This is a genomic window from Pararhizobium sp. DWP3-4, from assembly GCF_049898205.1.
GTDB lineage: Bacteria > Pseudomonadota > Alphaproteobacteria > Rhizobiales > Rhizobiaceae > Pararhizobium.
Map to the genome: position 1 here is coordinate 1 of NZ_JAFCXF010000019.1, position 46035 is coordinate 46035.

The 46035-nt window shown below is 56.6% G+C and carries 41 protein-coding genes and 6 pseudogenes; 20 read left to right on the forward strand and 27 right to left on the reverse strand.

Going from position 1 to position 46035, the window contains the following annotated elements; all coding sequences use genetic code 11:
- The 5 genes and pseudogenes from ACP7E6_RS27150 to ACP7E6_RS27170 form a co-directional block, all read left to right on the forward strand.
- Nucleotides 1-103: pseudogene (locus ACP7E6_RS27150) on the forward strand (IS5/IS1182 family transposase); the annotation flags it as partial.
- Between the two features lie 471 nt (nucleotides 104-574).
- Entirely contained in the window at nucleotides 575-1213 is a 639-nt protein-coding gene (locus tag ACP7E6_RS27155; protein WP_426232959.1) for a BA14K family protein, read from the forward strand.
- A gap of 263 nt (nucleotides 1214-1476) precedes the next feature.
- Nucleotides 1477-3001 (forward strand): annotated as a pseudogene (istA, locus tag ACP7E6_RS27160) (IS21 family transposase).
- Nucleotides 2991-3803 (forward strand): IS21-like element helper ATPase IstB, encoded by an 813-nt coding sequence (gene istB, locus ACP7E6_RS27165; protein ID WP_426232960.1) that lies wholly within the window; start codon nucleotides 2991-2993, stop codon nucleotides 3801-3803. The pseudogene istA and the gene istB overlap by 11 nt, the downstream one beginning before the upstream one ends.
- Before the next feature lie 301 nt (nucleotides 3804-4104).
- Entirely contained in the window at nucleotides 4105-5313 is a 1209-nt protein-coding gene (locus ACP7E6_RS27170; protein ID WP_426233029.1) for a GGDEF domain-containing protein, read from the forward strand.
- 94 nt (nucleotides 5314-5407) lie between these two features.
- On the opposite strand, the pseudogene ACP7E6_RS27175 reads toward ACP7E6_RS27170, so the two are convergent.
- A pseudogene (locus ACP7E6_RS27175) lies at nucleotides 5408-5667 on the reverse strand (SDR family NAD(P)-dependent oxidoreductase); the annotation flags it as partial.
- A gap of 85 nt (nucleotides 5668-5752) precedes the next feature.
- Between ACP7E6_RS27175 and ACP7E6_RS27180 the strand changes: the two are divergent.
- From ACP7E6_RS27180 to ACP7E6_RS27200, 5 genes and pseudogenes are all read left to right on the forward strand, one after another.
- Nucleotides 5753-5952: pseudogene (locus tag ACP7E6_RS27180) on the forward strand (Hsp20 family protein); the annotation flags it as partial.
- A 386-nt stretch (nucleotides 5953-6338) separates the two neighbouring features.
- Nucleotides 6339-6452: pseudogene (locus tag ACP7E6_RS27185) on the forward strand (SMP-30/gluconolactonase/LRE family protein); the annotation flags it as partial.
- 122 nt (nucleotides 6453-6574) lie between these two features.
- Nucleotides 6575-7288, forward strand: a complete 714-nt coding sequence (locus ACP7E6_RS27190; RefSeq protein WP_426232962.1) for a FadR/GntR family transcriptional regulator — start codon at nucleotides 6575-6577, stop codon at nucleotides 7286-7288.
- Between the two features lie 19 nt (nucleotides 7289-7307).
- Nucleotides 7308-8510 carry a mandelate racemase/muconate lactonizing enzyme family protein gene (locus tag ACP7E6_RS27195; RefSeq protein ID WP_426232964.1) on the forward strand — a complete coding sequence of 401 codons (1203 nt, stop codon included), beginning with the start codon at nucleotides 7308-7310 and terminating at the stop codon, nucleotides 8508-8510.
- 66 nt (nucleotides 8511-8576) lie between these two features.
- On the forward strand, nucleotides 8577-9467 hold the full coding sequence (locus ACP7E6_RS27200; RefSeq protein WP_426233030.1) for a DMT family transporter: 891 nt from the start codon (nucleotides 8577-8579) through the stop codon (nucleotides 9465-9467).
- 92 nt (nucleotides 9468-9559) lie between these two features.
- Here the strand turns inward: ACP7E6_RS27200 and ACP7E6_RS27205 are convergent, their stop codons facing one another.
- The 6 genes from ACP7E6_RS27205 to ACP7E6_RS27230 form a co-directional block, all read right to left on the reverse strand.
- Nucleotides 9560-10564, reverse strand: coding sequence for a TRAP transporter substrate-binding protein (locus tag ACP7E6_RS27205; RefSeq protein ID WP_426232966.1), 1005 nt, complete (start codon nucleotides 10562-10564; stop codon nucleotides 9560-9562).
- A 45-nt stretch (nucleotides 10565-10609) separates the two neighbouring features.
- A complete protein-coding gene (locus tag ACP7E6_RS27210) occupies nucleotides 10610-11887 on the reverse strand; it encodes a TRAP transporter large permease (RefSeq protein WP_426232968.1) in 1278 nt (425 codons plus the stop codon).
- Nucleotides 11887-12420, reverse strand: coding sequence for a TRAP transporter small permease (locus tag ACP7E6_RS27215; protein ID WP_426232970.1), 534 nt, complete (start codon nucleotides 12418-12420; stop codon nucleotides 11887-11889). The genes ACP7E6_RS27210 and ACP7E6_RS27215 overlap by 1 nt, the downstream gene beginning before the upstream one ends.
- 3 nt (nucleotides 12421-12423) lie before the next feature.
- Entirely contained in the window at nucleotides 12424-13593 is a 1170-nt protein-coding gene (locus ACP7E6_RS27220) for a fumarylacetoacetate hydrolase family protein (protein WP_426232972.1), read from the reverse strand.
- A 175-nt stretch (nucleotides 13594-13768) separates the two neighbouring features.
- Nucleotides 13769-14485, reverse strand: coding sequence for a FadR/GntR family transcriptional regulator (locus tag ACP7E6_RS27225; RefSeq protein ID WP_426232974.1), 717 nt, complete (start codon nucleotides 14483-14485; stop codon nucleotides 13769-13771).
- A 34-nt stretch (nucleotides 14486-14519) separates the two neighbouring features.
- Entirely contained in the window at nucleotides 14520-15896 is a 1377-nt protein-coding gene (locus ACP7E6_RS27230; protein WP_426233032.1) for an FAD-binding oxidoreductase, read from the reverse strand.
- 271 nt (nucleotides 15897-16167) lie between these two features.
- Here ACP7E6_RS27230 and denD point away from each other — a divergent pair, with 271 nt between their 5' ends.
- The 3 genes from denD to ACP7E6_RS27245 are packed head-to-tail and all read left to right on the forward strand — an operon-like array spanning nucleotide 16168 to nucleotide 19849.
- Nucleotides 16168-17151, forward strand: coding sequence for a D-erythronate dehydrogenase (denD, locus tag ACP7E6_RS27235; RefSeq protein ID WP_426232976.1), 984 nt, complete (start codon nucleotides 16168-16170; stop codon nucleotides 17149-17151).
- Nucleotides 17148-18065: an NAD(P)-dependent oxidoreductase gene (locus ACP7E6_RS27240; RefSeq protein WP_426232978.1), complete on the forward strand. Its 918-nt coding sequence runs from the start codon at nucleotides 17148-17150 to the stop codon at nucleotides 18063-18065. Before denD ends, ACP7E6_RS27240 begins: the two co-directional genes overlap by 4 nt.
- Nucleotides 18065-19849: an IlvD/Edd family dehydratase gene (locus tag ACP7E6_RS27245; protein WP_426232980.1), complete on the forward strand. Its 1785-nt coding sequence runs from the start codon at nucleotides 18065-18067 to the stop codon at nucleotides 19847-19849. The genes ACP7E6_RS27240 and ACP7E6_RS27245 overlap by 1 nt, the downstream gene beginning before the upstream one ends.
- A gap of 91 nt (nucleotides 19850-19940) precedes the next feature.
- Here the strand turns inward: ACP7E6_RS27245 and ACP7E6_RS27250 are convergent, their stop codons facing one another.
- The 5 genes from ACP7E6_RS27250 to ACP7E6_RS27270 all read right to left on the reverse strand — a co-directional run bounded on the left by ACP7E6_RS27250 (nucleotide 19941) and on the right by ACP7E6_RS27270 (nucleotide 24902).
- Complete coding sequence (locus ACP7E6_RS27250) at nucleotides 19941-20555, reverse strand: DJ-1/PfpI family protein (protein ID WP_426232982.1); 615 nt, start codon at nucleotides 20553-20555, stop codon at nucleotides 19941-19943.
- Between the two features lie 61 nt (nucleotides 20556-20616).
- Nucleotides 20617-21567, reverse strand: a complete 951-nt coding sequence (locus tag ACP7E6_RS27255) for a substrate-binding domain-containing protein (RefSeq protein ID WP_426232984.1) — start codon at nucleotides 21565-21567, stop codon at nucleotides 20617-20619.
- 56 nt (nucleotides 21568-21623) lie between these two features.
- The gene (locus ACP7E6_RS27260) at nucleotides 21624-22616 is read right to left on the reverse strand and encodes an ABC transporter permease (protein ID WP_426232986.1); all 993 of its coding nucleotides are present in this window, start codon (nucleotides 22614-22616) and stop codon (nucleotides 21624-21626) included.
- Nucleotides 22613-24100, reverse strand: a complete 1488-nt coding sequence (locus tag ACP7E6_RS27265; protein ID WP_426232987.1) for a sugar ABC transporter ATP-binding protein — start codon at nucleotides 24098-24100, stop codon at nucleotides 22613-22615. Before ACP7E6_RS27265 ends, ACP7E6_RS27260 begins: the two co-directional genes overlap by 4 nt.
- A 100-nt stretch (nucleotides 24101-24200) precedes the next feature.
- Nucleotides 24201-24902 carry a GntR family transcriptional regulator gene (locus ACP7E6_RS27270; protein ID WP_426232989.1) on the reverse strand — a complete coding sequence of 234 codons (702 nt, stop codon included), beginning with the start codon at nucleotides 24900-24902 and terminating at the stop codon, nucleotides 24201-24203.
- Between the two features lie 87 nt (nucleotides 24903-24989).
- Here ACP7E6_RS27270 and ACP7E6_RS27275 point away from each other — a divergent pair, with 87 nt between their 5' ends.
- The 4 genes from ACP7E6_RS27275 to ACP7E6_RS27290 are packed head-to-tail and all read left to right on the forward strand — an operon-like array spanning nucleotide 24990 to nucleotide 29591.
- Nucleotides 24990-26024: an Ldh family oxidoreductase gene (locus tag ACP7E6_RS27275; RefSeq protein ID WP_426232991.1), complete on the forward strand. Its 1035-nt coding sequence runs from the start codon at nucleotides 24990-24992 to the stop codon at nucleotides 26022-26024.
- Complete coding sequence (locus ACP7E6_RS27280; RefSeq protein ID WP_426232993.1) at nucleotides 26021-27247, forward strand: iron-containing alcohol dehydrogenase; 1227 nt, start codon at nucleotides 26021-26023, stop codon at nucleotides 27245-27247. Before ACP7E6_RS27275 ends, ACP7E6_RS27280 begins: the two co-directional genes overlap by 4 nt.
- 14 nt (nucleotides 27248-27261) lie before the next feature.
- Nucleotides 27262-28749 (forward strand): NAD-dependent succinate-semialdehyde dehydrogenase, encoded by a 1488-nt coding sequence (locus ACP7E6_RS27285; protein WP_426232995.1) that lies wholly within the window; start codon nucleotides 27262-27264, stop codon nucleotides 28747-28749.
- Between the two features lie 20 nt (nucleotides 28750-28769).
- The gene (locus ACP7E6_RS27290) at nucleotides 28770-29591 is read left to right on the forward strand and encodes an alpha/beta hydrolase (protein ID WP_426232997.1); all 822 of its coding nucleotides are present in this window, start codon (nucleotides 28770-28772) and stop codon (nucleotides 29589-29591) included.
- Between the two features lie 142 nt (nucleotides 29592-29733).
- Here the strand turns inward: ACP7E6_RS27290 and ACP7E6_RS27295 are convergent, their stop codons facing one another.
- The 4 genes from ACP7E6_RS27295 to ACP7E6_RS27310 form a co-directional block, all read right to left on the reverse strand.
- Complete coding sequence (locus ACP7E6_RS27295) at nucleotides 29734-30048, reverse strand: hypothetical protein (RefSeq protein ID WP_426232999.1); 315 nt, start codon at nucleotides 30046-30048, stop codon at nucleotides 29734-29736.
- Between the two features lie 106 nt (nucleotides 30049-30154).
- The gene (locus ACP7E6_RS27300; RefSeq protein WP_426233000.1) at nucleotides 30155-31312 is read right to left on the reverse strand and encodes an AraC family transcriptional regulator; all 1158 of its coding nucleotides are present in this window, start codon (nucleotides 31310-31312) and stop codon (nucleotides 30155-30157) included.
- Nucleotides 31313-31699: 387 nt separating this feature from the next.
- Nucleotides 31700-31978: an HU family DNA-binding protein gene (locus ACP7E6_RS27305; RefSeq protein WP_426233002.1), complete on the reverse strand. Its 279-nt coding sequence runs from the start codon at nucleotides 31976-31978 to the stop codon at nucleotides 31700-31702.
- Nucleotides 31979-32227: 249 nt separating this feature from the next.
- Nucleotides 32228-32548, reverse strand: a complete 321-nt coding sequence (locus ACP7E6_RS27310) for a hypothetical protein (RefSeq protein WP_426233004.1) — start codon at nucleotides 32546-32548, stop codon at nucleotides 32228-32230.
- A gap of 1049 nt (nucleotides 32549-33597) precedes the next feature.
- On the opposite strand from ACP7E6_RS27310, the pseudogene ACP7E6_RS27315 reads away from it, so the two are divergent.
- Nucleotides 33598-33794: pseudogene (locus ACP7E6_RS27315) on the forward strand (ATP-dependent Clp protease proteolytic subunit); the annotation flags it as partial.
- 126 nt (nucleotides 33795-33920) lie between these two features.
- On the opposite strand, the gene ACP7E6_RS27320 reads toward ACP7E6_RS27315, so the two are convergent.
- The 11 genes from ACP7E6_RS27320 to ACP7E6_RS27370 all read right to left on the reverse strand — a co-directional run bounded on the left by ACP7E6_RS27320 (nucleotide 33921) and on the right by ACP7E6_RS27370 (nucleotide 44056).
- A complete protein-coding gene (locus ACP7E6_RS27320; RefSeq protein ID WP_426233006.1) occupies nucleotides 33921-34316 on the reverse strand; it encodes a helix-turn-helix domain-containing protein in 396 nt (131 codons plus the stop codon).
- Nucleotides 34317-34409: 93 nt separating this feature from the next.
- The gene (locus tag ACP7E6_RS27325) at nucleotides 34410-35984 is read right to left on the reverse strand and encodes a putative bifunctional diguanylate cyclase/phosphodiesterase (RefSeq protein ID WP_426233008.1); all 1575 of its coding nucleotides are present in this window, start codon (nucleotides 35982-35984) and stop codon (nucleotides 34410-34412) included.
- Nucleotides 35985-36007: 23 nt separating this feature from the next.
- On the reverse strand, nucleotides 36008-36202 hold the full coding sequence (locus tag ACP7E6_RS27330) for a hypothetical protein (RefSeq protein WP_426233010.1): 195 nt from the start codon (nucleotides 36200-36202) through the stop codon (nucleotides 36008-36010).
- 147 nt (nucleotides 36203-36349) lie between these two features.
- Nucleotides 36350-36685: a hypothetical protein gene (locus ACP7E6_RS27335; protein ID WP_426233011.1), complete on the reverse strand. Its 336-nt coding sequence runs from the start codon at nucleotides 36683-36685 to the stop codon at nucleotides 36350-36352.
- A gap of 177 nt (nucleotides 36686-36862) precedes the next feature.
- The gene (locus tag ACP7E6_RS27340; RefSeq protein ID WP_426233013.1) at nucleotides 36863-37198 is read right to left on the reverse strand and encodes a slr1659 superfamily regulator; all 336 of its coding nucleotides are present in this window, start codon (nucleotides 37196-37198) and stop codon (nucleotides 36863-36865) included.
- Entirely contained in the window at nucleotides 37188-37766 is a 579-nt protein-coding gene (locus tag ACP7E6_RS27345; RefSeq protein WP_426233015.1) for a slr1658 superfamily regulator, read from the reverse strand. The genes ACP7E6_RS27340 and ACP7E6_RS27345 overlap by 11 nt, the downstream gene beginning before the upstream one ends.
- 3 nt (nucleotides 37767-37769) lie before the next feature.
- Nucleotides 37770-40127, reverse strand: coding sequence for a SpoIIE family protein phosphatase (locus ACP7E6_RS27350; RefSeq protein ID WP_426233034.1), 2358 nt, complete (start codon nucleotides 40125-40127; stop codon nucleotides 37770-37772).
- Nucleotides 40124-41296 carry a methyltransferase domain-containing protein gene (locus tag ACP7E6_RS27355; protein ID WP_426233017.1) on the reverse strand — a complete coding sequence of 391 codons (1173 nt, stop codon included), beginning with the start codon at nucleotides 41294-41296 and terminating at the stop codon, nucleotides 40124-40126. The genes ACP7E6_RS27350 and ACP7E6_RS27355 overlap by 4 nt, the downstream gene beginning before the upstream one ends.
- The gene (locus tag ACP7E6_RS27360) at nucleotides 41293-41811 is read right to left on the reverse strand and encodes a ubiquinone biosynthesis methyltransferase UbiE (RefSeq protein WP_426233019.1); all 519 of its coding nucleotides are present in this window, start codon (nucleotides 41809-41811) and stop codon (nucleotides 41293-41295) included. Before ACP7E6_RS27360 ends, ACP7E6_RS27355 begins: the two co-directional genes overlap by 4 nt.
- Entirely contained in the window at nucleotides 41801-43483 is a 1683-nt protein-coding gene (locus ACP7E6_RS27365) for a putative bifunctional diguanylate cyclase/phosphodiesterase (RefSeq protein ID WP_426233021.1), read from the reverse strand. Before ACP7E6_RS27365 ends, ACP7E6_RS27360 begins: the two co-directional genes overlap by 11 nt.
- Nucleotides 43484-43687: 204 nt before the next feature.
- Nucleotides 43688-44056 carry a hypothetical protein gene (locus ACP7E6_RS27370; RefSeq protein WP_426233023.1) on the reverse strand — a complete coding sequence of 123 codons (369 nt, stop codon included), beginning with the start codon at nucleotides 44054-44056 and terminating at the stop codon, nucleotides 43688-43690.
- A gap of 546 nt (nucleotides 44057-44602) precedes the next feature.
- Between ACP7E6_RS27370 and ACP7E6_RS27375 the strand changes: the two genes are divergently transcribed.
- Together ACP7E6_RS27375 and ACP7E6_RS27380 are read left to right on the forward strand one after the other, a co-directional pair.
- Nucleotides 44603-44764 (forward strand): hypothetical protein, encoded by a 162-nt coding sequence (locus ACP7E6_RS27375; RefSeq protein WP_426233025.1) that lies wholly within the window; start codon nucleotides 44603-44605, stop codon nucleotides 44762-44764.
- 463 nt (nucleotides 44765-45227) lie between these two features.
- A complete protein-coding gene (locus ACP7E6_RS27380) occupies nucleotides 45228-45482 on the forward strand; it encodes a hypothetical protein (RefSeq protein ID WP_426233027.1) in 255 nt (84 codons plus the stop codon).
- Nucleotides 45483-46035 lie beyond the last annotated feature (553 nt).

Genomic DNA, 46035 nt, shown 5'->3' on the forward strand with positions numbered 1-46035 from the left:
CCTCAAGGATTGGAGGCGCGTCGCAACTCGATATGACAAGCTTGCAACCAACTTCACAGCAACATGCTACATCGCCGCCATCTTCATATGGTGGGCCGATTGAGTCTCGACCCTAAGGCGCACATTACCGACGCCGGTTCACTACGGCCGGCATTGCAGCGGCTCGTAGAAACGCTTTCCTACTCGGAATGAGAGCCGCAGTTGAATGGCAGCCGCACCCACCCAATGGCGTCAGATGGTCACGCATTCGCCTCCGGGGCTATGCGCATAGTCATCCTGACGGCGGGGGCGGAGCGGCTGAGCAACGCGAAGACGCCGGGCGACCTCCCGATGGCCATGGCAGGACCGAGACTAACTAAAGTCCTAGTCTTCCAAGGCAATGGTCCAGGGAACACACATCAGCTCTCGCGATTGGAACTCCTAGCTCCAAGGCGCGTTTCGCCGATGAAAAAAATCATACCCCTAGGGGCGAACGGTTCTGGTCCGGAATTCCCGCTAAAGCCCCCTGAGAAACCGGTCCAGATTCCCGCCGTGGAGTTTGGGCGGTCTAGGTCTGTAAAAGCTGGAGCCAACGATGACCTACCCCATCCTGCCCGTCCTGGGCGTCACGCTCTCTCTCACATTCATTGCTGGGAGTGTCATGGCAATCCCCAATTTTGGGCCCGCCCCCGAACCGAAAAAACTTGGCAACATTGATATTACGTCTCTGTGGACCTCCCGGCCCGTGTCTATCGATCGCAGCAAGCAGAGCTTCGAACGCCTCCCCGCTCTTGTCGTTCAACAGCCAGAGACCGACAGGATGGACCCAGCACCCCAAGAAATTGTAACCGGCACGGGTCTTGCCTTGAGGCAGGATGCCCAACCCCACGGCATCGGTCAGAACGAGATAGTCGGCGAAGCGCCATACGTTGGATCAGGAACGGCAGTCACCGCATGGTGCGCCGAGCGATATAGATCGTATCGCGCGTCGGACAACACATACCAGCCGTACGGTGGCGCCCGCCGGCAGTGTGAGCCGCCCTTTGCGGCTGCGGAGCGCAACTCGACGACCTCGGATGTGGTGCAGATTTCATCTAATGTCGAAGAAATCGGTCACGCGGGGGAGAACCACACTGAATGGTGTTTTGCTCGATATCACTCGTACAATCCCAACAACAATACCTATCGCTCCTTCAGCGGTGAAATCCGCTCCTGTGTGTCACCGTATATCTAAGACGAGATCGCAAGCGACGGCACCGTCGACATCGAAGCGATTAGGTGGTTTAAAGCGGAACGACGAGACGGTTTAAAAAGAATGCAAAAATGAGGTTACGCGCTGACTTCGAAAATTTACCTCTGACATCGCATCTAGCGTTTTCTTAAGCTGTTGATTTCCACTGAGAACTGACCCGGTAGCACAGGATATTTCCATCGAGAATTGACCCATGTTTGAACCTTGCCCTGCGTGTTTTCAGCGGGGGCTACGGAGTGATCGACATGGCGTTACTGAGCGTGATCCGACGCTGGCATTTTCGAGACCACATATCGATCCGGGAGATTGGCCGCAGAACCGGCCTATCCCGGAACACCATCCGCAAATATCTCCGTCTTGATGGCGTGGAACCATCTTTCAAGGTGCCGGAGCGGCCGAGCAAGCTTGATCCTTTTGCCGACCGGCTGTCAGCGTGGCTGCGGACGGAAGCCAAAAAGAACCGGAAGCAGCGGCGCAACCTGAAGCAATTACATGCCGATCTGATGAGCCTTGGCTACGAGGGATCGTATGGTCGGGTTGCTGCTTTTGCTCGGGAATGGAAAGCTGATCTGCAAAGGGAGCTACAGACCACGGGGCGTGGGACGTTCGTTCCGCTGGCCTTTGATCCGGGTGAGGCCTTCCAGTTCGACTGGTCGGAAGACTGGGCAATCATCGGCAATGAGCGCACCAAACTGCAGGTGGCCCATACAAAGCTTAGCTATTCCAGGGCGTTCATCGTCCGGGCGTATCTTCTGCAGACGCACGAGATGCTGTTCGATGCCCATAACCACGCGTTCCGTGTCTTCGGCGGGGTGCCACGGCGCGGCATCTACGACAACATGCGCACGGCAATCGATAAGATTGGACGCGGCAAGGAGCGCGACGTTAACATCCGCTTCATGGCAATGGCCAGCCACTACCTCTATGAGCCGGAGTTCTGCAATCCGGCGTCTGGCTGGGAGAAAGGCCAGGTCGAGAAGAATGTTCAGGATTCGCGCCATCGGTTCTTTCAACCGACACCACGCTTTCCATCGTTGGAAGCCCTGAACGACTGGCTGCAGCTTCGATGCAAGGAGGTTTGGCAGCAGACCCCGCATGGAAAGATGCGTGGCACTATCGCTGACCTCCTGGCCGAGGAAACAAAAACTCTGATGCCAACGGCGCGTGTCTTCGATGGTTTTGTCGAGCATACCAAACGGGTGTCCCCAACCTGCCTGGTTCACTTCGATCGCAATCGCTACAGCGTTCCGGCATCCTTTGCCAACCGACCCGTCAGCATTCGGGTTTATCCAGACCGTATCGTTGTTGCAGCGGAGGGTCTTATGCGAGCATCTTCGCATCATCAGCCGGTCGCATGACGGACCTGGGCAGACGATTTACGATTGGCGGCACTATCTCGCGGCCGTGCAGCGCAAACCTGGCGCTCTTCGCAATGGTGCGCCGTTCGTCGATCTTCCCGAAGCCTTCAGAACGCTGCAGCAGCACCTGCTCAAAAAGCCGGGTGGCGATCGAGAGATGGTCGATATTCTGGCGCTTGTTCTCCAGCACGACGAACAGGCAGTGCTATCGGCAGTCGATATGGCTTTGACGTCCGGAGTTCCGACCAAAACCCATGTGCTGAACCTGTTGCATCGCCTCGTCGATGGCAAATCCTCGACACCACCGACGATCGACGCGCCGCAAGCTCTTACACTTACCAACGAGCCCAAGGCCAATGTCGAACGCTACGACTCCCTGAGGAAGACTGCGGAGGTCCGCCATGCGTCATAACCCAGCCAGCGGCGCGATCGTTATCATGCTGCGCCAACTGAAGATGCACGGCATGGCTCAGGCAATCGGTGAGCTCACCGAACAGGGATCACCAGCTTTTGAGGCTGCCATTCCTATTCTGTCGCAACTGCTCAAAGCGGAAACGGCAGAGCGGGAGGTCAGATCAACCGCCTATCAGCTCAAGATCGCTCGCTTCCCGGCCTATCGCGATCTCAACGGCTTCGACTTCTCGAGCAGCGAGATCAACGAGGCGCTCGTGCGCCAGCTCCATCGCTGCGACTTCCTCGATGATGCCAACAACATTGTCCTGGTCGGCGGCCCTGGCACAGGCAAAACCCACATTGCCGCCGCTCTCGGTATCCAGGCAATCGAGCATCATCACAAACGCGTCCGGTTCTTCTCAACAGTCGAGCTGGTCAACGCGCTTGAACAGGAGAAGACGCAAGGTCGCTCAGGGCAGATCGCCAATCGGCTTGTCCATTCCGATCTCGTCATCCTCGACGAGCTGGGCTACCTGCCGTTCAGTGCGTCAGGTGGCGCGTTGCTCTTCCATCTCCTGAGCAGGCTCTACGAACGTACCAGTGTCGTCATCACCACCAACCTGAGCTTCAGCGAATGGGCCAGCGTCTTTGGCGATGCCAAGATGACCACGGCGCTGCTCGACCGCCTGACCCACCACTGCCACATCCTCGAAACCGGAAACGACAGCTTCCGCTTCAAGAATAGCTCAGCTCATGAACCGAAAAACACGAAGGAGAAAAACAGGAACTTGACCTCTACACCAGACCCGAAACATATCTAAAAGGCGGGTCAAATCTCGGTGGAAATACCGGGTCAGTTCTCAGTGGAAATCAACAGCCTTGGCTTCTAGAGGGGGTGCGGGGGCGACAAGATGAGCGCAATGAGGACGAGTGGGGAGTACAGGGCGGCGATACTTGACTTTGTCATGGGATTTTCCGTTTGCCCAGTGCATCCGATTTTTCGTTTAGATTTAGCAAACCGTGTTAAACGTTGGCTTCCGCCCACGGTTGTTTCCATTGGCTGATGTCCTAAATCGGTGAGATGCACCGCCGTACGACGCTCTCGAACGGCCCACTGCGGTCATCGGAGACGAGGTGGCGCGCCAACTTGGCGGCCGAACCCGAGACATCCATCTAAACAGCGAGCTCTCGCGTTTTTTCCAAGAGCGCTCCTGGCCTCAGACGTCTAAGATCATAAGGGCATGGATGATCTGGGTTATTGTTCTCGACGTCCTCACGCTATGTCTCAACGCATTCTTGCTACCTGCCGAGATTGTCGTGTCGATGCTTCTGCCGGCCGCGATCCTCCCACCCGCCGCCGTAACGGTCGCGATTTTTTTTCGCGAGCGAAGGGTTGTGCGGCTGCAGGCAACAGTCCTGCTAGTTGGCGTTTTCTTTATTCTGTTGTCCGTTGCTTTGGTGGGGATTGCTACGGGTGGTGAGTTTTACGAGCGGCATTTGACGATCATGCTTTTCGTCGCTGTGACCGCTATCGTCATTTTTCCGATTCCGCTCCGCTGGGCTATGGTGATCGGCGCGTATGCTGTCGGTCTTTACCTCGTGTTTCAGCTCGGAAACCCGGACATCCAGCCCGGAAGTGCAGTGGCAGGAACCCTGTTCTTCGCGAGCGGCATTGGTGCAACCTTGGTGGCGCGCCGAACAGCAACGATTTTCGCGCACAAAACATTCCTGCTGGAGTTGCGCGACCGCAGTCGCCTCGCCGATCTTTTTGATGCTAATGCCCGGCTCGAACTGCTTGCGCGAACGGATCCGTTGACGGGGGTCGCTAACAGACGCTCGATGATGGAGCGGCTTAAAAAATGTTGGAAAGCAGCAGAAAATTCAGGGGGCGCTGCGATTTTGATGTGCGACATTGACGATTTCAAGTGCCTGAATGACAGCCTTGGGCATGCGGAGGGCGACCGCAGCCTGGTGAAGGTTGCCGGAATAATTCAGAGCAGCCTCAGAGATGATCATGATCAGGTGGCCCGCTATGGAGGCGAAGAGTTTTTGGTCCTGCTCCCGGGTGCTGACAAACATGCTGCTTTTGCGGTAGCTGAAACCATCCGTAAACGGGTCGAGGCCGCGTCACTCCCCAACCCTCTGTCGCGCGTAATGCCAGTTGTAACGGTCAGCATCGGCGTGGCGATGACTATACAGTGTGGACGCATTTCCGCTGAACGCCTCCAAAGCCAAGCAGATCACGCACTGTACTTTGCCAAGAGTCAGGGGCGGAACCGGGTCGTTGCCAATGCAGAGACCGAATGGCCGGCGACGAGTCCGATCGGCTGACTGTGATGGCCCCATAAGTATCCATATACGATCGCCCATTCAACAAATGCGCGAGGTAGTGTGCCCATTAGGAAACCTGTCGAAGAGCAAGCTTCCGCTCCACCATGCCCGGAAGATAGGTGCGTGACAGACGCACGCCACTCATGACATTGACGTTGAACATATGGCTCCAGTCGGCGTCGGTGATGTCGCTGAAGGCCTTGCTCTCGTAGATGCCGAGATTGTTGACGAGGATATCGATCGACGGTTCGGCCTTCGCGATGCTCGCGGCGCCCTCGGCGCTGGCCGCGTCTGCCAGAATGCCTGTGATCTCAGCCGGCCGGAAGTTTTGACGTCGGCGATCGCGCTGTCGAGCTAGTGCCATGTTGCTTCAAGGAGGATATGGCCATCGCAACATCTTATGACTATGCACCACTCTTCCGCTCGAGCGTTGGCTTTGACCTACCTGCATCGTGGTATAGCCGGTCGCCCTTCGAACACCGCGTCGAGCTGGCAGACCACGTAAGGGTCGCCGGCGCAGAACTGACGAATGGCCTGTTGTCGATCGATCTGGTTCAAGAACTCCCCGAGGCGATGAAACCACGCAAGATCGAAATTCAGACGAACGCATCGCTTGCGAGTAAGAAGAGCGCACCGTAGATCGAAGCGCAAAAGTCATCCTGAGGGCTCCCTCCGACTAAGGGGCGCTGGAATCCAGCGGGCCGTTTTTCCTTTTCAACCATCGGGCTTGTGAATGGAATGCAACATGAAACCCGATATGTTTGAAACACCCGGTACCATCTTACCGGCCTCGGAACCCCGACGGACGTCCGCACGGTGACGCACGCCTACGAGCTTCTCAACGATCGGCCGGCGTCCCCTGATGATCCAGCCGTACGCTTGCCTTGATGGCCTGTCGCGCGGCACATGCCGGAGACATAGAGGCGGACACAGCCGTGGCGTTTTTGCGGCCTTTGGGGAGGAGCACGACTTGATCGCGCCCGATATTGATATCGTCGTCGCTGGCTGCAGCAGACACAGGAGCGACGGTCGCCAATCTCCCATTTGGCGGCCCACGCCGCAACCGCCTGTTTATCACGGCCACGCAGTCGCTCTACGCCATTTATCTGACGACAACCGGAGCCACCTGGCCCCGGTGACGGACGGACGATGCAGGCAGCCGCCCTACGGTTTCCAATGCACGACAACGCAAAAACCACGCGTAGCCCTTCATTTTTCTGGAAAGCTGTACTATAGCTTTCCAGAAGATAGAGGACTACTTATGGGCAAAACCCCTGTTCCGCTCGTCGCCGACGATTTTGTCGCCGGAGCAATTGCATCAATAACGCGCCTGATACGCGACAAGGAGCTTAAACCCGGCGATCATTTGCCGGCGGAGGCGGCACTATCTGAACAGTTTCAGGTTTCAAGGACAGTCATCCGCGAAGCACTGCGCTCGCTGGCCGCCTTGCGTCTTGTCGATCTTGGCGTTGGCAAAAGACCGACGATTGCCCCACTTGACGATGCCTCAATGGCGATGATGATCGAACATGGCGTGGTTACCGACCAGATCGATATCCTGCACATCTACGATGTGCGGCGCACGATCGAGGCACGCACGGCGACGCTTGCCGCACTCCGGCGCACAAAGGCAGAAGCGCAGTTGATCCTTGATCACGCCCAGGCGATGGGACAAGCCATCGGCGATCCCAAGGCGGTCATGGAGCATGATATCTCCCTTCACGCAGCCATCGCACGCGCCTCCCGCAACCCGGTCTTCGCCTTGATCATTGGGGCCTTCCAGGGCGTGACCCGCCAGACATGGCCGATCGGCTGGAAGAGCCGTGCCGATGATGATGAGCGCCGGGCGATGAATGCGCTGCACGAGAATCTCGCGCTGGCGATCGTTGACGGCAATCCGCAGGCCGCTGCCGTGTTGATGAACCGGCATTTCGATCAAAGCATCAAGGCACTGCTCACAGCAGGCCTTGTTTGAGACGGACGGGAGACCACCTATGAAGATCACCGGCCTTGAAACCGTGCGCGTTGCGGAGCGTGCCAATCTGCTTTGGTTGCTGGTTCATACCGACGAAGGCATAACCGGTCTCGGAGAAACCTTCTTCGGCGCACAGACGGTCGAGGCCTACGTGCATGAGTATATTGCGCCACGGGTGATCGGCCGCGATCCGCTGCAGATCGACCTGCTGGCCGCCGACCTCGTCGGTTATCTCGGTTTTCGATCATCAGGGGCCGAAGTGCGTGGCAATTCCGCCTTCGACATCGCGCTCTGGGATATTTTCGGCAAGGCGACGGGTATGCCGATCGCACAGTTGCTGGGCGGGTTTACCCGTCAGGAGATCCGCACCTACAATACCTGTGCCGGGAGCGAATATATCAAGAAAGCCACCGGACAGACGACCTCCAATTACGGCCTTTCGGACGGCAAGGACTACGACGACCTCAACGGCTTCCTCCACAATGCCGACGAACTTGCCCAATCGCTGCTTGAAGAGGGCATCACGGCGATGAAGATCTGGCCCTTCGATGCGGCGGCAGAAAAGACCCACGGGCAATATATCTCGATGCCGAACCTGAAAAAGGCGCTTGAGCCTTTTGAGAAGATCCGCACCGCCGTCGGCGACAGGATGGATATCATGGTCGAGTTTCACTCCATGTGGCAATTGTTGCCGGCCATGCAGATCGCCAAGGAATTGACGACGTACAAAACGTTCTGGCACGAAGACCCGATCAAGATGGACAGCCTGTCTAGCCTTGCACGCTATGCAGCCGTGTCGCCCGCACCGATTTCGGCGTCGGAGACGCTTGGCTCGCGCTGGGCGTTCCGCGATCTTCTGGAAACCGGCGCGGCCGGGGTGATCATGCTTGACATTTCCTGGTGCGGCGGGCTCTCGGAGGCACGCAAGATCGCCGCGATGGCCGAGGCCTGGCACCTGCCGGTCGCACCCCACGACTGTACCGGACCCGTCGTCCTGTGCGCATCCACCCATCTGTCTCTCAACGCGCCAAACGCGCTGGTCCAGGAAAGCGTGCGCGCATTCTACCGCACCTGGTATCGGGATCTGGTGACGGCGTTGCCGGAGGTGAAAAACGGGATGATCACCGTTCCCCCCGGCGCCGGCCTCGGCATGGACCTCAACCCGGACCTGGATCGCGCCTTTACGGTGAGCCGTCGTCTTTCGGATGCGACCAGCTTGTAAAGCGTCCTACGCCTAAAAAAGAAGATTGGGAGGTTTTGTGTGACTACTCTGGAAACCCGTGCCGGGATGGCAATTTCGCCACTTGCCGGTCCGCTGATCATGCTTCTGGGCATGGTGATGTTCGCCCTTAACGATGCGATGGGGAAATGGCTGGTGGCGAGCTACGGGCTCGGACAGGTTATCCTGATCCGCAGTTTGGCGGCGCTCGTCATTCTGGCACCGTTCCTCTGGCTGGCCGGGCTCAAATCCATCACCTCCGCTGAGCAGCCATGGATGCAGTTCGCCCGTGTGGTGTTTTCCACCCTGGAGGTTTTCTGCTTCTACTATGCGGTGATGTATTTGCCGCTGGCCGATGTCATGACCTACTGGCTGGCAGCACCGATTTATGTTGCGGCAGCGTCCCCCCTTTTGCTGGGGGAGACAGTCGGCTGGCGGCGCTGGTGCGCCATTGCCGCCGGTTTTGTTGGCGTTATCATCACGCTCGAACCGTCGAGGGCGATCTTCACCCTGCCGGCCCTGATCTCGATCGTCGGCAGCATGGCCTTCGCCTTCATGCTGCTGTCGGGTCGCGGTCTGCGCAACACGCCGGACAAGACGCTGGTGTTCTTTCAGGTCGCCGGCGCTGCCCTTGCCGGTCTCGCCTTCGCGCCGTTCGACTGGGCGCCGATTTCGTCTGGTGTCGATCTGTCGCTGCTCGGCCTGCTCGGTATTGTTGCCATGGCCGCCCATATGCTGGTCAACCGTGCCCTGAAGATTTCGGATGCGGCAACGGTGGCGCCGCTGCAATATACGCTGCTGCTCTGGGCGGTGGTGTTCGGCTGGATTTTCTTCGGCGATGTACCGCGGCTGAGCATGCTGACAGGCGCGGCGCTTATCGTCGCCTCCGGACTTTTCATCTTCTTCCGGGAGCGGCAATTGAAGAAGCGTGAGACGGTTTTGCCTGCTGTTCCGGAATGATGGTCACAACCACTCAGCGATACACGCGCTCATGAAAAGGGGACCGGGCATTGATGCACGGTCCCCTTCAAGTTTCTTAAGGCAGTCAAGGATTACTTGCGCGCTGCTGCAAGCTCCGCAAGGATCGCGTCGACAACATCGGCGCCGATTTCGGCCTTGTGCTTTTCATAAACGATCATCGACTTTTCGCGAATACGGGCCTGCTCTTCAGCAGACAGAACATTCACTTCCAGGCCGGCGGCCTTGATTTTATCAAGGGACGTCTTGTTCAGTTCCTGGATGACCTTTCGCTCCTCGTCACGGCCAACGACCGCGCACTCCCGCAGCGCCGTCTGCTCTTCCGGTGTATAGGTGTCGAAGATCGCTTTCGAGAACAGCAACAGGAACGGCGTATAGGCGTGGTTCGTCTCGGTGATGTACTTCTGCACCTCGAAGAACTTTGAGGTGTCGATCGTCACATAGGGGTTTTCCTGGGCGTCGATCGCATTGGTCTCCAAAGCCGAAAACACTTCGCCAAATGCCATCGGCGTGGCGTTTGCGCCAAGGTTCTGGAACGTGTCGAGGAAGATATTGTTCTGCATGACGCGAACCTTCATCCCCTCGAAGTCTTCCCACTTGGTAACCGGACGAACGGAGTTCGACAGGTTGCGGAAGCCGTTTTCCCAATAGGCGAGATTGACGAGGCCGGCGGCTTCCAGCTTCTCGTTCATCATATCGCCGAACTTGCCGTCAAGGACCTTATAGGCTTCCTGCGGCGTGGCGAACAGAAAGGGCAGGTCGAAGACGCCCAGCGCCGGAATGATGCCGACAAGCGGGGAGGACGAGGTGACGACGCCTTCCTGCACGCCCGAGCGCAGGGCCTGGGTTGCCTGCAAGTCACCGCCAAGCGCACCGCCCCAGAAAGCGGTAATCTTGAGCTTTCCACCGGACTTTTCATCCAGGCAAGCCTGCATGGCCTTGATACCGTTGCCGACCGGGTGGTCGGCGTTGATGCCGTTCGAAATGCGAATGTTGCGGTCGTTAAACTCGGCAAAGGCCGGGGCCGCGGCCGACAGGCCGAATGCAATCGCGGTGGTGGCTAGAAGCAGTTTTCTCATAATATCCTCCCTGGATGGTTGAGTGAGACTGTGGGTTGCTGGCGGCTAATGCAGCCACCGGGCAGGCACGAGAACGAGGTCCGGAAACAGAACCAAGAGAAAGAGAACGATCGTTTGCGCCAGAAGGAACGGCCAGACCCCGATCGTCACCTTGCCAAGCGGAACCCGACCGACGCCGCTGACGACGTTCAACACGACACCGACGGGCGGCGTGATCAGCCCGATGCAATTGTTCATGATGAACATGACGCCGAAATAGACCGGGTCGATGCCCGCCTGCTTGATGATCGGCATCAGGACGGGCGTCAGGATCAGGATGGTCGGCGTGAGGTCGAGCGCCGTTCCGACCACCAGAACCAGGATCATGATCACAAACATCAACAGCATCGGGCGGTCGATCAGTGGCTCGATGTAACCGGCGATTTCTGCCGGGATATTGGCGGCGGTAATCAGCCATGCCGAGACGAGTGCTGCGCAAACCAGGAACATGATGACCGATGTCGTCTTGGCCGCCTGCAGGATGACGCGCGGCAGGTCCCTCGGCTTAAGCTCGCGGTAGATGACCATGCCGACGAACATCGCATAGGCGGCTGCGATTACCGCAGCCTCGGTTGGCGTCATGATGCCGGCCTTGATGCCGCCGAGGATGATGACCGGCATGCCGAGTGCCCACAGCGCCCGGCCGGTGGCTGTCAGCCGCGCCGACACCGGCGCCTTGGGCAGCGGCTCCACCTTGTCCTTGCGCACGACGATCAGCCAGGCGATCACCAGAGCCAGGCCCATCATGATGCCCGGCACGATGCCGGCCATGAACAGCTGGGTGATGGAAACGTTTGCGGCAACACCGAAGACGATGAAGGCCATCGAAGGCGGGATGACCGGCGCAATGATGCCGCCGGCGGCGATCAGTCCCGCCGATCGAGGCACATTGTAGCCGGCTTTGGCCATCATGGGGAGCAGAATGGCTGCAAGCGCGGCGGTATCGGCTGCGGCCGAGCCGGAAATGCTGGCCATGATAATCGCCGCCAGAATGGCGACAAGGCCCAGACCGCCGCGAATGTGGCCAACGCAGGCAATCGCGAACTCGATGATGCGACGCGACAGGCCGCCGGAGTTCATCAACTCGCCGGCCAGGATAAAGAAGGGAATGGCCAGAAGCGTGAAGGTATCAGCCCCGGCGATCATGTTCTGCGCGATGATCTGCGTGTTGAACATGCCCATGAACCACATGAGAATGACGCCGCAGAACATCAGCGCGAAGGCGACGGGCACGCCGATCGCCATGGCCCCAAGCAATGACCCGATAAAGACGAGAAGGGTCATCAGGTACGCTCCGCCAGTTGTTCGATGGTCAGATTTTCACCTGCGAATGCCGCGATCTCCTCATCTGTCACGCGTCCGGTCAGCAACCGAAACAGTCGCTCGATCGCGATGATCGCCATGCCGGCACCTGTGAACAGGCCGACGCCATAGACCCAGATCATCGACATGCCCGTCACCGGAGCTGCCATACTGGCATTGATCGGAAACTGCTTCCACGTTCCCCAGAAGAAGATGGCCGAGCATAGGATGATCACCAGATTTGACAGAGACATGCAGATGATCCGGCCGCGGCGCGACAGAAACATCACCAAAGTCTCGATGCCGAGATGACTGTGCTCACGAAACGCGACGACTGCACCGATGAATGTCAGCCAGACGAAGAAATAGCGCGACAATTCCTCGGAAACGTTGATGCCCGAATTGAAACCGTAGCGCATGATCACATTGACGAAGACCATGATCGCCATGCCCGAAAGAAGCAGGATGAGCAGCAATTCAAGAAAACGGAAAAATAGATCGGTCGCCTTCTGCATGACTTATGCCTTATCCAAAAGACCGCGATCGGCCAGGTTGCGGATGAGGGCTCCAACGCCAAATGTCCATTCCGGACAGACGTCGCTGCGTTCCACCCAGTTTACCAGGCGGCCAAGCCGAGCTGTCGAAATTTCCACACGGTCGCCGATTTCATGGGTAAACCCCTGCCCGGTCCCGCGCCGATCCTTCACGGGAGCGAACATCGTTCCAAGGAACAGGACTGCGCCATCCGGATACTGGTGATTTCGGTTCCTAAGCTGTGAGGCAAGGTTTTCCGGTGAGCGGCTGATGGCCTCCATCGGGCTTTCACCCGTCATCTCGAAACCATCCTCGCCGTGGACCACGAGCTTGACCCTGACGCGGCTCAGGTCGTCCATCGTGAAACTGTCGTCAAACAGGCGAATGAACGGGCCGATCGAGCAGGAGGCATTGTTATCTTTCGCTTTGCCGAGCAGCAGTGCCGAGCGTCCCTCGACGTCCCGCAGGTTCACGTCGTTGCCCAGGCTCGCCCCGACAATCAGGCCATCGGAGCGCAGCACCAGCACCACTTCCGGCTCTGGATTGTTCCATTGCGAGATCGGGTGAATGCCAACAAGCGCCCCACACCCAACCGAGGACATCGGCTGGGCCTTTGTAAAGATTTCAGCGTCCGGACCGATGCCGACCTCCAGATACTGCGACCAGACATCCATATCCTCAAGCAGTGACTTGACCTTGGATGCCTGTTCTGAGCCCGCAACCAGACCGCGAAGACTGTCGCCGAGAACAGGCGCAAGCTTTGCGCGGATCGCCTGGGCCCGCAAAGGATCGCCCTTGGCCTGCTCCTCGATGACACGTTCCAGCATGCTGTCGGCAAAAGTTACGCCAGCGGCCTTGACAGCCTGCAAGTCGACCGGGGCAAGAACCGTTCCCTTTTCCCCGGACAGGAAGCTGTCGAGGGTACCGAGATCTGTCAGACCGGATGCAGCGCGCAGGACATCAACGAGGTTTTCCATTTCGAGAAGGGCCGACATGGTGGCTGCAAGGCTCGTCAGGTCCACCACGCGACCACCCGAGATCATCACCGGGCATGGGCCAGCGTTTACCTTCGACCAGACGCGTCCGACCAGAAAAGCGTCGGCGGCGTCATCCGGCAAAATAGACTCTGCGCGCAATACACGTTGGGAATTCAAAAATAACCCTCCCACCTATCCGGCGAGTATGCCCTCCAGCACAACTTGCCTTATTGTCAGGATGTCTGACAACGCTCCAACTGCTTTTTTAGTGTGTCTTAATCCGCCTGTCCAGAGCCCAAGTTGGAAAGCCGCGAAAAACCTACAAGTGGCCGTCACGGCCGATCAGCCGGCGTCAGAATATTTCGAGCGTCAAGTCCAGCCTGCCCGCGGCACCCATGATGTGGTTGCGCATCGCGGCGCGGGCTTTCAAGGGGTCGCGCGTCGCCACCGCGTCACGGATGGCAACGTGTTCGGCAATCGTGATCTCGACGATTTCCTCAAGGAGGGCGGCGGCGCGCGCTGCATTTATGGCAAGGCTGATGCGCTCGGCGATGAAGCCGATGAACAACGGGTAATACTCATTATGGGTCGCGGTCGCCAAGGCCCGGTGAAAGACGAGATCGGCAACAATCCCCTGATCGGTCCATTTTTCAGCCCCCGTCATCTGGGCCAGCGAGTCGTCCAGCTTTTTTAAATCAGCATCGTCATGATGGATGGCGGCAAGACCGGCTGCCTCGATCTCCAGCGGCATGCGGAGCTGGAAAAGGCTGCGAAAGCTCCCGCGGTCGCGGAGATCGGTCTGCTCGATCCGAATGGCGCCCCGCCCCAGAGTCTCCGTGACAAAAGCGCCGACGCCTTGGCGGGTCTCGACAAGACCCTCATTGCGTAATTGAGCGATCGCCTCGCGCACCACGGAGCGGCTAACGCCGAAGGTTTTGGCTAGAATGTGCTCCGTCGGCAGCTTCTCGCCGGCCGTAATCCGACCTTCGGCGATTTCCTTGCCTATATGCCCGGCGATGCGCGCCGGCAGATGCTCGTTCCGTCTGATCTGGCTGAAGTCCGCCGTCATGCTCTTTTCCGCCCCCTGATAATGCCAGACTATTCTACGATATGCCGGGGAAATTCAATTGGCAGCCTGGGTTCATCACCATGGATGGATCGATGGCCTGCTTCAGGGCAGTTAGTACTGCGCGCCGCGACGGATCCAGCCGTTCTTCGAAATCGGCACGCTTCAGGCGGCCGATGCCGTGCTCGGCGCTGATGCTGCCGTTGTACCCGTCCAGGACCTGGTTCACGACCGTCTTGGCCTTGTAGATCTTGGCTGCTGCCTCGTCCGGCGAACTGTTGCATGGCGGCAGGACATTCAGATGCACATTGCCGTCGCCAACATGGCCGTAGGACACGCTGATGCAGTCGGGAAGCGCCTCCGACACAGCCTGCTCTGCGTCGCGCACGAAATCGGCAAGGCGGTAGAGCGGCACGGAAATGTCGGTGCGCATATGCGGGCCACGCTTGGCCTGCCCTTCGTTCATGCCCTCACGGAAAAGCCAGAGGTTACGCGCTTGAGCTTGCGAAGCGGCGATCACGCCGTCGACCACAAGGCCGTCTTCCATGACGCCGCCGAGGAAGCGCTCCATCAGATCCGCGATATCGACGAGACCGGATCCGGAAATCTCCATCAGCACATAGGCTGGATAATCGCCGGCAATCGGCATCGAAAGATCCGGGATCGCTTCCCTTGCCAGGACAAAGGCCAGCGGCGGCATGAATTCGAAGGCCGACATCAGGTCGCAGCAATCGCGCCGGGCGCGTCGATAGAGCTTGATGGCATCATCGAGAGAGTTCAGCCCAAGCAGAGCAGTTGCCACCTGATCCGGGAAAGGCATCAGCTTGATGGACACGGCAGTGATGATGCCAAGCGTTCCTTCAGCGCCGATGAAGAGTTGCTTCAGATCGATGCCGCGATTGTCCTTGCGCAGGGTCGACAGGCCGTTGAAGATCGTGCCGTCGGGCAACACCACTTCCAGGCCCAGCACCAGTTCGCGCGTCATTCCATAGCGCAGCACGTTAATTCCGCCGGCATTGGTCGAAACATTGCCACCAATGTGGCAGGAGCCCTGGGCGCCGAGCGCCAGCGGGAAATACATGTCCTTTTCGGCGATCCGGTCCTTTAGCTCCGACAGGATGCAGCCGGCTTCGATCACCGCCGAAAAGTCGTCGGCGTCGATATTACGGATGGCGTTCATGCGCTCGAGGCTTAAAACCACCTGGCTTTCGGGCCGATCCGGAATGCTGCCCAGCACCAATCCGGTATTTCCACCCTGAGGAACGATCGAAAGACCGAGCGCACGACAGGCACGAACAGCAGCGGCAACATCCTCGGTTGAGCGCGGGCGCAGTACCGCGACGGCGCTGCTGGTCACATCGCCGTGCCAGTCCCGACAGAAGCGAAGCATCTCCGCGCTATCCGTCATCACCATATCGTTCGTCAATGCCGCGCGCAGGGATGCCTGCAGAGCCGCTGATGTGCACATGACATCCGCCCTCATGTCTTACCTTTTCCCAGAATGCCCCTTCGACACCGCCTACCCCTTTTTAAGGGGCGGAGATTTTTTCGTCGGCGTGCCAAATATTCTATTTTCAACTTGACCATATAAGGTTATCAGACAACCTTACAATAGAAATTTTGTCCGCCTTTATTGAGGTGCTTCTAAGCAATTTAGGGCGGTCGAATCCAGGGAGGAGAGACTGATGCATATCCTGATCATCGGTGCGGCCGGAATGGTTGGCCGCAAACTCGCGGCCAAGCTTTCTGCAGACGGCGAGCTTGGCGGCATGCCGATCAGCGAATTAACCTTGGTGGACGTCGTAACCCCGCAGGCTCCCGACGGTTTTACCGGTAAGGTCAACACCAAGGAGGCCGACCTATCGGCACCGGGCGAAGCGGGGTCGCTCATCGCGGCCCGGCCGGATGTGATCTTTCATCTGGCGGCCATCGTCTCTGGAGAAGCGGAGCTTGATTTCGAGAAGGGTTATCGGATCAATCTCGATGGCACGCGCTATCTGTTCGACGCCATCCGCCTTGCAAATGGCGTCGACGGCTACAGGCCGCGTGTCGTCTTCACCTCCTCGATCGCCGTCGTCGGTGCGCCATTGCCCTATCCGATCCCGGACGATTATCACACGACGCCACTGACCAGCTATGGCACCCAGAAGGCGATCTGCGAACTGCTTTTGTCCGACTACAGCCGCCGCAGCATCTTCGACGGCATTGCCATCCGCCTGCCGACGATCTGCATTCGTCCCGGCAAGCCGAACAAGGCCGCGTCCGGCTTCTTCTCCAATATCCTGCGCGAACCGTTGGTCGGCAGGCAAGCCGTTCTCCCCGTTTCCGAAGACGTTCGTCACTGGCACACCTCACCACGCTCGGCGGTGGGCTTCCTCATCCATGGCGCGACTATCGATCTGGAGACAGTAGGCCCGCGTAGGGCTCTCTCCATGCCAGGCCTCAGTGCCACGGTGGGCGAACAGATCGAGGCGCTGCGCCGCGTGGCTGGCGATCGGGCGGTCGCGCTGATCCGCCGGAAGCCGGACGAGATGATCATTAAGATGGTCGCCGGCTGGGCCCCGGGCTTCGAGGCGACCCGTGCGAAAGCGCTTGGCTTTATCGCCGAAACCTCCTTTGATGAGATCATCCGCGTCCATATCGAGGACGAGCTGGGAGGAAAGCTTTGAACGCAAGAGGTTCGGATCGGAAGCGCCCCCGCAGGATCGCCTTTCTCGGAACAGGACTGATGGGTGCGCCCATGGCACGACGGCTGCTCGCCGCCGGTCATCAGGTTACGGTCTGGAACCGGGACGTCACCAAGGCGCAGGCTCTCGTTACCGACGGTGCGGTGGTGGCCGAAACGGCAGCTGTGGCGGCCAAAGGCTGCGATATTGCCTTCACCATGCTCAGCGATGGCAAGGCCGTCGAGGCAGTGCTATTTGACGGTGGCGTGGCCGAAGCTCTGGCCGAGGACGCCATCGTTGTCGATTGCAGCTCGATTTCACCGCCGGTCGCCAGGGATCACGCCGCCCGCCTCAAGGTGCTTGGCATTGCGCATGTCGATGCACCGGTCTCCGGCGGCGTCGTCGGCGCGCAGTCCGGAACGCTTGCCATCATGGCTGGTGGCGACGCGGCAGCGATCGATGGACTTGTCGAGGTGTTTGTAGCCCTTGGACGCGTGACCCATGTCGGGCCGCCCGGTGCCGGGCAGATGTGCAAACTGGCCAACCAGCAGATCGTTGCCATCACCATCGGTGCTGTTGCCGAAGCGATGCTGCTGGTCGAGGCCGGCGGCGCTTCTCGGGAAAAGTTCCGGGACGCCATCCGCGGCGGCTTTGCCGAGAGCCGGATTCTCGAACTTCATGGCGCGCGCATGGTAAAACGGGATTTTACGCCCGGCGGCTCATCGAAGCTGCAGCTGAAAGACCTCAACGCTGTCAAGGAGATGATCGATCTGTTTTCGCTGGACCTACCCTTGACCGAGCAGATACGGATTGAGTTTTCGGCCTTTGTGGCAGGGGGCGGCGGCGACATGGACCACAGCGCCTTGCTGCTGCATCTGGAAGCGATGAACGCTGCATCAGGCGGGGAGGAGAAATAATGGCCGAGGATAGCAAGGGCGCGCGCCGTCTGCGTTCGCAGGACTGGTTCGACAATCCCGATCATCTCGATATGACGGCGCTCTATCTCGAGCGCTTCATGAACTACGGCACGACGCCGGAAGAGCTGCGCTTCGGCAAGCCGATCATCGGGATTGCCCAGTCCGGCAGCGACATCAATCCTTGCAACCGCCACCATATCGAGCTTGCCAAGCGCGTCCGCGATGGCATCCGTGATGCCGGGGGCATCCCGATCGAGTTTCCGACCCATCCGTTATTTGAGAACTGCAAGCGGCCGACAGCGGCGCTCGACCGCAACCTTGCCTATCTCGGCCTGGTCGAAATCCTCTACGGTTATCCGCTCGACGGCGTGGTCTTAACCACCGGTTGCGACAAGACAACGCCTTCGGCACTGATGGCAGCCTCGACCGTCGATATTCCGGCGATCGTCTTTTCCGGCGGTCCGATGCTCGACGGCTGGCACGATGGCGATCTGGTCGGGTCCGGCACGGTCATCTGGCGGGCGCGGCGCAAATATGCGACAGGGGAAATCACGCGGGAGGAATTCCTGCAGTCTGCGCTCGATTCTGCGCCGTCGATCGGTCATTGCAACACCATGGGTACAGCCTCGACCATGAATGCCATGGCAGAAGCGCTCGGCATGTCGCTCACCGGTTGCGCCGCCATTCCTGCCGCCTATCGCGAGCGCGGCCAGATGGCCTATCGCACCGGGCGGCGAGCCGTTGAACTGGTGCTGCAAAATATCAGGCCATCGGATATCCTGACGCGCGAGGCGTTCCTCAACGCGATCCGGGTGAATTCCGCGATTGGCGGCTCGACCAACGCGCAGCCGCATCTGGCCGCCATGGCCAAGCATGCCGGCGTCGAATTGCACACCCACGACTGGCAGACACATGGCTTTGACATTCCGTTGCTGGCCAATGTGCAACCGGCCGGCGCATACCTTGGTGAGCGGTTCCACCGAGCCGGTGGCGTCCCGGCCATCATGTGGGAGCTGCTGCAAGCCGGTAAGCTCGAAGGCGGCTGTCCGACGGTGACCGGCAAGACCATGGCGGAAAATCTGGAAGGCCGGGAGGCAACTGACCGCGAAGTCATCCTGCCTTTCCATACGCCGCTGAAAGAGCGCGCCGGTTTCCTCGTGCTGAAGGGCAACCTGTTCGACTTCGCCATCATGAAGATGAGCGTTGTGTCAGCCGGCTTTCGCGAACGTTACCTGAGCGAGCCTGGTAAGGAAGGCGTGTTTGACGGCAAGGCGGTGGTGTTCGATGGCTCCGAGGATTATCATAAGCGGATCAACGATCCGGTATTGGATATCGACGAGCGCACGATCCTGGTGATCCGCGGCGCCGGCCCGCTCGGCTGGCCTGGCTCGGCCGAAGTGGTCAATATGCAGCCACCGGATCATTTGATCAAAAAGGGTATTCTTAGTCTGCCAACGATCGGCGACGGCCGCCAGTCTGGCACGGCTGACAGCCCGTCGATCCTCAACGCTTCTCCTGAGAGTGCAGCAGGCGGCGGCCTTGCCTATGTGCGAAGCGGCGACATTATCCGCATTGATTTCAACAACGGCCGTTGCGACATGCTGGTCGAGCCGGAAGAAGTCGAACGGCGCAAGGCAGAGGGCATTCCCGCCGTTCCGGCGGATGCCACACCATGGCAGATGCTGTACCGCCGCACCGTGACGCAACTGTCCGATGGCGCCGTCATCGAAGGCGCCCCGGAATTTCGTAAACTTGCTGAAAAGCTTCCGCGCCATAACCACTGAGCAATTGGCACGGTGTTAGGCTAATGATTATATCAAATGGCCGCTCGGAGGCGGCCATTTTTCATTATCCAGCATCGTGTGGTTAAGGGCGTTAGGCGGCCTTAGCGACATCTTCGCTGTGGCGAATTTCAGTTCCAAGCACTTTTAGGCATTCCCTGATAAATGCGGCCAATGCAGTCCAACCTTTTGCCGACACCATTGTGCCATCGACATAGGCCTCAGTCGGTGAGAGATCAATATATGTACCGCCAGCCAAAGTGACCTCAGGCTCGCAAGCTCCGAGCGCCGCCACCTTCTTGCCACGCACGACGCCATCAACGGCGATCAGGATCTGGACGCCGTGGCAGATCGTGAAGATCGGCTTCTGCGTCTCGTGGAAGTGCCGGACGATGGCCTGCACACGCTTGTCCGTACGGATGTATTCCGGCCCGCGACCGCCAGCTGCATAAACCGCATGGTACTGGTCAAGCTGTTTCTCAGCTTCCGAAAACGTCTTGTTGATGGTGAAGAAGTGGCCGAGTTTTTCGGTGTAGGTCTGATCGCCCTCGAAATCGTGGAGCGATGTCTTGATGAGATCGCCCGCATTCTTGTCCGGGCAGATGACATGCACCGTATGTCCGATCGCTTCCATCGCCTGCTGGAAGACGAAAATCTCGTATTCCTCTGTGAACTCACCGGTTAGCATCAGTATTTTCTTGCCTGGCATGATCTGCTCCTCTTGCTGCATGCAGTGGGGCGGCATGGGCCGCCCCGGTTTGGGTAAGTGGTTAGAAAGGAGAATCGGGGAAATAGTATTCCTTGGCGTTCTCCTGGGTGATCAGCGGGGCGTCGAGCTTGACGGTACCGCGCACTGGCGCTTGGCCAATAAGGTTGGCGACAGTCATGTAGATTGCCGTCTTGATCATTGCAGGCGGATATGGTGTCTCCACCGGGGTCATCGCATCTCCATCGATGACCTTTTTGACGATGTCTTTCATGCCATTGCCGCCGAGAGCGAGCTTGATGTCCTTGCGGCCGGATTCCTTGACGGCTTCAAGCACGCCGAGCAGCATGTCATCATCGTTGGCCCATACCGCGTCGATCTGCGGATACTTCGCAAGATAGTCCTGCATCAGCTTGAAAGCCTCATCGCTGTTCCAGTTTGCATACTGGATGTCGAGGACCTTCAGTTCAGTCCCTTGGATGGCATCATTGAAGCCTTTGATGCGCTCGTCGTCGATGACGGTCGGGATGCCGCGCAGAACGACGAGATTGCCCTTGCCGCCGAGTTTGTCGATCATGTACTTCGCGGTGTTCCGGCCGACTGCGATATTATCGCCCGCAAGATATAGATCTTGGATTGTGGCGTCGCTCAAACCGCGGTCGACGACGGTTATGAACGTTCCGGCGTCCTTGACGGCCTTGACCGGGGTCGTCAGTTCTTCCGAGGAATACGGCAGAATGACCAGGGCATCGAGCTCGCGTCCAGCTGACAAGTCTTCCAAAGCACTCACTTGCGCCGTTGCTGATGGCGAAGTTTTGACGATGACCTCGACGCCTGGAAAAGCGGCATTGATTTCCTTGGCGGCAGCCTGTGCGTGGTAGACGACACCGGCCGTCCAACCATGGTCGGCTGCCGGAATCGACACCGCGACGACTTTCTTGTCGGCGGCCAGCGCTTGATTGGCAATTAGTAATGTCCCAACGGCCGCAGCCGCAATCAATTTCGTCTTAAACATTATATTCCTCCCAGAATTGGACCCAAAATTAAGCACCCATGCGGTCCTGACACGGATTATTTCGAAAACCTTTGAATAAGCATCGCGATAATGATGATGACACCCTGAACCCCGGCGACCAGGTATTCCGAGACGAGATCGGACAGAACCATCAGGTTGGCGATGAGTTCGAGAATGACGGCCCCTGCGACCGTGCCCCAAACGTGTCCCTTGCCTCCCCGCAGTGCCGTACCGCCAATGACGACCGCGGTTATGACCTGGAGTTCCCACAGGACCCCGGTTGTCGGCGTCGCCGCACCAAGACGTGGCACGTAGCAAATGGCAGCAATCGCAACGCAGGCTCCCTGTATCGCGTAGGCAATCGTGCGCGTTTTAATGATCGAGATGCCGGAGTAGCGGGCGACGTCCTCGTTCGCCCCCACAGCCGCACACTTTCTTCCATACTTCATCTTGTAGAGAGCGAAGGAGGCGACTGCGGCGACCGCAATCGAGATCAGGATCGGGATCGATATTCCGCCGACCGTGCCGAAATAGACAGGGCGATAGGCCTCACGCAGGCTGCGATCGATCGGGATCGTTCCGCCGTCAGACATATAGGTGATCAAGGCTCGGAAGATGCCCATCGTCCCTAGCGTCGCAATGAACGGCTCGATCTTGCCGACGGTCACGATGAGACCATTCATCAGACCACAGGCAGTGCCGATGACGATCGCCACGACCATCCCTGCTGGAATTGCCGCGAGACCCCACTCTGGTGCCATGCTGTTCATGAAGAGGATGGTAATGCCCGTGATGAAGGCAGCCATCGACCCAACGGACAAATCCAGCCCCCCCGACGAGATCACAAATGTTGCGCCAACGGCTATGATGGCGATGAAGGCACTTCGGGTAATGACGTTTCCAAGATTGGTGGCTGACAAAAAATCCGGATTGATGAGGAAGCCGATCACCAGCAGTGCCAGCAAAGCCAGGAATGGCCCCACGTCTGCCCAACCGATGTCCCATTCCCGTTCCTGTCGAAGCGGCGTCGATCCTACAATCGCACTCATGTCGTTCCTCCCTGCTCGTCGGATGTCGTCACATTGCTGGTCGCCAGGAGCGCAATCTCATGTTCCGTCATCCGGGCTCCGGTTACCTCGCCTGTGATCCGCCCCTCCCGCATCACAAGAATTCGATCGCAGATGCCGATCAGCTCCTGCATTTCCGATGAGATGACGATGCACGTCCTGCCCTCGCCAACCAATCGATGGATGAAGGCGTAGATTTGCGCTTTGTTGGCGATATCGATGCCACGTGTCGGCTCGTCGATGACGACCACGGACGGGTTTGTCATGAGAACTTTAGCCAGCAGCAGTTTCTGCTGGTTACCACCTGAAAGCTGGCCTGCCCTGACGCCCAGCGTTTTCAGCCGAATGTCGTATTCGTCGACGGCGTCAATAAGCGCTGTCTGCTCGCGAGCCCTGCGCATCATCAGACCAGGGTGAAACCGCGACAGCGCGGACAGCGTCAAATTGGGCCCAAGCCGCTCGTGGAGCAGCAACCCCTTGCCTTTTCGATCCTCTGTGAGGTAGCCGATGCCCGCGTCCATGGCCGCCCGAGGCGAGCGGATGTCTATCGACCTGCCGTCGAGCGTGACCGACCCGCTGGATGCACGTAGCCCCATGATGCCTTCGAACACCTCGGTTCGACCTGCACCGATCATACCCGCGAACCCGAGGATTTCGCCCTTCCGTGCGGTGAAGGATATATCCTTGGCATAGCCGGGGACGATCAGGCCCCGCACCTCCAACGACGGCTCCCCGGAAACATCAACACGCTTCTGAGGGTAGAGAGCCGCAAGATCCCGGCCGACCATAAGGCGAGCCATGTCCATTTGGCTGAGGCCACTGCCCGGATACGTTCCCACGAGCCTGCCATCGCGCAGGACACTGACCTTGTCGGCGAGGCGCTGAACCTCGTCGAGACGATGGCTGATATAGAGAACCGCCGCGCCCTGTTCTTTGAGCTGCTGGATGATTGTCAGAAGCCGCTCGACTTCGTCCCCCGTAAGGACTGCGGTCGGCTCGTCGAAAATAACCAGCTTGTAATCGTCAAGAAGTGCGCGAGCGATCTGTACGAGTTGGCGATCAGCGAGCGAAATTTCCCGAACCAGTGCATTCGGCTTAATGTGACAGCCCAACTGGGAGAGCTTTTCGGTTGCAAGTCGGCGCATCGTCCGGTCATCGACCATTCCATTGCGCATCAACTCTCTCCCGAGAAACAAGTTCTCCGCAACCGTCAAGCCATCTGCCAGCAAGATTTCCTGGTGGACCAGGACGATCCCAGCTTGGTGCGCATGTTCAGGCTTCGAGAAGCTGACTTCTCGTCCTGCCATCGTGAGTGTTCCGGCTGTCGGCTCGGCGTAGCCTGAAAGGAGCCGCATGAAAGTCGATTTGCCCGCGCCGTTCTCTCCAATGATGGCATGAATTTCGCCGGGAAGAACATCAAGCGACACGTCGGACAGCACAGTGACCGGACCATAGTCCTTTGACATCCCGTCCGCCCGAAGGACAGGCTGACGCTCCTCACTACCGCGGTTCGACACGTCGCATTTCTCCCGGTGGAGACTCAAACCAACCGACATGGAAGCCCCCTCATTCGAACGCCGGAAGAAGACGGTCACGCGAGTGCTCTAAGTGCAGCCGCATTGCTTTCTCAGCGGCGTTCGCATCCCCGGCAGTAAACGCCGCCAACAAAGCTTCATGCTCGTCCAGGGCTTCCTCGGTGACCCGTGAATGGAACATCAAGCGAAAGATGTGAAAATGCGTGTGCTGGTGATTGAGCGTCTCGCGGATCAACTCGTTTCCTGCGAACTCCATTATCCTGTCGTGGAAAACCGCGTCCTGCCGGGCGAACGTCGAATAGCGGATACGCTCGTCGGTCCCTTCCTTGCGACCCATCACACCACCCGCCTCCTGAAGTGAAGCAAGCTTCGCCTCATCCATTCCGGCAGCTGCCTTGGCAGCACCATCCGGCTCAAGCAACAGGCGCAGTTCGTACAATTCGTCGAACCTGCGACGGGTAATTTGTGGGGCGGCGCTGTAACCGATTAAATGTGTCTTGACGACCAGCCCTTCACCCTCGAGCCTGCCGAGCGCCTCCCGGATAGGGGTCTGCGAGACGTTCAGTTCCCGCACCATATTATCGACAGATATGCGGCCCCCGGGCGAGATCTTAAGCGCCATGAGCTGAGCGAAAATCGCCTCGTACACACTTTCAGCCAAGCTGTTGCTGCGCTGGATAAAGCCGCTGTGGTCGGGCGCGTTGGTCAGGTTCGTGGAATTTCTGTTATGCATATCTTGCCTCTTGACATGATCGACAGCTAACACGATGGTGCCCTATATGCAATCCCATATCCTATACGATTTTATATTGGAGACTTCATGAGGGTGTTACAAGAGGATGCGGTACAGTTGGCTTCCACCCTTCTGGAGCAGCGCGACTCCCCATCTGCCCACGCTTCGCTGCAGGCGCACGTGCTCGTTGATGCCGAGCTCAAAGGTCATCCGTCGCACGGCCTTCAACGGTTACCTCGAATCCTGACGCGGATTGAAGGGGGCCTTATTGACCCTCAAACTGAAGGAAAAGCGATCTGGCGCTCTCCGTCTTATTTGGAGGTCGATGGCCTTAAAGGACTCGGCCCCGTCGTGGCTGTGTCAGCGCTGAAACAGTTGAGCGAGCGGGCGGAAAGCTCGGGCGTCGCCATATGCGGTATCCGCAACTCGAACCATTTGGGAATGCTTGCGTATTATGTCGAGTGGCTAGCGACCCGCGGCCAGGTTGGCATCGCCCTCTCATCAAGCGAAGCATTGGTTCATCCCTTCGGCGGTACACGGGCTGTTCTTGGAACCAATCCTTTGGCGATTGCTGTCCCGACTGCGAACAGGCCGATGGTGGTCGATCTTGCCACGGGCGTCGTGTCCATGGGGAAAATCCACCATCACGCGGCGAACGGCTTGTCGATCCCCTTCGGCTGGGCGCGAGATGAAACAGGCCAGCCAACGACCGACGCAGTTCGAGCCACAAAGGGAGCGATCGCTCCGTTCGGCGACGCCAAAGGATATGCTCTCGGCATGGCGCTTGAACTCCTCGTCGCCGCGCTGGCGGGCTCAGCCTTGGCACCGGACGTAAGAGGCACGCTCGATGCGGACACGATTTGCAACAAGGGAGATGTCTTTATCGCAATCGATATCGGCATCCAGCCCGAACTGATTCATCGCCTCACCGCCTATCTGGACCTTGTCCGAGCCTCGCCCCCGTCAGATGCAAACATACCGGTTGCCATACCCGGAGATGGTGCAGCGGACAGGCGCGCCCAAGCTCTTATTCATGGCTTCGAAATCGCGCCAAACCTTTGGCAGGACCTCAAAGCCCTTTCTCAATCCACAAGATCGCTATCCAAAGGACATGCAAGATGACCCTTTTTGCCGCCATCCGACTTCCACAAGAAATCCTTTTCGGCAAGGGACAGCGTCATGCACTGCCGAAGATCGCTGCCAGGCTCGGGAAAAGAGCCCTGATCTGCACCGATGAGCGTTTCGCGGCGACACCGATTTTTGCGGAAATTGTCGGGGAATTGGAAGCCGTGTCTATTGCCGTTCTGATCTACGACAAAGTGCTACCGGACGTCCCACGGGAGACAGTCGCTGTCTGCGTCGCTGATGCCCGCGCGTTCGGTCCTGACATGGTGATTGGCATTGGAGGGGGTAGTTGCCTGGATATGGCGAAATGCGCTGCGCTGCTGCTTAGCCACGCCGGACGCCTCCAGGATTACTACGGCGAATTCAAAGTTCCGGGGCCAATCCTTCCAATTATCGCAGTTCCCACCACGGCTGGCACTGGCTCCGAAGTGACGCCAGTTGCCGTCATCTCTGATTCCGAACGCACGCTTAAAGTAGGCATTTCCAGCCCGTACCTGATCGCGACGACAGCGATCTGCGATCCCGACCTGACGATGACCTGCCCGCCCGGCTTGACGGCAGTGGCGGGTGCAGATGCCCTTACCCACGCCATCGAAGCATTCACCGCGGCACGAAGGGGCACCGACCATGCCTTGCCGCAGGACCATGTGTTCATTGGAAAGAGTGCTCTCACGGACCATTTTGCGCTGCTGGCCATCAAACTACTCGGACGCAGCCTGGAGAAGGCTTGCAAGGATGGGAGCGACGAGGACGCAAGAGCTGACGTAATGATGGGGGCATTGGCCGCAGGCTGCGCCTTTGGGACAGCCGGGACAGCCGCAGCCCACGCCATCCAGTATCCAGCCGGCGCGCTTACCCACACAGCGCACGGTCTCGGCGTGGCAACCATGATGCCGTACGTGATGAATTACAACAAGGCGTCGTCCATCAGCGAGATGGCGGAGATTGGATATGCGCTGGGGCTCGGTGGACCGAGCCAGAACCCAGATCAAATGGCGACAGCGGCGATCGAGGAAATCCGCAGGCTGTTCGCGGCCATAGGAATCACCCCCACGCTCGCCGATCTCGGTCTCCCGATCGACAAGCTCGACTGGACCGCCGAGCAGGCCTTCGGCATCGATCGACTGATCAAGAACAATCCCAGGCCGTTTGACCTCGACGCAATGAAGCGTCTTGTGAGAGCCGCTTATGACGGCGACTTCGCTGCTTCCGCAATCTAATATCGAGGAACGAAATGACCATCGCACAAAAGACATCTCCGCTCGCCAATCAGGTGCCGGACATCGACGCAGCCTCTAGAGGGCTTTTTATTGACGGACGTTGGAATCCGTCGCACGGTGGCCAGACGATCGACGTTGTGGATCCCTCGACCGGAGACCGTCTTGCATCAGTACAGGATGCGACCGTCGAGGACGCCCGCATCGCCGTTGGAGCCGCTGCGGCCGCAGCGCCTTCCTGGCGTGCAACCTCTCCCCGCAAACGTTCCGAAATCCTGCGCCGTTGTTTTGAACTGATGGTCGAACGCTCTGAGATGCTCGCGACCTTGATCTCTATGGAAAACGGCAAGGCCCTGAGCGACGCGCGTGGCGAGGTCGCCTATGCTGCCGAATTCTTCCGATGGAACGCGGAAGAAGCCGTTCGCATCACCGGAGAGTTCGGGATCGCGCCCGCCGGGACTAACCGCATCATCGTGGACTACCAGCCGATAGGCATATGCCTCCTCATCACTCCCTGGAATTTCCCTGCAGCGATGGCAACCCGGAAAATTGCGCCGGCTCTGGCTGCGGGATGCACGGTTATTCTCAAGCCTGCCAGTGAAACGCCGCTGACGGCTTACGCGCTCGCTGCAATCTATGAAGAGGCGGGCGTCCCATCGGGCGTCGTCAATGTGATCACCACCAGCACGCCAGGTCCTGTCACCGCCGAAATACTGTCGGATCCCCGTGTCAGGAAACTATCATTCACCGGATCGACAGGTGTTGGTCGCCTGCTGCTGGCTGAAGCGGCGAAACACGTGATCTCATGTTCGATGGAGCTCGGAGGCAACGCGCCCTTTGTCGTGTTTGACGACGCGGACCTGGAAGCATCGCTGGATGGCGCGATGATTGCCAAGATGCGCAACGCCGGAGAGGCCTGCACCGCCGCCAACCGTTTTTATGTCCAGACGGGAATATACGACGCTTTTGCCGAAGGCCTGTCGAAACGCATGGCCGCCTTGAAGGTCGGCGCGGGCATTGACGGAGCCACCGAGTGCGGGCCGATGATTACCCGCAGGGCCGTCGAAAAGATTGGCCGCTTGGTTGAAGATTCAAAAACGAAAGGTGCGCGTGTTCTGTGCGGAGGAAAAGCACCGGAAGGACCCGGGTTTTTCTACCCGCCTACTGTTCTGGTCGATGTTCCAACCACCTCCGAGATGGCGCACGAGGAAATCTTTGGCCCGGTCGCACCCCTCTATCGTTTCGAGAGCGAGGAAGAAGCTGTCAGCCGCGCCAATGACACAGAATATGGTCTAGCGGCTTACGTGTATACGCGTGACGTAGGTCGCGGAATGCGTGTCGCCTCTGCCCTGGAAGCAGGGATGATCGCTTTGAACAGAGGACTGGTCTCGGACCCCGCAGCGCCCTTCGGAGGGGTCAAGCAGAGCGGCCTCGGACGCGAAGGCGGGCAGCACCACGGCATTGCCGAATTCATGGAAGCAAAATATATCGCTACGAGCTTTTAGAAACGCGAGGAGCGGAAACTTTGGAAAACGACCCGTTCCGCATTCGCGCGCACGTCGCGGACTTCGACGCGATCGTCGAGGAGATCGTCGCATCAAGCGCCAGGACTCGCGACCGCCTATCCATGGCAGCTGACGTTCCCTATGGCGACGGTCCATCCGAGACCGTCGACATCTTTTTCCCGGAAGGCTCGCGGGAAAATCTGCCCGTGCATATCTTCATTCATGGCGGCTATTGGAGAATGTTCTCGAAACGAGACTATTCCTACGTTGCCAACACTGTGACGAAAGCCGGGGCTATCGCCGTGATCGTCGATTATGCCCTGATGCCAAGTGTCCGAATGTATGTTTTAGTTGATCAAGTGCGCAGAGCGAAGCGATGGGTGACCGGCAATATCGATACGTACGGCGGCGACCCGTCGCGTCTGACAGTGAGCGGGCATTCGGCAGGAGCACACCTTGCGACATTTCTGTTCAATGAACATCAAGAGCGGTCAGGTATCGCTGCGGCCCTTCTGCTGGGCGGACTCTACGATCTCAAGCCGCTTCAAAGGTCGTTCTTGGCTGCCGAAATCGGCATCACGGATGAGGAGGTCTTGGCTTTTTCGCCGATGTCGCAGTCTTTTGACCGTGACTGCCGCGTGACCGTCGCGGTTGGTGCAGAAGAAACTTCTCCGTTTCACAAGCAGGCAAACGATTTTGTGATGATGCTGGAGATGCAGGGTCAAGCGGTGTCAAAGAGATCAATCACTGGTGTCAACCATATGAGCAGCGTGCGTGACCTCGGTCTTTCGGCCAGTTCCACAGGCACCCTGTTACTGGAGACGATCGGTAGGGCGGTTTAGACAAGCGGCCAAGCTCGCGATGCTGTGGGGGACTCTCCCGCATTTCACGCCTTGATGGGAATTGAACCTTGGGGCGTACTTTTTGTGCACAATCGACTGATTAGATGATTGACGAACGGACGCCTCCATTTGCATGGAGCGATCAGCTGGATACCTGTGTGCTCCGTCCGAAAATCGTGGCGAACCGTGAGGCGATATCGATGGAGGCAACCTCCTTGGAATGGAGTTCGTCCAACCAGCGGCCCCGGACACTGCCTCGAAGGTCAGCGACGGTAACGTTTTCCTTTTTCTCCGCGACGCGGGCAAGGACATCGTACACCTCTCCGACGAAATAGGTGAGGATCGCCTGGATAAGCACGCGGTCTGCGGTCAAACTGTATCCGCGCCGCACGAAGGGCCCACCAAGCCTGATGCCACCTTTGCGCGGCGTCGGGATGTCGTAACCATGAACGAGCATTCTTGTATTCGAGGGCGCGACAAGCGCTTGACGTCGTCGGCGATCTGACCATACCCCCACTGCCTGCTTAAATAGGGAATGTCCGGACCGGGTTCATTGAACCGCCTCACTTTCCCAACACACTCAGCCAGTCGCCGAATGAACCGCCGTAGCGGCCACCAGGCGGAATCGGAGATCGGGAGGGCTGCAGCGTAGCGGCTTTTCGAATATCCCGAGGGTTGACTCCGAATTCGTGGCTGAAAGCGCGGCTAAAATTGGCAGCCAGATCGAACCCTGCAGCTTCCGCTATTTCTGATATCGGCCGGGTGTTGGTGGCATCGCTGAGGTCCGCGTAAGCTGCAAGAAGCCGCTGTTTCCGTATATAATTAAGAACACCGCCACTTGCGCTAAACAATTGGTAGAGCCGAGTACGGGAGATACCAAGAGAACGGCAGATCTTTTCGAGCGTGAGCTCATCCGAACGTAGATTGCCATGTATATAACGATGCGCGCGCTCCATCATGCCCATATTTGGAAGCTTCGATGGCGCGACCGTCGCAACAGACAGCGAGGCACATGCGACAATCAGATCGCTGATGGTATGCACGAGGCGTGGTAATTCCTCGGCTGTGAGAGTGTTGAGATTGGACTCGACACCTGTGACGTAGTGAAGAAGCAATTTTGCCAGATTGCCCGAAAATATCGAATTGTTGGCCGCCTCCATTAGGCCTGCGTGGCCTGCCAGCTGTTCATAAGGCATGAAGAGAAGGATACTGTCAGAATTGGTTGTTCTACCCCGATAAGGATAGCCGAGCGATCTAAACGCAAGTAAGTCCGGCCCGCTCTCTGCGACCCGCCGGTCAACTTCGGTCCACGACCGACCTGCACGGGGCAGTTCCACACACCAGTGGTCGAACGGGCTGCGACGCAACATGGAAAGAGAGCGCGTATAGCTGTGAGCAGGTGCCCGCTGTTGGACGATGAGAAGGTTGCCCATGTTCCAGGCAATCTGATCAACGGAGAAGCCATCTTCCTGAGATTTGTCGTCCGGCAGCCCAACTTCAATCAATGGAGCCATATGGGCCCGCCAGGCACTGAACTGTTGCGACGGTGCTAAGCCGTGTGTAGAAAAATAAAGGGGCTCCAACGCGGGCCCATTGGGTACGCCGGCTTTTTCGCTGGGATCGGAATCGCGGGGCCAACGGCGACGTTCGAGCAGTGTTGGTTCGTCGATTGGAACCTGAGGAGGTTCGTCTGCTTCGGACTCCATTGAATGATCACTCATGCAATTCTCCAGCCCAGCACTGCCGGCAAGTCTGACGCCACGGCCGCGGTGCCTATCGGCAAACTGCTATCCGCCGCTGTAATACGAGAGTGGTCTTTCTACGCGGGGTGCGTTTGAAATGCACGGGGAGATTAATATCCGGACGCCAGGATAACGACATTCCCGCTGAATGCCTTCATAACAAGACACGGTCGGGACAGTAATTTATACTCGATCGGCGTCTTTTCGAACGAGATTTATTTTCAATGATCTAGTTATAACTGCAACGGCGGGAACCGCCGAGCGCTCGCGATCATCTGGAGAAGTGTGAGCCTGATGCGAGCGAGTTTCTTCCACGGCAGCTTGCAGCTACGGTGTCTCGGTGACGCCTTACATACTTTAGTGGCATCAGCGATCCATCAGGTCGTCTCGGGTCTTCGATTTTTTTTGGTCGTTGCGTGCACGATGGGCGTGAAAGGCTCGATCCTTCAAAAGAGCCGCTGTTTTGAAGGTAACAACCCGACGTCGTAAGATCGGGACCTCTTCTCCAGTCCTGGTCTTTCTCCCAGGACGTTCGGTTTTCTCGCGGGTTCGAAAGATGCCGAAGTTAGAAAGCGGCACGTGCTCGGCTCGTTCAATTGTCAAGCAGATCCAAAACCATTTCCACCGGCTCTTCGGAATCGACACGAGACAGACCCACCTGGCGGAAAACCGAGACCAGCTCTGGTAATCGTCTGTCGTTCCATCGTTGCTGCCGGGTAAACGTTGGGGAGACCCGAGCGGATGTCCCGCGAGATGATGTCAACTGGTGAAGGTGTCTTGCCGGACGCGGCGGTCAGGGTACGAACAACTGCGGACCTGCCCATAATCTGTATGCTTGGCCTCGTGACCAATGTTGAGTATCCATAAAGGCAGTGAGTTACTAACTGTTTGTCGTCACGAACGTACGTGGCTTTCTTTATACGATTCATCCAGGAGCATAAGCCGCCGAACTTCATCTTCTCCGCTAACCATGAGCACGAAGAGGCGTTCTTTCCCGTTGAGGGCACTAACCTCCGCGACAGCGTTACGGGCGATCAGTTCTTCCATGGTTATATCTGAAACTCCAGCTATCACAGAAGTTGGCTGTGGCTCCGGATGAAGCTTTCCAAGAAACCGTACCGCTTTGTTTTGCCTGTTCGTAAGACCAAGTCCTGGCCCGGCCCTTCGAAGCTTCCAGGCGACTTGATTCTTCGAAACTGATTTAGACTCTGTCATCGCTTTCTCCGAAGTGGTTTGGCGCTCACGTGGCTTTGGTCGGTCCGTGGCTTTAAGCTTTCAAAAGTCGGCCGTGAAGCGCTCCCGCTGCCGTCAGTTTTTCAAGTTGATCCCTGCAAATGTTGATGTTTCAATGCAAGTAGTACCTCCTTCAAGCAACACACGGGCGTCACTCGGGCCAAGCCATCGGGATACTGTGCCGAGCGACAGGGTTACTCCACTAAAAAAGAAGGGCAGACCCCAGTCGATGCTTCTCGCGGTTAATCTTCTCGCCCGGGTTTGTTCAGATCGACCGGAACCGCATCAAATCTTCCATCCAACTCAAATTTTCTTCCACCATACTACCATAAATTGAAACTGGATCCTAGTTAAACCTTCGCGTCGCGCGGTGAAACTTTTTAGACCTTGCTCGCCGAAGGGGTTGGCGAACTGTTACATCAACATTGAACGAAATCTCGACGGACCAGTGTCTCGTAACCCGGTTTTTGCAAGGCATAAACTTTCAGTGGTAGATGATAAATTTTCTTTATGCGGATCGCCTGTTATCGACCAGTTCCTTGAATGTGGCCTCAGCCGAAGCCGTTCAGCCAACAAAGGGCATTTCTCGATGGCTGCACTCTCGCTTTCGTCGGCGGGGGTGTCCTAAGTCCGCGTTCAATCTTACGCGCAACTTCCCTTCCATCCGGACACTCCCGCGTGATGCCTCGGAACGATGCGCGTTGGGCTGTTTGTGTTTAAGCATGGAATGTTGACCCCTCTGGCGGGGTAATACTTATCCAATTTTGACCCCCCTTGGATTTCGTCCGACAATCCGGCTTTTGGCAACGGATGGAGTGGGGAGTTGAAGAGAGTGGATACGATTGCCCGTGTCCGACGAGCCTTCCATGTTCAGGTGAAGAAGATCACCAGAGAGCTGAACATTTCGCGCAATACGGTCCGCAAAATTCTGCGCTCTGATGCGACGGAGTTTGCCTACAAGCGAGAACATCAGCCGTTGCCGAGAATGGGAGCCCGGAAGCGTGACGTCGAACAATTCCTCATCGCCAACGAAGGCAAGGCATCGCATGACACGGCTTTACGCCGAGCATTGCCGCCGCACCTACGAAGAATTCGAGCAAGCAATGGACCGCGACCGCTTCATGACGTTGGAAGGGAGCTGATCGACCGCATTCTCCAGGTTCGGAATATTTCAGCGACCATGTCGGCGCGACGTGAGACGAGCCCGGTGCAATCTGAGCACTTTTAAACGCTGCTGGCCGGTTTTCTTGACGCTGAACGGCAGGGCTCGTTCCAGCGGAATCATAGCCCATGCCGGCCGTTACGCAGCGTTATTGGTCTCTGCGCCATGCCTCTAGGCACGCGGACGCTACGATCATGGAACTTTATGCTCGCCGGCAATCGACTTTGCCAAGACAACTACGGCTCTTCTTACTTTGGGATCTCGAATTCGCCGAAAGGCGTGATTGAGCTCCCTCACCTCTGCTGTCTGTAGAAACAAGGATAATTCGACGGATCTTTGCATGCTCTTGGAAACCGGTTCCCCTTGACCTTGGTCTGGAAAGAAGAAGGATATCGGGACCTGGAAGACTGCGCTAATTTGGTGAATCCTGCCGGGACTGACCCGGTTTTGGCCATTTTCGTATTTCTGTATTTGTTGAAACGTCGTGCCAAGGCGTTCGGCAAGCGTGATCTGTGTTATCTGAAGGAATTTGCGCTGCATGCGTATTCTGGAGCCAACGTAGATGTCGGTCGGAAGAGGCGTTTTCATAGTGCTTGTCCTGTCGAGATCTTTGCCTGCCCTGTGGTCGGGCATGGATGCGAACGCAAAACCTTTGTTCCACGCCCCCATCGAGCTTTTAACTCAAGTATGCACCGAAACGATTGTGGAGGTGCGTAACATTCGGTCGCGACTTTCAAGGAAGCTTAGCGTCTCAGACGCCGGCATCGCTTTACCGAAGAGGTACCCTTGGCCGATATCACAGCCTTCTTGCAGAAAGTAAGCCAACTGGGCGTTATCCTCAATTCCTTCGACTGTCGTCTTTATTTCAAGGCCCTTGCTCAGGTTCAAAAGTGCCTGAACAATTTTGTCGTGTCGGCCGCATTTTCGAAGTGACGAGACGAAGCTTTTGTCAATCTTGATCTTGTCGAATTTGTACCGAGCCAGCTGTGCCAGACTGGAATATCCGGTACCAAAGTCGTCGAGCGCGATTTGGATACCAGCATTGTGTAGATCGTCGATGATTGAAGCAGCAAGCTCCGGATCCTCAATCAAGGCATTTTCAGTGATCTCGACTTCCAAACGTGCCGGCGGAAGACCTGCGGTCTTCAGAATTTCCAGAATGCGCGAGGTTAGCAGTCGGTCCTCCATTTGGACGGGCGACAAATTGAAGGCGAGAACGATGTCCTCCGGCCACAGTTTTGCATCTTCGCAGGCCGTCCCAAGCAACTGCTGAAACAAGGTGGTAATCAGACCAGTCTCCTCGGCGATCGTTATGAAAATTAGCGGCGAAACACTAGAGCCGTCTTCTTCCGTCCAGCGAGCCAGCGCTTCGAATCCGCAAACGGCGCCGGAGCGAAGATCAATGAGAGGCTGATAAAAAGGCTTGATGCGGCCTGCATCAATAGCCTCTCGCAGCTGACCCTCGAGTTGTGCGCGTGCTAAAACCTTATGCTGCATGTCCTCGTGAAACGCCAAGGACGTGTTAGCGCCTTTGCTCTTGGCCTCATAAAGGGCGATATCGGACTTGTGGCAAACATCCTGCAGTAGATCGCCATGCTCCGGCCAGCGCGCATATCCAATGCTTGCACCCACCTGACACCAGATCACACCCACTTGGATTGGGCGGGTGAGGGAATGAATGATCAGATTGGCAAAACGGCCTGCCTTTTCAGGCGCCAATCCTCGGGCGACGACAATAAACTCGTCGCCACCAAAACGGAAAACGCAACCCTCTTCGGCAAACGCTGCCAAGCGTTTTGAGACATCCCGCAACAACTGGTCTCCGCCCTGATGCCCGACCAGGTCGTTGACCTTCTTGAATCCGTCTAGGTCAATCGAAAAAATAGTTGCCATCGGTTGATGGTCGTCGTCCTCATTCAGCAGAGGCTGGAAAATTTGGAATTTTTCGAACGCGTACCGGTTTGGTAGCCCAGTTAAATGATCATGTGTGGCGATCCAATGGGACCGACGGGCATGCTGGTGCTGTCGGTGCATCTCTTTGCGCAGATCAAAGATGCGGAACAGCGAATATACAAAACTCGCAACGCCAATAATAAAGATGCTGAGGAGCCAGGCGTCGATCGTGTCGACAGTCAGAACCTTAAAGGCGTTGAATATCTGGAGGTGCCAGACGTATCCGACGCCCCACAGAACCAGCGCACCCGCGGTCAACGCAAGGAGTTGCTTTCCCGCTCTGCTCTCGAAAAACTCAGGCACCAAACTTCCTCCATGGCCGGACGTCAAAATGAAAGTTGTGATTGTGAAGATGCGAGGAACGGCGGCGGCGTGAGAGCCGCAGGTCGAATTGCGTTTCGTAGTTTCCAAAGGGCAGGCTGCAACATACCGTTGCCTAAAATCATTAAGTTTATGACAATCACTTCAACGACAGGTTGATTTCCTTGGCGGACAATTTGAGCGGCAGTCATCAGCCACATGCCGGATCTCCGACATGTCACGCGCGTTCCGGCGGCTGACTTTAGCTTGTCTGAAACGATTAGCTGGGGAACGCCGTCAAGAAGCAGAACATCCGGACAGGTGAGCCGAGCCAAATCCGGAAGCGGTTGCGTCCAGGTCGCTTCCGCCTAGATGAAGCTGGACGCTCCCAGCACCGCCAGGAATATCTCCGCTTCGCGGATCTTACCGGTATTGCGATCAGCGATCGGAACCCTCTTGCCGGAATAAGCGACAACGACCTTTTCACCGGCGGCACGCTTTTGGCATCGTCGGAGCCGATGCTCAAAGCCCTGGAAGGGTGTGACTTGAATTAGTCTTCTTGAGCTGGCACCGGAGCTAGACCGTTGATCGGCGTTGATTAGACTGACCGCCTTGAACGAAATCGAACCAGCGAGCTTTGGTCGCGAAACCAGCACAGCCAATTGAGATTGTGAAAAGGCCTTCGAGCTGAACGATCGAATCATTTGTGATTCGCTTTCCGATGACCCCCGTTGCTTTTAGTATCCGCCGGAGTGGAGTCATTGGCGCCGTCCAGCCACCTTACCTTAGCTTTTCGCCAATAACATCGGACTATCACCCGTAGACAATGGCGTATCTATAAAACCGCCCGACCATCCGAAATTCAGATCAGCTAAAACCCGTTATGCAAGCGTTAACGTCAGCGCGGGATATAGCTTCTTCAGGTTTGGCAAAGACTTCGACTGCCATGGGATGGAGCTGCTCCCTCTTACGGCAAGCGCACCATCCGACTTGTTGCGTGCTTCAATTGTAAGCTTTGCAAGCAGGTTTATCCCAGAAGAGTTCAGGAACACTAGGTTGGTCAAGTCCAAGACGACTGAATTTTCGCTAGCTATGAGACCGGATGCCAAGGCATAAACCGGGGCATACGCATCTGGGCCAGAGAGACGCATTGTACCGTCAAAAAAGACGGTGGAGCGCTCAGACCAGACGCGATAAGTATCTGCTTTAACTTCCATGGTGCTGCGCCTCGTGATTGGGGACCGTGATTGCGGCATGTGTCGATATTTTAGTGGAAATCTCTCCCGGCAAATCCTCGATCTGCCATGCCATTCGAGCACCGTAGTCGGCAAGGAGGGTCAGCAACCCAAGACCTGACGCATTCGGTTCAGACTCGAGCGCATTTGCTTCGAGCTGTTCAAGCAGCATAGCCTGAGGCTCCCCAGATGAAAGCTCGGTTAGTAGGGTGAGGAGCTTAGGCATTAGCGCAGCCGAGGCAATATTCGTGACGGATATCCGAAAGGTGTCATGTTCAACGGAAGCCTCAACGCCGATACTTTCTCCCGATCCAAACTTTATGGCATTTTCGATCAGCTCGTTGGCGAGAAATCCAATCTCGTGGCGGACGGTATTATGAACCTGTTTCGATCCCTTAAATCGAGCAGATACCGCCTCAGCTATGTAGTCGGCGGTAAGGCCAGAATGGCTCCACTCTAACCGAAGAATACGGCCCGCGAGGTTTATTCGGATAGGGCCGGATTCGTGACTCCGAGCCAGCGAGGCTGTTCCAAAAATGGTCCGTGCCATGATCTACCTGTGTTTCAGCGCGACTAAAGTGATGTCGTCGTGGACTTTCTGTGTTCCAATGTATGATATCAACTTTTTCAAGATGCCCTCCAAGATAGCTTCGGCGGTTTCTAGGTGAAGGCCGGCCGCCTCTTCGCAAAGGCGTTCAATTCCGAAGAGCTCTCCAGCGGGGTTTTCCGCTTCAGTGACACCATCAGTGTGAAGAATTATGACATCCCCCGTATTGAACGGGATTTTTTTGGTGTCGATGAAAGCAGAAATATCCGCCTGCATGCCAATAGGAAAACCAAGGTCGATTGTGTTGATTTTCTCGATTTCGCCACTGCGCCGGATGACGATGACGTCCTCATGCTGTCCGGAAATCGTCACAAATCCATCTTCGTAGTCGAGGAACGCTAAAGTTAGATGCTTATCCGTCTCAGTCCGTTCGATATTTTTGAATATCGTTTTGTTGAGGATGCTCAGAAACCGAGAAGGGTCAGTTTGGCCGGCATCCTGCAGCGCTCGGGCAACAGACTGCACCATGAGCATCAGCACTCCGCTCTCCAATCCATGCCCGGTCACGTCTCCTATGCCGATCTTGAGGCGGGAACCGTCCTTCAAGATATCATAGTAGTCGCCGCCCACCTCGTCGGCGGGTCTCATATATGCAGCCATTTCGATTGCGGGGAAATCCGCCAATTCTCCTTGGCGCGGAAGCACCATAAGCTGAATTTGCCTTGCCACCGCCAGTTCGCTTCCTAAACGCTCGTTCTCGACGGAAAGCTTGCCGTTTAACACGGTTATTTCAGTTTTCGCCTTCTCGATTTCCTGCGTCCGGTCTTCCACCAGTCTTTCAAGGTTTTCGGTGTTGTATCTGATCTCTTCGGCCATGCGGTTGAAAGCAACCCCGGCCTCGCCAACCTCGTCATTGCTGTAGATCGCCACACGAACTGAATAATCCCGCTCTTGTATCCGCCGCGCAGCACCCGCAAGGGCGGTAATCCCAGCTGTAACTCGTTTCGAGGCTGCTAGTACGGCCATCGTCACGATCGCTAATGAAACCAGAATTGCAAGCAGCTGATATAAAACGATCCGATTGCTGGCGTCCTTGATTTTGTCCTGCGCCGCCAACAACGATGCATAGATTTCCTGCTCAGGTACAATGATACCGAGTGACATCACTTCCGCAGTTACACCCTCAGTACCCCAAAGATTACTCGGCTTGAGTTTTTCGGTGATCACCAGATAAGGGACAACGGCGCCGGCATCGTCCAACACGATACGCTGAAGAATGCTGTTCCGTTCTAAATCGAGGGTGGAAATGGCTTCCTGACGGCTGTTTCTTAGCGAGCGGTCCAGTCCGGTGACGCCTTCCTTCCCGGCGTCGTTCGACATCTGAAGCCCGATGGTTTTTTCCCCTGACGGATTGATCGCGATCACATTTCCATCGGAAGACGCAAGAAACCCGAAGCCGTTCTTGCCCACCTTGACGTTCTCCACAATTTCCGCGAGCTGATCCAGCGTAATATCGGCGCCTGCGGCTCCCGCCACGCCACTCCTGTTTGCGGTCCAGAGAGGGTGGAAGAAGCTAACAATCAGTTTGCCTGTTATTGCATCTGTGTAAGGAGCTGTACGGGTGATATCGTCAGATACTGGGCGCGTTTCAGGTAATTTCGCCCAACTTTCCCAGCTCTCATAGAGTTTAGGGAAGAAAAAGTCCCAGAAGTTCTGGGTATTGTGACCGGGGTACAAACGGTCAAAAGTCTGTGCCTGGTCTGTGTAAGGCGACGTTCGAAATATCGGGCGTTCCTTTGGGCCTATGAAGTACATCTGCAGCTTCGGCGGCCCGCTATGCAAAAAGCTTTCCGCGACGAGATCGAACGCTGCGCTTTTCCTTATCTCGTCGAGTACCGCTGGCAACGGTTGATGATCGGTTCCAAGCAGGTATCCCCACACGCTAACGACTGATGTCGCGCCGGGAGCATTCTGGGCCCATCCGCCCACTGGATTGAACTCGACCGTCGTTGAGCCAGGGTGGCTGAGAGACACAGTTGAACCAACTCCTGCATACGCGGGATCATCAATTTGTGTCTGTAGAACGCCCGCGAGCGCTCTGACGTTTGCGTCCACCTGGTCAAGCACCAGATTGACACGAGCAGCGGTGGCGTCAGCGTAAGAGTGAATGTAGTCCTCATTTGCCCGTTTCAGCCCTCTGCCGACTTCCTCGGTGGCGTCATTCGAAAGTTGGTGGACATTCCAAAGTGCAAGCCCGCCGCTGACCAGCAAGTCGAAAAGGACGGCTCCACCTACCACCAGGACGAACTTGGCACGGAATGATCCCAGCCCTAAACGTCGCCCGGGGCCGGCTCCATTACTCATAGCGGCTTCCGTCCGGATGCCGCCCAGATCGGCCACCCTGCGTATCCGCTCCGATGAAGAGCTGCAAACATGTGGTCTTGGAAGCCTTTTCGAAAACGGTCTATAAATTCTGGATCATCGCCTCGTTTAACGGCCATTTCTCCCGCATACACATTTTCCCAGGCAGAGATGACATCCGCGAAGTCTTGAGGGTCGCCGTCGTGGTTTGTTACCATGAAGGTTTCCATCTGGATCTGATCAAATCCCGCATTTGCGAGCAGTCGGATTCCTTTCGGCCCCATTTCAACGTCCATGTCAAAAAACGCAAAAAGCTTAGCAACCTCGGTGTAGGTCCACTGGATGCTCTCGGAGCGAGGTTCACCCAAGCAATGTGAGTTTTTCTCATTGGTGATGTAGACCCGACCACCTGGCTTACAAATTCTGAAAAGTTCTTTCAGAAGCACCTCGGGCCGGTCAAATATCTGGAGCGAGTGCCGACAAGTCACAAAATCGAACGAGTTGTCTTCAAGTAGCATTTGGGAAGCATCGCCGTAGGTGTATTCTATCCCCTGCACACCAATTTCAGCTACAACGCGCCTCGCATAAGCCAGGCTTGCTGCTGAATGGTCGAGAGCTACGAGACGCGACGGCCTAAACTCTTTCTTTAGAAGAACCGCAAAGTCACCGATCCCGCAGCAAATATCGGCAACCGCCAAGCCAGGAACCAAGCCATGACGCGCCAGGATCGGCTGCTCGTGTCTCCACGTCATCTTGGTTTGGGTCCGAAGTATTGGGATGAAGCTCTCATTTTCGACAAAGGTCTGTCCAGGATAAAAAGCGGAATCGTAAACCTTCAGACTGATATTTTCGTGGAGACCCACAAGGTGGCTGAATAATCTTGCCGACCAAGCCACAACGCTGGAGGTAACAATGACAACGCGCAGGTCCGGTTTCGACTGGCATGCATAAAGGATCCGCGCCGCCAACGTTCGATATGCCGTCGTATTGATATGCACCAGTCGTTTGACGTTGACGTAAAAAGTGCCTCGTGCGCTCGCAATGCCGTGTTCGACTACTACTAAGATCTCGTTGAGATCGCCGGGGTCGTGAGGACGCAGGGTGCCCGTGAGCAAAAGCTCATTCGCTCCGTTGTCGTAAGCGGCACTCCCTGAACCTGCTACCCTTTTCAATTAATCAGGCCCTGTGTCGGTATATCGGCGACGATCGTCAGCAGATCATCCAGACCTTTTCCAGCAGTGATGGAAGCGTCGAAATTTGCTTTAAGTCCCAACAGCGAATCCTCCGGCTCGGCCGCGTGATACCCGTGCAGCATCTCTAGGTATCTTGGGGCGACATCTACGGATACAATCGCGTCCAATTGGCTGATAACCCGGCTACGCGCCTCTACAGGGAAACTTAAGGCTACGCGGTCAATTTCACCTATCCGGCTAACTTCGCAGAGCAGTCTGCCGCCTCCAGTCCCAATCCGAAACGAATACTCCAAAAGCTCATTGACGGCTGACGAAAGAACATTCGCGTACCGCACGGGATCAGATTGGTCACGGCTAATCATTGCGGCGACATAATCTGAAAGGCGGTCGCAGTTTGCCCAGTCCGAACTGAACATTGCGAAATCCATTTCCACCGCGAGCATTGCGGCGACGCCATCCGGCGTTTCATCTGAGCTAGAGCTTTTAAGATTCATTCCTTACCACACCTTGGATATGATCAGTCTGAAAACCGCTGTTAAGGTAGTTGGCTACCGCTTCCGCTGGCATCGGTTTGTTTATGGCGTAGCCTTGAATGAGGTCGCATCCAACATCCCAAAGCCAAAGCTCTTGCTCTAAGGTCTCCACTCCCTCGGCAATTACCCGCATGTCCAGCCCATGGGCCATTCCAACGATGGATTTCACTATCGTCTGACTGTTCAAATCTGTCGATAAGTCCGTGATAAAATACTTGTCGATTTTGATGTTATCGAACGGAAAATTCTTGAGATAGCTGAGTGATGAATACTCGGTTCCAAAGTCATCCAGGGAGATCTTGATCCCCAGGATATTCAAAGTGTTCAACGTATCCAGGTTGTTTGTTGTCCGCTCCAGAAGCACAGTTTCCGTTATTTCCAATTCCAACCTTTCAGGAGGAAGGCCAATTTCGTCCAAAACCGCCGATATGCGGTCAGTAATTCCCGCGGTCAGGAACTCGGCAGGCGACACGTTCACGGCTACAGTCAGGTGATCTGGCCATGTTAAAGCCGCCCGACAGGCGGTTTCGAGCACCCATTGCCCAATTTCGGTCATCAACCCATCTGCTTCAGCGACGGAAATAAAAGAGACTGGAGGGACTACTCCGAGTATTGGATGACGCCAACGAAGCAAAGCTTCGAAGCCGGTAATGTTTCGGTTCGGCCCGGTGATCGGTTGGTACTCGACGAAGAATTCGTCGTGTTGCAAGGCCAGCCTTAAACTTCTTCGTAAAAGTTCCCGCTGTTCAAGCACCTGCAGCATACCAGCTTCGAAAACAGACGCTCTTCCCCGTCCGTCTTTCTTAGATGCGTAGAGGGCCACGTCGGCCGCTTTCATGAGGCCCTCAGTTTCCGCACTGTCTTCTGGGGCGAATGCCACCCCAACGCTCGCACCCACAAATAGAGTGATGCCGTAGGCCTCAAAAGGTCGATGAAAAGCTTTCACCAAGCGCTCCGCCGCATCTTCCCCGGCTTTTCTAGAGCCGCAATGTTGCTTGATCACAGCAAACTCGTCGCCGGCTAACCGATAAGCGGTTTCGCCGTATTGAAGAGATGCTTTAAGTCGATCGGCCGTTTCCCTCAAAACGATGTCCCCGGCACCGTGTCCAAGGGTATCGTTCACAGGCTTAAAGTCGTCCAGGTCGAGCTGCATTAGGGCGAGTATGCTACTTTCGCGGTTTTTTAGAGCTGCACCTAGTTGGTAGCTGAATTCCCTCCTGTTTGGCAGACCTGTCAAAGCATCGTGTGTCGCTTGGTGAAGCAGAACTGCCCGGTCATCGTCCCGGCGGATATGTGGGGTATTTCGAAACTCTACAGCCGCGATTCCTTGCGCCGATGGAACCATGAACAAGGTTCGTTTTACCTCATGTTCTTCGGGCAACTCGAAAACCAAATGACCCATTGTATCACTGACCTCTTGCCACGCGGCTGCGTCGACCTGCGGAATGCCGGGATATAGGTGCTGAAGTGTGAGAGAGGAGGTATCATCCAAACCGTACCGGTTCGAGAACTGCTGTGACCAGTCAATTAAGAGTAATGACCAGTCGTAAAAAGAATACAGGGCGTTGGTACCTGGCCCAGCGGCATACCTGGAAAGCTCTTGTCGTCGATCAATCCCGACGTCTGGCACCATAGCGTTCTCCGTACGAACATAAATGTTCAAAGCAGAAATGCTGTCGAAAGTATGCTGTACCTCTTGTCTCGATAATCAAACCGCAATCAAAAGTAGTTTATGAGGGCATGCTTAAATTTTTGCAACTTTATAACGACTGCTCGCCGTTAAAAAGTAGCCAAATCCTACACACCAAGGACCCTTGAAACCCCTAATGCTGCACGCTCAAGTGAGCTTGGTACGATCGTTGAAGCTTCGCAGGGCCGTCGTAACAAGGAACGAACTTGCGGCAAGTGCGCCAAGCTTCGTCCACGGATAAGAGGCAAGTTGCGACCGTGCGCTTATATTAGCCCAAGTCATCCCTGACTTAGCGACAATTCCAAGTTGGAAGCGGATGATGTCTATCTTAGCGCGCAGAAAATCGAGTTCCTTCTGTAGCAGTTCGCGCTGAAAGCGTGCTCGGTGGGCAGCGGTCGCGATGTCATCGATAACAACATCATCTTCAGCACCAATAAAGAAAACCTCCTCCTGCGGGATGCGCGCTCTACGTAACAACATGCCGAACTCCTGTTTAGAATGGATGCTGATCGCCATTGTGTAGGCCGTCGTTCGGCGACCGCTCTTAAAATCCGACGGCATCGACCTTTTCACCGAGGAAGCATCCACTCGTAGCCTCCAACATCACGGCGTATCGCCATTAACGCTCGAGGTTCCAAAAGGATGCGTTGACGTGATGATTTCTTGATGAAGACGGGAACCATCTAGCGAGCCTTGCTTTTTAGGGCCGGGCGAGAAGATTCAACAACCCGGTGAGGGGAACGACATTTAGTAGATGGAGGCGCGAGAATGAAGATGGAACCATCCCAGCGTCGTCCGAGAGGGACATCTCCTCGCGGCGACTTCGAAGCTGCCAAGAGTTTCGCAACAGCGAGCGAGGAAGACCGCCTCAGCGCAGCCAAAGAAAAGACCAGGGCGTTGCGCGAAGCTCGGTTGAAAAACGACACGTGTGAACAAGGGGAACGGTACGTCTAAAAGCAGAGCTCCGGAACTCTTTAGTTCCCAACGTGGCGAAAACGCGATCGACCCTTGGAACTAGCTTCATCTCGATGCGTTGATAGCCGTCGCATTTGGAGAAGTCCCGTGAACACTAAGGGCTTTCACTACTACCTGACCCGTACTGAGAACGATCAGGTCGCCATGAGATCACGCCCGCAGACACTCGATGATGTGAAAGCGCTACTGGATGACAACGATGTTGCCATCGACCGTGGCCTCGGGGTCTCCATGACAACGCCAGGCTAAAGCTGATTGAACAGCGGATTACGGGCTGGTTGAGACGATCGTACAAGCCAGATGGTTAAATGAGAAATCCGAGGTGTAATATGTCAGATAACCCTAAAGAATCGCCTGCCGTAGAATCCCTTTAGAAGGAACGAGCAGTACAACTCGGCCGAGATGCAACGACTGACCTCGACGGTGCATTGGAAGGCTCGTTTCCGGCTTCTGATCCGATTTCGATGACTTCGACATCGATACCGTCAGGCAGAACCGACGCTCACAGAGCCGATAGAGTAAGAGTGGAACCCGACCCGACAGCCCCCACGTCGGAAATGGTTCAGGAGAATCGGTCATTGTTCGGCGACGTTGGCGATTGGATAGCGGAAAAGCCGATAGCGGCCGCAGCCGTGGTCGCTGCATTCTCATATTTGTTTGGCTCCACCCGTTAACCCCATACTTCAACTGCCAGAGGTAAACAATGCCTCCAATGCAATCGATCCCGCGCTCTGATGGCGACGCGACCCTTGAGAACGCGGTTGAAGCCATTCGCCCGTCATTCGATGACTTAGTGGAACTTGCTGACGTAAGTATTGAAGCGGCCGCTGGACCGCAGATGCCGGAAGCATTCGTCGCCCTAGCGCGGAGAGCTGAAAGTATGGGGTGGACATTTGAAGTTGCCGAGGGTGCCATCAGGCAATTAGCACATGAATATCTTGGTGCGCGAGGTGCATTCGCCGACTGAACCGTGATGGGCTTTTTGGCCAAACCGATGGCCGAGCGCGGAGCTGTATAGCTGACGCCCACGGATGCGGCGAGGCGTTGAAGTGCCAGAATTCGCGAAGTTACTTTTGAAAGTTTGCCGCGCGGCCTAATGCTGCAAGCGAGTGAGGCAGATATTTTGTGCACCGCGCACGTTCAGCGCGCCGCCCTTCGAACAGAAATTGAGGTATTCTCCAGAGCACAATAATCGGCTGATATACCACATGACGCACCTCGCTATCATTGCAAATCACCTTCGCAGATGGAGGAGCGCCGGAAAAGAGCGTGGCCAGCTTTTATGCGTGGGCCGTTCAGCCGACATAATTCGGCGAGGTGTCGCTTGCCCGAGGCCGGATCGGTACGCGCGGGACGCAGTTGGTGCATCTATTCGACAACGATAGCAAGACCGTCGGCCTCTTGCTGGATGTCCTTCGCGGAAAGCGAAAGCGGGCTACAAGCCGAAACCACCTGTGGACATCCAGCGCATCCAACCCGCATCCCCATCATTGCCGATGACAACACGATCATAAGCTGAC

Coding starts and splice junctions, on each gene's coding strand:
- ACP7E6_RS27195 (WP_426232964.1), top strand. CDS start 7,308: ATGAAGATCACCGGCCTTGAAACCGTGCGCGTTGCGGAGCGTGCCAAT.
- ACP7E6_RS27345 (WP_426233015.1), bottom strand. CDS start 37,766: ATGGCACGGACCATTTTTGGAACAGCCTCGCTGGCTCGGAGTCACGAA.
- ACP7E6_RS27155 (WP_426232959.1), top strand. CDS start 575: ATGACCTACCCCATCCTGCCCGTCCTGGGCGTCACGCTCTCTCTCACA.
- ACP7E6_RS27260 (WP_426232986.1), bottom strand. CDS start 22,616: ATGAGTGCGATTGTAGGATCGACGCCGCTTCGACAGGAACGGGAATGG.
- ACP7E6_RS27380 (WP_426233027.1), top strand. CDS start 45,228: ATGCAATCGATCCCGCGCTCTGATGGCGACGCGACCCTTGAGAACGCG.
- ACP7E6_RS27350 (WP_426233034.1), bottom strand. CDS start 40,127: ATGAGTAATGGAGCCGGCCCCGGGCGACGTTTAGGGCTGGGATCATTC.
- ACP7E6_RS27225 (WP_426232974.1), bottom strand. CDS start 14,485: ATGACGGCGGACTTCAGCCAGATCAGACGGAACGAGCATCTGCCGGCG.
- ACP7E6_RS27280 (WP_426232993.1), top strand. CDS start 26,021: ATGACCCTTTTTGCCGCCATCCGACTTCCACAAGAAATCCTTTTCGGC.
- ACP7E6_RS27230 (WP_426233032.1), bottom strand. CDS start 15,896: ATGGTGATGACGGATAGCGCGGAGATGCTTCGCTTCTGTCGGGACTGG.
- ACP7E6_RS27270 (WP_426232989.1), bottom strand. CDS start 24,902: ATGCATAACAGAAATTCCACGAACCTGACCAACGCGCCCGACCACAGC.
- ACP7E6_RS27215 (WP_426232970.1), bottom strand. CDS start 12,420: ATGCAGAAGGCGACCGATCTATTTTTCCGTTTTCTTGAATTGCTGCTC.
- ACP7E6_RS27250 (WP_426232982.1), bottom strand. CDS start 20,555: ATGCCAGGCAAGAAAATACTGATGCTAACCGGTGAGTTCACAGAGGAA.
- ACP7E6_RS27365 (WP_426233021.1), bottom strand. CDS start 43,483: ATGGTGCCAGACGTCGGGATTGATCGACGACAAGAGCTTTCCAGGTAT.
- ACP7E6_RS27310 (WP_426233004.1), bottom strand. CDS start 32,548: ATGACAGAGTCTAAATCAGTTTCGAAGAATCAAGTCGCCTGGAAGCTT.
- ACP7E6_RS27245 (WP_426232980.1), top strand. CDS start 18,065: ATGGCCGAGGATAGCAAGGGCGCGCGCCGTCTGCGTTCGCAGGACTGG.
- ACP7E6_RS27205 (WP_426232966.1), bottom strand. CDS start 10,564: ATGAGAAAACTGCTTCTAGCCACCACCGCGATTGCATTCGGCCTGTCG.
- ACP7E6_RS27210 (WP_426232968.1), bottom strand. CDS start 11,887: ATGACCCTTCTCGTCTTTATCGGGTCATTGCTTGGGGCCATGGCGATC.
- ACP7E6_RS27255 (WP_426232984.1), bottom strand. CDS start 21,567: ATGTTTAAGACGAAATTGATTGCGGCTGCGGCCGTTGGGACATTACTA.
- ACP7E6_RS27360 (WP_426233019.1), bottom strand. CDS start 41,811: ATGAATCTTAAAAGCTCTAGCTCAGATGAAACGCCGGATGGCGTCGCC.
- denD (WP_426232976.1), top strand. CDS start 16,168: ATGCATATCCTGATCATCGGTGCGGCCGGAATGGTTGGCCGCAAACTC.
- ACP7E6_RS27275 (WP_426232991.1), top strand. CDS start 24,990: ATGAGGGTGTTACAAGAGGATGCGGTACAGTTGGCTTCCACCCTTCTG.
- ACP7E6_RS27295 (WP_426232999.1), bottom strand. CDS start 30,048: ATGCTCGTTCATGGTTACGACATCCCGACGCCGCGCAAAGGTGGCATC.
- ACP7E6_RS27200 (WP_426233030.1), top strand. CDS start 8,577: ATGGCAATTTCGCCACTTGCCGGTCCGCTGATCATGCTTCTGGGCATG.
- istB (WP_426232960.1), top strand. CDS start 2,991: ATGCGTCATAACCCAGCCAGCGGCGCGATCGTTATCATGCTGCGCCAA.
- ACP7E6_RS27285 (WP_426232995.1), top strand. CDS start 27,262: ATGACCATCGCACAAAAGACATCTCCGCTCGCCAATCAGGTGCCGGAC.
- ACP7E6_RS27190 (WP_426232962.1), top strand. CDS start 6,575: ATGGGCAAAACCCCTGTTCCGCTCGTCGCCGACGATTTTGTCGCCGGA.
- ACP7E6_RS27370 (WP_426233023.1), bottom strand. CDS start 44,056: ATGGCGATCAGCATCCATTCTAAACAGGAGTTCGGCATGTTGTTACGT.
- ACP7E6_RS27320 (WP_426233006.1), bottom strand. CDS start 34,316: ATGAAAACGCCTCTTCCGACCGACATCTACGTTGGCTCCAGAATACGC.
- ACP7E6_RS27265 (WP_426232987.1), bottom strand. CDS start 24,100: ATGTCAAAGGACTATGGTCCGGTCACTGTGCTGTCCGACGTGTCGCTT.
- ACP7E6_RS27335 (WP_426233011.1), bottom strand. CDS start 36,685: ATGATTCGATCGTTCAGCTCGAAGGCCTTTTCACAATCTCAATTGGCT.
- ACP7E6_RS27340 (WP_426233013.1), bottom strand. CDS start 37,198: ATGGAAGTTAAAGCAGATACTTATCGCGTCTGGTCTGAGCGCTCCACC.
- ACP7E6_RS27330 (WP_426233010.1), bottom strand. CDS start 36,202: ATGTGGCTGATGACTGCCGCTCAAATTGTCCGCCAAGGAAATCAACCT.
- ACP7E6_RS27300 (WP_426233000.1), bottom strand. CDS start 31,312: ATGAGTGATCATTCAATGGAGTCCGAAGCAGACGAACCTCCTCAGGTT.